Annotated in this window: 43 protein-coding genes (1 of these 43 running past the window's edge); 20 read left to right on the top strand and 23 right to left on the bottom strand. The window is 64.2% G+C overall.

Annotation, left to right across the window (positions count from 1 at the left end; all coding sequences use genetic code 11):
* Both ACNFHO_RS21375 and ACNFHO_RS21370 read right to left on the bottom strand, forming a co-directional pair.
* Positions 1–10,061, bottom strand: partial view of a filamentous hemagglutinin N-terminal domain-containing protein gene (locus tag ACNFHO_RS21375; protein WP_416767279.1) — the 5' portion only. Its footprint begins 4,171 nt before the window's first position; only the first 10,061 of its 14,232 coding nucleotides appear in the window; the start codon lies at positions 10,059–10,061; its stop codon lies beyond the left edge, outside the window.
* A 27-nt stretch (positions 10,062–10,088) separates the two neighbouring features.
* Positions 10,089–11,789 (bottom strand): ShlB/FhaC/HecB family hemolysin secretion/activation protein, encoded by a 1,701-nt coding sequence (locus ACNFHO_RS21370; RefSeq protein ID WP_416767277.1) that lies wholly within the window; start codon positions 11,787–11,789, stop codon positions 10,089–10,091.
* Positions 11,790–11,943: 154 nt separating this feature from the next.
* On the opposite strand from ACNFHO_RS21370, the gene ACNFHO_RS21365 reads away from it, so the two are divergent.
* The gene (locus ACNFHO_RS21365) at positions 11,944–12,216 is read left to right on the top strand and encodes a hypothetical protein (RefSeq protein WP_416767275.1); all 273 of its coding nucleotides are present in this window, start codon (positions 11,944–11,946) and stop codon (positions 12,214–12,216) included.
* Positions 12,217–12,395: 179 nt separating this feature from the next.
* Here ACNFHO_RS21365 and ACNFHO_RS21360 read toward each other — a convergent pair whose 3' ends face one another.
* Positions 12,396–13,718, bottom strand: a complete 1,323-nt coding sequence (locus tag ACNFHO_RS21360) for a DEAD/DEAH box helicase (protein ID WP_065861475.1) — start codon at positions 13,716–13,718, stop codon at positions 12,396–12,398.
* 140 nt (positions 13,719–13,858) lie between these two features.
* On the opposite strand from ACNFHO_RS21360, the gene ACNFHO_RS21355 reads away from it, so the two are divergent.
* The 4 genes from ACNFHO_RS21355 to ACNFHO_RS21340 all read left to right on the top strand — a co-directional run bounded on the left by ACNFHO_RS21355 (position 13,859) and on the right by ACNFHO_RS21340 (position 19,059).
* Complete coding sequence (locus ACNFHO_RS21355; protein WP_054893287.1) at positions 13,859–15,133, top strand: mechanosensitive ion channel family protein; 1,275 nt, start codon at positions 13,859–13,861, stop codon at positions 15,131–15,133.
* Between the two features lie 423 nt (positions 15,134–15,556).
* Entirely contained in the window at positions 15,557–16,801 is a 1,245-nt protein-coding gene (locus tag ACNFHO_RS21350) for an MFS transporter (protein ID WP_416767273.1), read from the top strand.
* Positions 16,802–16,808: 7 nt separating this feature from the next.
* The gene (locus ACNFHO_RS21345) at positions 16,809–18,056 is read left to right on the top strand and encodes an arsenic transporter (protein ID WP_416767271.1); all 1,248 of its coding nucleotides are present in this window, start codon (positions 16,809–16,811) and stop codon (positions 18,054–18,056) included.
* A 208-nt stretch (positions 18,057–18,264) separates the two neighbouring features.
* A complete protein-coding gene (locus tag ACNFHO_RS21340; RefSeq protein ID WP_063543736.1) occupies positions 18,265–19,059 on the top strand; it encodes a substrate-binding domain-containing protein in 795 nt (264 codons plus the stop codon).
* A gap of 210 nt (positions 19,060–19,269) precedes the next feature.
* Here ACNFHO_RS21340 and ACNFHO_RS21335 read toward each other — a convergent pair whose 3' ends face one another.
* The 3 genes from ACNFHO_RS21335 to ACNFHO_RS21325 form a co-directional block, all read right to left on the bottom strand.
* Positions 19,270–20,196: an AEC family transporter gene (locus ACNFHO_RS21335; RefSeq protein ID WP_416767268.1), complete on the bottom strand. Its 927-nt coding sequence runs from the start codon at positions 20,194–20,196 to the stop codon at positions 19,270–19,272.
* Positions 20,197–20,203: 7 nt separating this feature from the next.
* Positions 20,204–21,079, bottom strand: coding sequence for a carboxylate/amino acid/amine transporter (locus ACNFHO_RS21330; RefSeq protein ID WP_063543732.1), 876 nt, complete (start codon positions 21,077–21,079; stop codon positions 20,204–20,206).
* Positions 21,080–21,383: 304 nt separating this feature from the next.
* A complete protein-coding gene (locus tag ACNFHO_RS21325; protein WP_416767266.1) occupies positions 21,384–22,433 on the bottom strand; it encodes an NAD(P)H-dependent flavin oxidoreductase in 1,050 nt (349 codons plus the stop codon).
* 263 nt (positions 22,434–22,696) lie between these two features.
* Between ACNFHO_RS21325 and ACNFHO_RS21320 the strand changes: the two genes are divergently transcribed.
* The gene (locus ACNFHO_RS21320; RefSeq protein WP_416767265.1) at positions 22,697–23,584 is read left to right on the top strand and encodes a LysR substrate-binding domain-containing protein; all 888 of its coding nucleotides are present in this window, start codon (positions 22,697–22,699) and stop codon (positions 23,582–23,584) included.
* Positions 23,585–23,685: 101 nt separating this feature from the next.
* Here the strand turns inward: ACNFHO_RS21320 and ACNFHO_RS21315 are convergent, their stop codons facing one another.
* Together ACNFHO_RS21315 and ACNFHO_RS21310 are read right to left on the bottom strand one after the other, a co-directional pair.
* On the bottom strand, positions 23,686–24,285 hold the full coding sequence (locus tag ACNFHO_RS21315; RefSeq protein WP_063543726.1) for an FMN-dependent NADH-azoreductase: 600 nt from the start codon (positions 24,283–24,285) through the stop codon (positions 23,686–23,688).
* A gap of 110 nt (positions 24,286–24,395) precedes the next feature.
* A complete protein-coding gene (locus ACNFHO_RS21310) occupies positions 24,396–24,710 on the bottom strand; it encodes a hypothetical protein (RefSeq protein WP_054893296.1) in 315 nt (104 codons plus the stop codon).
* A 49-nt stretch (positions 24,711–24,759) separates the two neighbouring features.
* Between ACNFHO_RS21310 and ACNFHO_RS21305 the strand changes: the two genes are divergently transcribed.
* The 4 genes from ACNFHO_RS21305 to ACNFHO_RS21290 are packed head-to-tail and all read left to right on the top strand — an operon-like array spanning position 24,760 to position 28,948.
* Positions 24,760–25,683, top strand: coding sequence for a LysR family transcriptional regulator (locus ACNFHO_RS21305; protein WP_054893297.1), 924 nt, complete (start codon positions 24,760–24,762; stop codon positions 25,681–25,683).
* A 13-nt stretch (positions 25,684–25,696) separates the two neighbouring features.
* A complete protein-coding gene (locus ACNFHO_RS21300) occupies positions 25,697–26,509 on the top strand; it encodes an alpha/beta fold hydrolase (protein ID WP_416767263.1) in 813 nt (270 codons plus the stop codon).
* Positions 26,503–27,060 carry a peptidylprolyl isomerase gene (locus ACNFHO_RS21295; RefSeq protein WP_063543722.1) on the top strand — a complete coding sequence of 186 codons (558 nt, stop codon included), beginning with the start codon at positions 26,503–26,505 and terminating at the stop codon, positions 27,058–27,060. Before ACNFHO_RS21300 ends, ACNFHO_RS21295 begins: the two co-directional genes overlap by 7 nt.
* A gap of 55 nt (positions 27,061–27,115) precedes the next feature.
* Positions 27,116–28,948: an ABC transporter ATP-binding protein gene (locus tag ACNFHO_RS21290; RefSeq protein ID WP_372821247.1), complete on the top strand. Its 1,833-nt coding sequence runs from the start codon at positions 27,116–27,118 to the stop codon at positions 28,946–28,948.
* 111 nt (positions 28,949–29,059) lie between these two features.
* Here the strand turns inward: ACNFHO_RS21290 and ACNFHO_RS21285 are convergent, their stop codons facing one another.
* Positions 29,060–30,187, bottom strand: a complete 1,128-nt coding sequence (locus tag ACNFHO_RS21285) for a GNAT family N-acetyltransferase (RefSeq protein WP_112897712.1) — start codon at positions 30,185–30,187, stop codon at positions 29,060–29,062.
* A 264-nt stretch (positions 30,188–30,451) separates the two neighbouring features.
* Between ACNFHO_RS21285 and ACNFHO_RS21280 the strand changes: the two genes are divergently transcribed.
* On the top strand, positions 30,452–31,696 hold the full coding sequence (locus tag ACNFHO_RS21280; protein ID WP_112897711.1) for a putative porin: 1,245 nt from the start codon (positions 30,452–30,454) through the stop codon (positions 31,694–31,696).
* A gap of 126 nt (positions 31,697–31,822) precedes the next feature.
* On the opposite strand, the gene ACNFHO_RS21275 is transcribed toward ACNFHO_RS21280, so the two are convergent.
* The 3 genes from ACNFHO_RS21275 to ACNFHO_RS21265 form a co-directional block, all read right to left on the bottom strand.
* Entirely contained in the window at positions 31,823–32,944 is a 1,122-nt protein-coding gene (locus tag ACNFHO_RS21275) for a beta-ketoacyl-ACP synthase III (RefSeq protein ID WP_125930473.1), read from the bottom strand.
* A 187-nt stretch (positions 32,945–33,131) separates the two neighbouring features.
* Positions 33,132–37,037 carry an ATP-dependent RNA helicase HrpA gene (hrpA, locus tag ACNFHO_RS21270; protein WP_416767261.1) on the bottom strand — a complete coding sequence of 1,302 codons (3,906 nt, stop codon included), beginning with the start codon at positions 37,035–37,037 and terminating at the stop codon, positions 33,132–33,134.
* A gap of 203 nt (positions 37,038–37,240) precedes the next feature.
* Complete coding sequence (locus ACNFHO_RS21265) at positions 37,241–37,489, bottom strand: hypothetical protein (protein ID WP_416767259.1); 249 nt, start codon at positions 37,487–37,489, stop codon at positions 37,241–37,243.
* A gap of 456 nt (positions 37,490–37,945) precedes the next feature.
* On the opposite strand from ACNFHO_RS21265, the gene ACNFHO_RS21260 reads away from it, so the two are divergent.
* Together ACNFHO_RS21260 and ACNFHO_RS21255 are read left to right on the top strand one after the other, a co-directional pair.
* Positions 37,946–39,310 (top strand): glutamine synthetase family protein, encoded by a 1,365-nt coding sequence (locus tag ACNFHO_RS21260; protein ID WP_416767258.1) that lies wholly within the window; start codon positions 37,946–37,948, stop codon positions 39,308–39,310.
* A 31-nt stretch (positions 39,311–39,341) separates the two neighbouring features.
* Positions 39,342–40,649 (top strand): NAD(P)/FAD-dependent oxidoreductase, encoded by a 1,308-nt coding sequence (locus tag ACNFHO_RS21255; protein ID WP_112897707.1) that lies wholly within the window; start codon positions 39,342–39,344, stop codon positions 40,647–40,649.
* 42 nt (positions 40,650–40,691) lie between these two features.
* On the opposite strand, the gene fadD1 is transcribed toward ACNFHO_RS21255, so the two are convergent.
* Both fadD1 and fadD2 read right to left on the bottom strand, forming a co-directional pair.
* Positions 40,692–42,389 (bottom strand): long-chain-fatty-acid--CoA ligase FadD1, encoded by a 1,698-nt coding sequence (fadD1, locus tag ACNFHO_RS21250; protein ID WP_065861455.1) that lies wholly within the window; start codon positions 42,387–42,389, stop codon positions 40,692–40,694.
* A gap of 445 nt (positions 42,390–42,834) precedes the next feature.
* The gene (gene fadD2, locus ACNFHO_RS21245) at positions 42,835–44,523 is read right to left on the bottom strand and encodes a long-chain-fatty-acid--CoA ligase FadD2 (protein WP_063543708.1); all 1,689 of its coding nucleotides are present in this window, start codon (positions 44,521–44,523) and stop codon (positions 42,835–42,837) included.
* A 201-nt stretch (positions 44,524–44,724) separates the two neighbouring features.
* On the opposite strand from fadD2, the gene ACNFHO_RS21240 reads away from it, so the two are divergent.
* Positions 44,725–45,669, top strand: a complete 945-nt coding sequence (locus ACNFHO_RS21240; protein WP_054893310.1) for an alpha/beta hydrolase — start codon at positions 44,725–44,727, stop codon at positions 45,667–45,669.
* Between the two features lie 33 nt (positions 45,670–45,702).
* The gene (locus ACNFHO_RS21235) at positions 45,703–46,173 is read left to right on the top strand and encodes a MaoC family dehydratase (RefSeq protein ID WP_054893311.1); all 471 of its coding nucleotides are present in this window, start codon (positions 45,703–45,705) and stop codon (positions 46,171–46,173) included.
* A 23-nt stretch (positions 46,174–46,196) separates the two neighbouring features.
* Here ACNFHO_RS21235 and ACNFHO_RS21230 read toward each other — a convergent pair whose 3' ends face one another.
* The 4 genes from ACNFHO_RS21230 to ACNFHO_RS21215 all read right to left on the bottom strand — a co-directional run bounded on the left by ACNFHO_RS21230 (position 46,197) and on the right by ACNFHO_RS21215 (position 49,385).
* Positions 46,197–47,444 (bottom strand): RNA polymerase sigma factor, encoded by a 1,248-nt coding sequence (locus ACNFHO_RS21230; RefSeq protein ID WP_416767255.1) that lies wholly within the window; start codon positions 47,442–47,444, stop codon positions 46,197–46,199.
* Between the two features lie 42 nt (positions 47,445–47,486).
* Positions 47,487–47,831 carry a YciI family protein gene (locus ACNFHO_RS21225; protein WP_063543704.1) on the bottom strand — a complete coding sequence of 115 codons (345 nt, stop codon included), beginning with the start codon at positions 47,829–47,831 and terminating at the stop codon, positions 47,487–47,489.
* A gap of 24 nt (positions 47,832–47,855) precedes the next feature.
* Positions 47,856–48,281: a YybH family protein gene (locus ACNFHO_RS21220; RefSeq protein WP_416767253.1), complete on the bottom strand. Its 426-nt coding sequence runs from the start codon at positions 48,279–48,281 to the stop codon at positions 47,856–47,858.
* 150 nt (positions 48,282–48,431) lie between these two features.
* The gene (locus ACNFHO_RS21215; protein WP_063543700.1) at positions 48,432–49,385 is read right to left on the bottom strand and encodes a threonine dehydratase; all 954 of its coding nucleotides are present in this window, start codon (positions 49,383–49,385) and stop codon (positions 48,432–48,434) included.
* 75 nt (positions 49,386–49,460) lie between these two features.
* Between ACNFHO_RS21215 and ACNFHO_RS21210 the strand changes: the two genes are divergently transcribed.
* A complete protein-coding gene (locus ACNFHO_RS21210) occupies positions 49,461–50,831 on the top strand; it encodes a PLP-dependent aminotransferase family protein (protein ID WP_416767251.1) in 1,371 nt (456 codons plus the stop codon).
* A 3-nt stretch (positions 50,832–50,834) separates the two neighbouring features.
* Here ACNFHO_RS21210 and ACNFHO_RS21205 read toward each other — a convergent pair whose 3' ends face one another.
* Positions 50,835–51,089, bottom strand: coding sequence for a DUF2790 domain-containing protein (locus tag ACNFHO_RS21205; protein ID WP_054893315.1), 255 nt, complete (start codon positions 51,087–51,089; stop codon positions 50,835–50,837).
* A 221-nt stretch (positions 51,090–51,310) separates the two neighbouring features.
* Here ACNFHO_RS21205 and ACNFHO_RS21200 point away from each other — a divergent pair, with 221 nt between their 5' ends.
* Positions 51,311–51,760, top strand: coding sequence for a GNAT family N-acetyltransferase (locus ACNFHO_RS21200; protein WP_197889935.1), 450 nt, complete (start codon positions 51,311–51,313; stop codon positions 51,758–51,760).
* Here the strand turns inward: ACNFHO_RS21200 and def are convergent.
* The 3 genes from def to ACNFHO_RS21185 all read right to left on the bottom strand — a co-directional run bounded on the left by def (position 51,715) and on the right by ACNFHO_RS21185 (position 53,573).
* The gene (gene def, locus ACNFHO_RS21195) at positions 51,715–52,251 is read right to left on the bottom strand and encodes a peptide deformylase (RefSeq protein ID WP_416767250.1); all 537 of its coding nucleotides are present in this window, start codon (positions 52,249–52,251) and stop codon (positions 51,715–51,717) included. The two genes, ACNFHO_RS21200 and def, sit on opposite strands and share 46 nt — an antisense overlap.
* Complete coding sequence (locus ACNFHO_RS21190; protein ID WP_054893318.1) at positions 52,251–53,207, bottom strand: YihY/virulence factor BrkB family protein; 957 nt, start codon at positions 53,205–53,207, stop codon at positions 52,251–52,253. Before ACNFHO_RS21190 ends, def begins: the two co-directional genes overlap by 1 nt.
* A gap of 186 nt (positions 53,208–53,393) precedes the next feature.
* Positions 53,394–53,573 carry a CsbD family protein gene (locus ACNFHO_RS21185; RefSeq protein ID WP_063543694.1) on the bottom strand — a complete coding sequence of 60 codons (180 nt, stop codon included), beginning with the start codon at positions 53,571–53,573 and terminating at the stop codon, positions 53,394–53,396.
* 216 nt (positions 53,574–53,789) lie between these two features.
* On the opposite strand from ACNFHO_RS21185, the gene ACNFHO_RS21180 reads away from it, so the two are divergent.
* Positions 53,790–55,262, top strand: coding sequence for a right-handed parallel beta-helix repeat-containing protein (locus ACNFHO_RS21180; protein ID WP_416767249.1), 1,473 nt, complete (start codon positions 53,790–53,792; stop codon positions 55,260–55,262).
* A gap of 126 nt (positions 55,263–55,388) precedes the next feature.
* A complete protein-coding gene (locus ACNFHO_RS21175; RefSeq protein ID WP_054893320.1) occupies positions 55,389–55,769 on the top strand; it encodes a hypothetical protein in 381 nt (126 codons plus the stop codon).
* Here ACNFHO_RS21175 and ACNFHO_RS21170 read toward each other — a convergent pair whose 3' ends face one another.
* Positions 55,770–56,606 carry a S1 RNA-binding domain-containing protein gene (locus ACNFHO_RS21170; RefSeq protein ID WP_063543690.1) on the bottom strand — a complete coding sequence of 279 codons (837 nt, stop codon included), beginning with the start codon at positions 56,604–56,606 and terminating at the stop codon, positions 55,770–55,772.
* Positions 56,607–56,730: 124 nt separating this feature from the next.
* Here ACNFHO_RS21170 and ACNFHO_RS21165 point away from each other — a divergent pair, with 124 nt between their 5' ends.
* Positions 56,731–57,591: a DUF6279 family lipoprotein gene (locus ACNFHO_RS21165; protein WP_416767248.1), complete on the top strand. Its 861-nt coding sequence runs from the start codon at positions 56,731–56,733 to the stop codon at positions 57,589–57,591.
* Positions 57,592–57,671: the final 80 nt, after the last annotated feature.

The raw sequence follows: 57,671 nt of genomic DNA, 5'->3' as shown, positions 1-57,671 counted from the left end.
ATCTGATGGCGGTCAGTCCCCGAAGCCGAACCGCCGGCCACATTGGAGATATCGGCACTGTCGATGGCCAGGTCGTTGACGGCGGAGATCAGGCTGAATTCGTTGTTCAGTGCAGTGCTGGCAATCGTCAGGTTACGGCCAGCCATCAGCATTGCCATGGGCGAATCTTCATGCACAACGGTGGAAACCGTCTGCGAGATGAACGCCGGCCCGCGCACCCACTTGCCGCCAGGGCGACCGCAGTGCTGGACGCAGTAGATGCTGATCGAACCGCTGGTCACCTGCGTGTCCGAACGGAATTTTTCACGCTTGTTGATCACGCTCGCGGCCTGCAGATCGATATCACCCGCCGCTTCGATACTGGCAGAACTGTTGAGCACGCTGTTTGCCCGCGTTCCGCCCGTCACACCGCTGACCAGCAGATTGCCGAGGCTGTAGACATCGGCGTATTCGTTGCTGAAGGCGCCCACCTGGAGCCTCATGTTCTGGCCACTGAACATGAAACCACGGCTGCCATCGGCAGCCTGGACGTTGCGCAGGTCCTGGCTGACGACCGTCAAGCCCTGCGAGGCGGCCAGGGTACCGACGTTGGTCATGCTCCCGGCCAGCATTTCGAAGTTGCGTGCCGAGGTCAGGCGGCCCTGGTTGGACACTTGACCGGCTACTGCGATACGCGTGTTGTCGCCCCCGGCGATACTGCCGGTGACGCCAAGCTCTAGCTGCCCGGCATTGATGCCCAGTTGGCCAAGGCTGGCGATGCGACCATTGCCGGCATAGCGTCCGCCAAGGTGCAGGTCGAGGCTGCCATCACTGATGATCCGGCCGTCGTTGAGCCAATTGCCGCCACTTCCCGACAGCCGCTGGGTCGCCAGCAACTGCCCGGAGGCTGTCTGGGTCAGCTCGCCGACGTTGAGCGTCAGCCGCGCGGCCTGCAGCACACTGCTGTTGGTCCAGCTGGCCGCCTCCAGGGTCAGGCCGCCAAGGGTGGCAATGTCACCGCCGGCATTGCTGAGGTTGGCCATGCCGATCTGCAGGTCGCCACTGCCACCGTGCAGCAGGCGGCCCTGCTGGTTGAGGAAGGTGCCGGCCTGCAGGTTGAAGTCCTGGCTGCCGATTTCAAGGGCGCCAGTGCGGTTGTCGAGCAGCCCGGTAACCTGCAGGCGGCTCTGGGCGCCGCCAAGGCTGCGCAATTGGCCGCCCTGGTTGTCGAGGGTGGCAGCGACCAGGCCCAGGCGGCTGTCACTTTCGATGATTCCTGCGCGGTTGTACAAAGCACCGCCAAGGATCAAGTCCAGCGCTTGACCGGCGAGCTTGCCACCGGCGCTGTTGTCCAGCGCAGTCGCCTCGAGGGTGACCTGGCCCTGGCCGTAGAGGCCGCCATTACGGTTGTCCAACTGTTGCGTACGGATAACCAGAGGCCCTGCCTGCGCCGCCAGACGACCGCCCTGGTTGTTCAGACCGCCGAGGGCAACGAGGTTGAGCTGGCTGGCCTGCAGCGTGCCGCCTTGGTCGTTGCGCAACAGGCCGGCGACCTGCGCCTGCAGCAGCCCGTGAAGGCTGGCCAGCACACCGCCGCGGTTGTCCGTGCTGCTGGCCGACAGCGCCAGCGGGCCCTGCTGGGCGATCAGTTTGCCGCGCTGGTTGTCCAGCACTTGCTGCAGGCGCACATCGAGCGCCTGGCCGGCCTGTACCGCACCGCCTTGGTTGGTCAGGCTGGCGGCTTGCAGGCTGACGCTGGCGTCACGGCTGGAGATCAGGCCGTCCTGGTCGTTTGCCAGGGTGTCGGCGAGCGTCACGGCTACCGCGCCGTTGGCGGCCAGGGTGCCCTGGGCAGAGTTGTCCAGACGGCTGCCTGCCAACTGCAGGGTGCCCTGGCTGGCCAGTTGACCACCCTGGTTGAGCAGCGTCGCGTTGCCCAGCACCTGCAAGGCGCTGGTCGCGAGCAACTGGCCCTGGGCGTTGTTCAGCAGACTGGCCAGGTCCAGGCTGAGCAAGCCCTGGCTGATGACGTTGGCGCTGCGGTTGTCGAGGCTGGCGGCCTGGATGAACAGGTCGCCACCGGCATCGATGCGGCCCTGACGGTTGTCCAGGGCGCCGAGCAGGTGCAGGCGCTGGAGTCCGCCGCTGGCCAGGTAGCCGCTACGGTTGTCCAGCGCAGCCGCGTTCAGGCGCAGCGCGCCCTGGCTGACCAGGGCGCCGCCGCTGCTGTTGTCGAGGTTGGAAGTGACGCTCAGGTCCAGATCGCCGGCGCGACTGGAGAGCGTGCCCTGGTTGCGGTTGTCCAGGCTGTCGGCACTGACCGACAGGCCCTGCCAGCCGGAAACCAGGCCGCCCTGGTTGCTCAACACGCCGCTGCCGACACCCAGGCGCTGGGCCGAAATCAGCCGGCCGCCGTCGTTGTTCAGGGTCCGTGCTGCCAGGTCGAAGCCCAGGTCGCTGGCGATCTCGCCACGCTGATTATCCAGGTCGCGCAGGTTGGCCAGGGTCAGGGCACCCTTGGCGCGAATCAGTCCATCGCGGTTGTTCAGGCCGCCGCCATCCAGGCCCAGCAGCAGGGCCAAGGTGCTGTCGCCGAGCAGGCGTCCGCCCTGCTGGCTGAACTGGCGTGCCTTGATCTGCAGCGCCGCGCCAGCGGAAAGTTCGCCCCCGTCGTTGTTGACGTCGGTGGCTATCAGGTCCAGACCTGCCTGGCTGTTGATCAATCCTTTGTTGCCGTTGTCGAGTTGGCCAGTCACGAGGGTCAGTCGTTCGCTGGCAAGCAACTGACCGCCTTGGTTGGCCAGGCTCGCGCTGTTCAGCACGAGTGCGCGACCGGCATTGAGCAGCCCGCCACCCTGGTTGGCCAACTGACCGGCAACGTCCAGTTGCAGATCGCCGCGGCTGGTCAGCAGGCCCGCGCCGTTGTCCAGGCTGGCGGCGCTGACCGAGAGGCTGGCGGCAGCGATCTGGCCCTTGAGGTTGGCCAGGCTGCGCGCGACGATCAGGTTCAGGCCTTGGTTGCCGAGCAGGCGACCGTTGCCGTTGTCCAGTTCGGCGGCCGCCAGGGTGAAGGCGTTGGCACTGGAAATTTCACCGCCACGATTGTCGACCCGGCCAAGGCGCGTAAGCAGCAAGTGACCTGGGGTGTTGATCAGCCCGGCCTGGTTGTCGAGGGTACCGCCGGCCAGATCGATTGCCACGCCGCTGGCGCTATACAGCGTGCCGCCATGCTGGCGCAGGCTGCCGAGGTTGGCCTGCAAGGCCTGCTGACTGGTGATGCGTCCGCCACTGTTATCGAGCTGGGTAGCCTCGATGCGCAGGCGATCGGCACTGCTCAGGCGGGCGCCGGAAAGGTTGTCGACGCTGGCGGCGCTGATACTCAGCAGGCCCTTGGCGCTGACCGTACCAGCGTCGCGGTTGTCCAGGTGCGCCGCACTCAGTTCCAGGCCCGCGTCGCCCAGGATCTGTCCCCCGGCGTTGCCCAGCGTGCCCTGGCTGCGCAACAGCAGGTCGCCGGCACTGGACAGCACGCCGTGATCGTTGTCGATGCTTGCGGCGCTGACGCTCAGCGTGCCGTCGCTGTCCAGACGCCCATTCTGGTTGAGCAGGCCGTCGTCCAGCTCGACACTCAGGTCAGCGCCGCTGCGCAGTGTGCCGCCGGCGTTTTCCAGGCGCGTGCCGGTGAGAGTCAGCGGCCCCACACTGGACACCAGCCCCATGGCGTTGAGCAGAGTGTGCTGCTCGATGACCAGCGCGCCCTTGGCCAGGATCAAGCCAGCGCCGTTATCCAAGCGCTGACCGCTCAGGCGCACTTCGCCCTGCCCGGAGACTTCGCCAGCGCGGTTGTCGAAGGCCGCGCTGTGCACGGTCAACAGGCTCTTGGCGGCGAGCAGGCCTTTGTCACGGTTATCGAGGGTGTCGGCCTGCAAGTTCAGCGTAGTGTCGCTGGCAATCTGGCCAGCCTGATTGTCCAGGCTGCCCAGGCGCGCTTGCAGACCCGATCTGGCAGACAACTGGCCTTTGCCGTTGAACACGCTGCCGGCCACCAGTAACAGCTTGCCGTCAGCCTGTAATGTGCCCGCTGCGTTGCCGAGCAGGCCGTCGACCTGCACCTGGAGGTCGCTGCGGCTGCTGATCAGACCGGCGCCGTTGTCCAGGCCGGCAGCCTGCAACTGCAGGCTGCGCGCACTGACCAGGCCGCGCAGGTTGTCCATTTGCCGGGCGATGCGCAAGGTCAGGCTGGCGCCGGAGAGCAGCTTGCCACCGGTGTTGTCCAGACCGTCCGCGGCCAGCTCGAAGCCGACCAGACTGGAGATCTCGCCATCGCGGTTGTCGACCTGACCAAGGTTGTGCAGCAACAGGCTGCCCGGGCCGCGGATAAGCCCGGCACTGTTGTCCAGCACACCGCCGTTGAGGTCCAGGTTCAGGCCATCGAGGCTGAACAGTTCACCGCCGTGCTGATCGAGACCGCTGACGCTGGCCTGGACCTGACGTCCGGCCAAGGTGCCGGCCTGGTTGCCGACCTGACCGGCGCGCACTTGCAGCAGTTGCCCACTGCTGATCAGACCGCCCTGGCCGTTGCTCAAAGCACCGCTGCTCAGGTGATTGTCACCCTCGGCGGTGATGCGGCCGTGGTCACGGTTGTCGAGGCTGGCGCTGGCCAGTGTCAGCGCCGCGTCGGTCTCGATGGTGCCGCCGCGGTTGTCCAGCGCCTGGATGCCCGTGAGAGACAATTCACCGTGGCTGGAAAGCTGGCCTGCCTGGTTGAGCAGTTGCCCGCCTTCCAGGATCAGGCGGCCAGCGCTGTCCAGGCGTCCGCCGCGGTTGTCCAGCAGCGCTTCGGTCAGTGGCACGCCGCTGTTGTCGAGCACCAGGTGCAGAGCCTGTCCGGCAGCGATCGAGCCGCCCTGGTTGTCCACCCGCGCAGCACGCAATTCGACCTGCTGGGCGAATACCAGCGCCGTATTGCGGTTGAGCAGGCGTTCGACGGTCAGGGCCAGACGCGTGCCGGCGATCAGCTTGCCACCGTCGCTGTTGTCCAGCTGTGTGCCGCCCAGAGTAGCCTGCGCCAGGCTGCTGAGCTGGCCACCACGGTTGTCGAGCATACCGACCTGCAGGTCGAGACCCGTGTTGCCGGCGATCAGGCCACCGCTTCGGTTATCGGCATTATCGCCGTGCAGGGTGAGCCGACCTTCGGCGATCAACTCGCCACCCTGCTGCTGCAAGGTGGCAACACTGGCGTCGAGATTACCGCGAGTGGCAATACGACCCTTGCTGTTGTCGACCTGGGCCAGGCGCAGATCAAGTGGCCCGCTGGCGCTGAGCAGGCCTTCGCGGTTGTCCAGCGCGGAACCTTGGTAATCCAGGCGGTCCTTGCTGCGCGTCACCCCCTGGCGGTTATCGAAGCGGTCGACCAGCAGTTGCAACAGGCTGTCGGCATGCAGCAGGCCAGCCTGATTATCGACGCTGTTCGCCTGCAGGCTGAGCAGTTGCTTGCCGGAGACGACGCCGCCACGGTTGTCCAGACGGCCCAGGGCCAGGTCGATCAGGCCACGGGCACGCAGTTCGCCAGCTTGGTTGTCGAACAGGCCGGTGCTGCGTACGCGCAGACTGCCCTGGGCGCTGTTGTCCAGGCCCGCGCTCTCGACCTGCAAGGCGTTGCCGGCAGCCAGGGTACCGCCGCGGTTGTCCAGTGCGTCGTTCAGGGTCAGGGTCGTGCTGTCGTCGCCCAGTACGGCGCCGTCCTGGTTGTCCAGGCTGGCAGCGCGAACATGGGTCTGGCCGCTGCTGGACAGCTCGCCGCCGCGATTGTCTACCTTGGCAGCCACCTGCAGGTCCAGGCGTTGCCCGGCGCCGAGAGTGCCGTGCTGGTTATCCAGCGTGCCGGCCACCACCTGAAGCTGGTCGGCCTGTACCAGGCCCTGGGTATTGCGCAACTGTTGCGCCACACGGATGAGCAGTGCGTCATCACTGATCAGTTGGCCGCCACCGTTGTCCAGACGCTGGGCGACCAGCTCGAAACTGCGCGCGCTGGAGATCTCGCCTGCGCGGTTGTCGACCTCGCCGAGCTGTCGCAACAGCAGTTGGCCGGCGGTGTGGATGAGGCCCTGACGGTTGTCGAGCCGCGCGCCGCGCATGTCGATGGTCAGGGCGGTGTCGCTGAGCAACTGTCCGCCGCCTCGCTGGTCGAGCCCGATGAGTTCGGCCAGCAGTGCACCCTGACTTGTGACACGACCGCCGTTGCGGTTATCCAGGTTGACGCCGATGAGGCTGAGGGTCGCGCCACTGGTAACGCGACCGGCCTGGGCGTTGCTCAGTTCAGCCAGTTCCAGGCGCAACGGGCCCTTGCCTTCGAACAGGCCACTGGCACTGTTGTCCAGGCGCTGGCCAAGCAGCTCGATGCCGGCCTCGGCGCTCACCATGCCGCCCCGGTTGTCCACCTGACCGAGCACCAGGGTCAGGGCATTGCCACTGAGCAGACGGCCAGCGCGGTTGTCCAGGTACTCGCCGCTCAGGCTCAGCCCGGCCTTGCCCAGCAATCGTCCCTGGGCCTGGTTGTCGAGGCTGCTGGCGCTCAATTGCAACTGAGCGCCAGCGGCGAGCAGGCCGCCACGGTTGAGCAAGCCGGCAGCGATACGGGCGCGCAGGCCCGCATCACTGGTCAGTTGCCCGGCGCTGTTGTCGAGGCTGCCGGCGTCGAGCGTCAGCGGCCCGCCGGCCTGCAACGTGCCGTTCTGGTTGTCCAGGTGCGTCGTCAATTGCAACTCGGCATCCTGCTCGACCTGCAACAGGCCCTGGCGGTTGTCCAGTTGGCCAAGTCGCGCATTCAGGTGCGCAGCACGCACTTCGCCCTGTCGGTTGTCGAGGCTTTCAGCCTGCAGGTCCAGGCGCTGAGTGGCGGCGAGCACTCCGGCGTTGTTGATCAGTGCCGTGCTGTGCAGATCGATGAGCGGTGCAGCCAGGCGCCCGCCGACGCTGTTGTCCAGGGCGCGAGCGATGCGCAAGGTGAGTGCTTGCTCGGAGAGCAGTTTGCCGCCCCGGTTGTCGAGGTTGTCAGCCAGCAGTTCGAAGGCCCGCGCAGAGGAGATCTCGCCGCCGCGGTTGTCGACCTGAGCCAGTTGTCGAAGCAGCAACTGGCCAGCATTGATCAGGCCGCCCTGGTTGTCGAGCAGACCGCCGCGCAGGTTCAGCAGCAGATCGGCGCCACTGAACACTTGCCCGGCGTTGTGCATTTGCGTGGCGCTGACCTGCAACCTCTGACCAGCATGCAGGCGCGCGGCGGTGCCGTTGTCCAGGCGTGCGGCATTCAAGCTCAGATGATCGGCGGCGTACAGTTGCCCACCGGTGTTGTCGAGGTCACCGCTGTCGATTTTTGCCGACTGACCGGCGATCACGGCGCCACTGCGGTTGTCCAGCACAGCGGCGCTGGTCAGGGTCAGTCCCGCATCGGTCTGCACGCGACCGGCGCGGTTGTCGAGGCGGCCGAGGTGGGCATCGAGGGTCTGCCCGCCGAGGTTGCCGCGCTGGTTGTCGAGCGCCCCCTGAACGCTCAGGGTGAGCCCTTGACGGGCCTGCACACGGCCATCGAGGTTGAGCACGTCACCGGCGCTCAGGTCCAGCTGCTCGGCGCTGATCAAGGCGCGACTGTTATCGAGTACGGCGGCGATACGCAGGATCAGCGCACCATTGGACGACAGGCTGCCATCCTGGTTGTCGAGGCTGTCGGCGGCGAAGGTGAAACCGCTGCTGGCATGCATCTCGCCGTGACGGTTGTCCACGCTCGCCAGATTGCGCAACACCAACGCACCTGCACTGTGCAGGCGCCCGCCAGCGTTGTTCCAATGACCATGCAGCAGATCGAGGGTGAGTGCCTGATCGGCGTCCAGGCGCCCGCCTTCACTGTTGTCCAGGCTGGCGCTGCTCAGGCTCAGGCTCTGCTGGCTGGTCATGCGTGCGCCACGGTTGTCCAGCGCGAGCGCCTGAACGTCGGCGGCCAGGACCGCGCTGGTCAGCCCGCCACGGTTGTCGAACCGGCCCTTGACCTGTGCAGCCAGAGTGCCACGCGCCTGCAAGGTACCCTGGCCATTGAGCAGTTCGGCGGCACTGAGCGCCAGCCCTTGTGCCGCGATCAGGCCTGCGCCGTTGTTCAACTGCTCGACAATCGCCAGTTGCAGGTCGGCGCCGCTCAGCACCTTGCCACCGCGGTTATCCAGCTGGCGCGTGGCAAGCTGGTAACCCTGCGCCGAGGAGATCTCGCCGGCGCGGTTGCCGACGCTGCCCAGGCCCAGCAGCCGCAACGTACCAGGGCTGCTGATCAAGCCGCCGTCACTGTTCTCCAGGTGCCCGCCGCGCAGGTCCAGGCTCAACGCCTGGCCGGCGTGCAATTGGCCGCCGCCGCGCTGGTCGAGGCTGCCGGCCTGGACATCGAGCTGGCCGGTGCTGGCGATGCGTCCACCGTCACGGTTGCCGAGGCTGCCCGCCTGCAGGCGCAGCTCACGGTCGGCGGCCAGGGTACCTGCGCGGTTATCCAGTGTGCTGCTGGCGGTCACGGCCAGTTCGCGGCCGGCACTGATACGCCCGCTGTCATTGTCCACCTGCTGCGCGGCAATGGCCTGGCGCTCGCCAGCGGCGAGCTGCCCGGCGCGGTTGCTGACCCGGGTGGCGGTGATCTGCTGGGCACGCGTGGCAACGACCTGCCCGCCCTGATCGTTGATCAGGCTGGCAGCCTGCACAGTCTGGTCGCGGCCTGCCAGAACGCGGCCCTGGGCGCTGTTGTCCAGCACACCGACGTGGCTGCGCAGGTCTTGGGCAGCGCTCAGCGTGCCGCCGCGGTTGTCCAGCGAGCCACGAATGTCGGCGTTCAGGTCACGGCTGGCAACGATGCTTTTGCCGGTATTGACCAGCGCACCAGCGGCCAGGTCGATATCGCCTTGGGTATTGCGGCTACCGTCGGTGTTGACCCCGCTCTCGATCACGCCCAGGTTGCTCAGGGTGCCGGCAGCCTGGACCTGCAGCTTGCCGCCTGCGGTCAGCGCCTGACGATTGACCACTTCGGTACTGCTGAGCACTTCGACGCGCGACGCGCCATGAACCGGCCCCTGGAGATCGACACCTGCCGCCCGCACCACCACCGCGCCGCTGGCGCTGGCCTGGTTCAGGGTGAGCTGCCCGTTGACATCGAGCTGGATGTCGCCGCCGCTGGCGGCCATCTGGCCATCGAGCTTGACCCCTACACCGGCTTCGGTGCCCACCAGCTTGATGGCCCCGGCATACATGCCGCCCAGGGCAGAGCTGTCGATGGCCAATGTCGGCTTGGCGCTACCCTCTCCGGCTCGAGCCGTCGCCGCAAGCGTTCGGGCATCGACATCGTTGCGTCCGGCGACGATATCCAGGCGCTTGGCCTGCAGCCCGGCATTGATCTGCGCACTGCGGGTGATGATCTCGAAGCGGTCGACGTTGCTGGCATTGAGCCCGGCACCTTCGATCGCCACGCTGCCCTGCTCCACCTGGTAGTGGGTCAATTGACCGTTGTCGATCACCGGCGTACCCGTAGTCAAGGTCACCTGGGGCGTGTTGATAAAGCCGCAGCCATTACAGGTGATGCCATGCGGGTTGGCGACGATGACATGGGCCGACTGCCCCGCCACCTCCGTATAGCCGCGTAGCTGGCTGGAGTTGGCGCCGTTGACTTCGTTGAGGATGATGCTCGCCGCCGTGCCCTGCAGGTTGGGGTTGCCGACGATGATGCCGCCCAGTTGCGTCTGCTGCGTGCGGCTGGTGGCGTTGTTGAGGATCAGCCCCCGCTCGCCAACGTTGTAATCGCTGAACTGGTTATGCGAGAGGCCACTGCCGTTGGGCGCGGCAATATTGACGATCGGCACGCCGTTGCCCGCCTGACCGACACTGGTATTGCCGCCGCTGACCATCACCCCTTCGGCAGCCTGCGCCCACAGTGGCTGCCAGAACATGACGTTGGCCAACAGGAAGGCCAGCGCGCGCTTGGACACACCGCAGAATTGCAGGCGGGGTTGCAGGCGCGCCGAAGGCTGGCGAACCAGGAAGGTGAAAAGGCGAACGTCCATGTGTTCTCTCGGGGCTCAAAGCACGAATCAGATGAAGAAATCGAGGCGCAGGTATACCGGATGCTCCTTGTCGGGCAGGGCATCCGGGCGTTCGAGGCTGCGGGCAAAAGTCACACTGGCCGCCAGGTGACGGCCCCGGGCGAACAGCTCCAGCGAATGGCTGCTGGCACGGCCATGGCGGTCGCCGTTGTAGCGGTCGTTGCGGATCACACCCAGGTCGTAGCCCAGGCCCATCCCGTATTCGGCAATCACCGGCTGTGCGACGGACCAGGTCACCGGGCGCGTCCAGCGCAGATCGCTGCGCCAATAGGCGCCGCTGTCGCCGGACAGCGACTGGTCCTTGAAACCACGCACAGACGACAACCCGCCCAGGCTTATGCGCTGCGGGCTGAACAACACGTCCTCGCTGCGCTGGGCGGTAGCCAGGCTGGTAACGCTCAACTGCTCGCCGAATACCTCAAAGCCCTGCACGTAACTGACCGTCGCGGTGTACTTGCGATAGCGCGCGACCGGCTCGCCAGGTCGCGGATTGCCGTTGCCCTGGGCATCGAAGGCACCGATGCCCTCCTGCGTGCCCAAGTCAAGGTTGAAGAAGGCCGTGCCCTGGCGCCGACCGTGGTTGATGCCGAACTGCGCTTCGCTCAGACGATTGCTGCTGGCTCGCAGCAGGCTGTCTTCGATGTAGTTGCGGGTGCGCAGATGGGCAACGCCCAGGTTGATCGAGGTCTTGCTCGTGGCGTCGCGATGCAGTACACGATCGACGCGCAATTGATGATTCTGGCTGTCGCCGGTCTGTTTGAAGTCGAAGCCGTTGGCCTGGCCTACGGAGCGGTAGTCGGACGCGCTGTAGCTGTACGAGAAGTTCCACCAGCCCCAGGGCAGGCTGTAGGCCAGCACCCCGTTCTTCGCCCCCTTGGTGTGATCGCTGACCACATCGTGGGCACCGCGTAGCACCAACTGGTCGGCCAGGCCCAGCGGGCTATCCCACTCGAAGCCTAGGTTGACCTGCTGCTCGCCAGTGCTGCGTTGGCCTTCGTTGTTGCGCGACAGGGAAGCCCGCCAGGGCTTCTGCGCCTGATTGCGTACGAGCACCTGGCTGCCACCCACCGCCTCGCCAGGGACCAGCTCCATCTGCGCCTTGTTCGAAGGCAGACGGTTGAGCTGATCGACCATCTGCTCGATCTCACGCAGGTTCAGACGCTCGCCGGGCGCGCCGGGAAAAGCCATGGCCAGCTCCCGCTCGCTCAGCCTGCTGTCGGGAGCTGCACGCAAACTCTCCAGGCGCCCCTCTACCACCAACACTTGCAGGTGCCCTGCGGACAGGTCCTGCTGCGGCAAGTAGGCGCGGCTGGTCACTTGGCCACGATCCAGATAATGGTTGGTGATGACCTTGAGGAGTTCGTTGAGCTGGCTGACACCCAGGCACTGACCAATGAACGGCTTGAGCAGGCGCTCGCGCTCGGTCTCGGTGAGGCTGTCGGCACCCTTGAGGGTGATGGTGCGAATGGTGAAGCAGCGGCTGTCATCAGGCGCCGGTACGGCACTCGGCGGCGCCGTGCTGCCGGGCAGGTTGCGCAGCTCTTCGATGCGCCGCTGCTGCTCTTGCAGCAGGCGATCCTGGCGGTCACGTATAAGTTCCTGCTCCAGCGGCGAGGCCGCCAGGGCAGGCATGCTGGCAGTCAGCATGAGGATCGCGCTGCAAAGGCGTGTGCGAAACCCTGTCGCCATGTTCCAGTCCCTGGGCGGTGAAAAAGTGGGGACGGAGGATACAGAGATGGCCTTTTGACGTCAATTTGCCATCACATCAGTGGCAAACGCCTACATGCTGAACCTTTGCTGGCCGACCAGACTCCACCGATAGACTGCACAAGGAGCAAGCGCCATGAACGTTATATGCCGCATCACCCTGCTCGCCACCCTGTCCTGCACCCTGCCCGCCTGGGCCTGCACACCGGAAGAAGCCACGCAAAAGCGCGAGGAACTGGCCAAGCTGGTGACTCAACTGACCGAGCAGAACCCGCAGAAGGCCAAGGAGATCAACGACGAACTCCAGGGCATGGAGCTGGGGACGGCAAGCAAGGACTTGCCGGACAAATGCCAGCTGATCGACAAGCGGGTGAAGGAGTTGAAAGAGGCGGAGCAAAAGGCGGGTTGAATCAAGCAGCCTGACAGCCTTTGTGGAAGCGGCGGTTCGGCGCCCCGACTTGTCCCGCGGTCGGACGCGACACGGCCGCAAACCAGGCCGCCGGGATGTTTCTGGAACACCACGGTGACTGGGTTGCGGCCGCTTCGCGTCCGATCGCGGCACAAGGCCGCTCCCACAGGGGTGGGCGGTTATTCTGCCTTCGGCGTACGCTTCTTCAGCGGTGCCAGGCCATCGGAGCTGGCCAGCGGGGCGTTCGGGCGCGGCTTGGCGGTTGGTTTGCGCTTGGCGGCGGTCTTCTTCTCGCCGGTCTTCTTGTCGACCTTTTTCTTCTTCGCGCCCACTGCCTTGCCCGAAGCCTTGACCTTCTTCGGCCCGCTGTAGGTGCCCTTGACCTCTTTGATGACGCGGCGCTCGAACTGCTGCTTGAGGTAGCGCTCGATGCTCGACATCAGGTTCCAGTCGTTGTGGGTGATCAGCGAGATCGCCAGGCCTTCACCACCGGCACGGCCGGTACGGCCCACGCGGTGCACGTACTCGTCACCACTGCGCGGCATGTCGAAGTTGATCACCAAGTCCAGGCCGTCGATGTCCAGGCCACGGGCCGCCACGTCGGTGGCCACCAGCACCTTGGAGCTGCCCTGCTTGAAGCGCTCGATGGCCAGCTTGCGGTCCTTCTGGTCCTTCTCGCCGTGCAGGACAAAAGCCTTCACATCCTTGGCCACCAGGTGACCATAAATGCGGTCGGCCAGGGCGCGGGTGTTGGTGAAGATGATCGCCTTGTCGAAGGTCTCGTTGGCCAGCAGCCACTGCACGATCGCTTCCTTGTGCTGGTCGTGGTCGGCGGTGATGATCTGCTGGCGAGTGCCTTCGGCGAGTTGCGAGACGCTGTTGAGCATCAGGTGCTCAGGATCCTTCAATACCTTGCCGATGATGTCGCGCAGCGCCGCACCGCCAGTGGTGGCGGAGAACAGCAGGGTCTGCTCGCGGTTCTCGCACTCCTTGCACAGGCGCTCCATGTCTTCGGCAAAGCCCATGTCGAGCATGCGGTCGGCTTCGTCGAGAATCATCACCTGCACGTGGGAGAGGTCGAGGTTGCCGGCATTGAGCTGCTCGAGCAGGCGACCTGGAGTGCCGATCAGCACGTCCGGCACCTTGCGCAGCATCGCGGCCTGTTCCTTGAAGTCTTCACCGCCGGTGACCAGGCCGGACTTGATGTAGGTGAACTGCGAGAACAGTTGCACCTGCTTGAGGGTCTGCTGCGCCAGCTCGCGGGTCGGCAGCAGGATCAGCGCACGGATCTCGACCCGTGGCCCGCTCAGGTCGACCAGGCGGTTGAGCAGCGGCAGCACGAAGGCGGCGGTCTTGCCGCTGCCGGTCTGCGCCGTGACCCGCAGGTCACGCCCTTGCAGGGCCAGGGGAATGGCCGCCGCCTGCACCGGGGTCGGCTCGACAAATTTCAGCTCGGCCACGGCTTTGAGCAGGCGTTCGTGCAGGGCGAATTGGGAAAACACGGGTGTACCTCAGACAGATGCGGACAATTCGGTTGCATAGGGTAACGTTTTCCGCGGCTGTAGCCGAATATCTTTTGGCAACATTCGCGGTTTCCGCGCTCTAATGGCGCTCCGTTCGACCCACTGAATGCATTGATTACATGGATATCCAACGAATCTGGCACGACACCCTGGACCTCTGGGGCACCCTCGACCAACACCCAATGCTGCACGCCTCCCTCGGCGTGCTGGTCCTGCTGCTGGTCTCGCTGCTGGTCGGCCGCCTGGCGCGCTTCCTGCTGCTGCACAGCACCCGCCTGCTGGCCCGCCAGCCGCCGCTGCGCTGGCTTGACGACCTGCGCCATAACAAGGTCTTCCACCGCCTGGCGCAGACCACGCCGTCACTGATCCTGCAGTTCGGCCTGAAACTGGTGCCGGAGCTCTCGGCCACCGCCCAGCATTTTCTCGGCAACCTGGCCCTGGCCGTCACCCTGCTGTTCCTCACCCGCGCCCTGTCGTGCCTGCTCGACGGCCTGCTGGACATCTACGCCCGCACCGAACACGCCCGTACCCGCTCGATCAAGGGCTATGTGCAACTGGCGAAGATGGTGCTGTGGGTGTTCAGCGCCATCGTCATCGTCGCCACCCTGATCGACCGCTCGCCGCTGTTGCTGCTGTCGGGCCTGGGTGCGATGTCGGCGGTGCTGTTGTTGGTGTACAAGGACACCCTGCTGTCGTTCGTTGCCAGCGTGCAGTTGACCAGCAACGACATGCTCCACGTCGGCGACTGGATCGAAATGCCCCAGGTCGGCGCCGACGGTGATGTGATCGACATCACCCTGCACACGGTCAAGGTGCAGAACTTCGACAAGACCATCGTCTCCATCCCCACCTGGCGCTTGATGAGCGAGTCGTTCCGCAACTACCGCGGCATGCAGCAGTCCGGCGGCCGCCGCATCAAGCGCAGCCTGTTCATCGACGCCACCGGCGTGCGCTTTCTCACCCTCGAAGAAGAACAACGCCTGGGCGGCGTGCGCCTGCTCGGCGACTACCTGGCCACCAAGCGCAAGGAGCTGCACGACTGGAACGAAGCCCAGGGCCTGGTCGCCGAACTCTCGGCCAACCGCCGCAAGCTGACCAACATCGGCACCTTCCGCGCATTCGCCCTGGCCTACCTGAAAAACCACCCCGACGTCCACCCGAACATGACCTGCATGGTCCGCCAGATGCAGACCAGCGCCGAAGGTGTGCCGCTGGAGATCTACTGCTTCACCCGCACCACGGTGTGGGCCGAGTACGAACGGATCCAGGGGGATATCTTCGATTATTTGCTGGCGGTGTTGCCGGAGTTTGGCTTGAGTCTGTATCAGCAGCCTAGCGGTAGTGATATGCGCTCGGGGCTGGCGGCGCGGGTCGAGCGCATGAGCGAGGCCTAAAAAGCGCTCCCCCAATGGATGCGGCGGTTCGCGCCCCGACTTGCCCCGCGAAAGGGCCGCAAAGCGGCCCTCTGCAATGAAAGCCGCATCCGATAACCAATGGAAGCTCAAACTCTTGGGTTTCTACCTAAAAGCCGCATAGCAACTCGCGCCTCCCTGCCAGTACCTCGCTTGCGCAACGCGTAGCCGCACTTATCGGCTGCCCCATTTAAACCGCAAATGATCTGCATGCTGACCGCTCGTGTGCCGAACCATTTGAGCAAGTCCTATGTCAACGACAGAGCCGCGTACAGATAGGGGCGCGCTGGCCTAAAGTGCAGGAAGTGCGTTGGACTGATGGGCATCAGACGGCAGCTTTATCAGCCCTGCGCGCGTCCAGTAACTACCCATCGCGCTTCCCCCTTGTTTTTAGAGACTGCGTCCATGGAACACTCAAGCTGCGCCGCTTCGCACGACCGTGCCCTTGACTGGCTGAACTTCTTCCTGGCTGACGTGCGTGACGGACTCGGGCCCTACCTCGCCATCTACCTGCTTGCCGTGCACCAGTGGCAGCCGGCGAGCATTGGCCTGGTGATGAGCCTGGCAGGCATCGCTGCACTGGTGGCGCAAACTCCGGCTGGAGCCTTGATTGACCGCACGACAGCCAAACACGCGGTGGTCGTGACCGCCGCCGTGCTGGTGACCGGCAGCTGCCTGCTGCTGCCGTGGATTTCGTCGTTCGCCGGGGTGGCCTTGACCCAGACGATCGGTGCCATAGCAGGCTCGCTGTTCGCTCCGGCGATTGCTGCCATCTCGCTGGGCATCACAGGCCCCAAGGCCTTTACGCGAAGGGTGGGTCGCAACGAGACGTTCAACCATGCGGGCAATGCCTGCTCAGCATTGCTGGCCGGTGGCTTGGCGTATCTGTTCGGCCCGGTGGTGGTGTTCTATCTCATGGCGGTCATGACCGTAGCCAGCATCGGGGCGATGTGGCGTGTGCCAGCAGCCGCCATCGACCACCAGGTGGCTCGCGGCCTTGTCCATGGTCCGGGTTGTGCTGAAAACCTTGCCAGGTTCAGGGTCCTCCTGCACAACCGCACGCTCCTGGTATTCGCTGTGTGCTGCGCGTTGTTCCACTTGGCCAACGCGGCGATGCTGCCGCTGGTGAGCCAGAAGCTATCGCAAGTCGACCTGCGCTTGGCCACGCCACTCACATCCGCCTGCATCGTCGCAGCGCAGTTGGTGATGGTGCCGATGGCGCTGCTGGTGGGGGCAAAGGCCGAGACCTGGGGGCGCAGGCCGTTCCTTCTGGCCGGCTTTTTCATCCTACCGCTGCGCGGCGCACTGTACGTGGCGTACGACAACCCATTCTGGCTGGTTGGCGTGCAATTGCTCGATGGAATCGGCGCAGGCATCTTCGGTGCATTGTTCCCGATCGTGATCAAGGACTTGACCGAAGGCACCGGGCGCTTCAATTTCAGCCTTGGCGCGCTGACGGCGGTGTTCGGACTGGGCGCTGCGCTCAGCCCTGGGATTGCCGGGCTGGTTGTTCAAGCAGCCGGCTACGATGCGGCATTCCTGACCTTGGCCGGCATTGCCGCGGTCGCCTTCGCAATAGTGCTGATGGCGCTGCCGGAGACTCATCCGGGCGTCGCGCCATCGCCCCTGCCTACCCCTGCCGGAAACTAGACGCCTCATGTCTTACAGCGAAAACGCCTCGATCATCTGGACGGTAGCCGCTCTGGCAACCTGCGGTGTCATCCTGCGCCCATGGCGGATCCCGGAATACGTCTGGGCCATGGGCGGTGCGCTGCTACTGACAGGCCTGGGCCTGATCACACCGCGCAGCGCTCTGGCGGCAGTGGCCGAAGGCGGCGACGTGTACCTATTCCTGATCGGCATGATGGTACTGGCCGAGCTTGCACGCCAGGAGGGGCTGTTCGACTGGCTGGCCCGCTACGCGGTCCGCCACGCCCGAGGTTCGGGGCAAAGGCTGTTCGACCTGGTATTTCTGGTGGGTACGCTGGTCACCGTGTTCCTGTCCAACGATGCAACGGCGGTGGTGTTGACTCCTGCGGTGTATGCGGCGTGCAAGGCTGCCAAGGCCGAGCCTTTGCCCTACCTGTTGATCTGCGCCTTCATCGCCAACGCCGCCAGTTTCGTGCTGCCGATTTCCAATCCGGCCAACCTGGTAGTCTTCGGCAGCCAGATGCCCCCGCTACTGGAGTGGCTGAGACAGTTCAGCTTGCCATCGCTTGCGGCAATCGCTGTGACCTATCTGGTGCTGCGCCTGACCCAACGCCGGCAGATCCGCCAACCGCTGACCCTGAATGTGGATAACCAGCCGCTGTCTCCGGGCGCCCGTCTATGCGCAGTGGGCATCCTGCTCACCGCAATCCTGCTGCTGGGAGCCTCAGCGCTGGACCGGGCACTAGGCCTGCCGACCTTCTGTGCCGGCGTGGCCACCACAGCACTGATCCACTTACGCCAGCGGCGCAGCCCGATGCTGGTGCTACGCCATGTAGCGTGGGGTGTGCTGCCGTTGGTGGCGGGCTTGTTCATACTGGTCGAAGCTGTCGCCCAGACCGGCCTGATAGTGCAGCTTGCCCAGGGGCTGGCTGCTCTGGCCGCAGACTCGACGATCGGGGCGAGTTGGGTGGGAGGCGTGGGCGTGGCCATCGCCAGCAACCTGATGAACAACTTGCCGACTGGACTGATGGCTGGGTCCATGGGTTCGCTGGTGGCCCTGCCGCAGCCGGTGACCGCTGCGCTGCTGATCGGCGTCGACCTGGGGCCGAACCTGTCGATTACCGGATCACTGGCCACGCTTTTGTGGTTGGTGGCGATCCGTCGCGAAGGGGCGCATGTCAGCGCCTGGAACTTTTTGCGCCTAGGGGTGCTGGTGATGCCGCCTGCACTTGCAGCAGCACTGCTGGCGCTATAACGTCGGGCCCCGTGCAAGGGCAACTTGATGGCGGCGAGCGGTCCCAGACGATTTTTTGGGGGGAATACAGCACATCCACGAAGGTCAACTTTCTACCTGTAGATGCTACTGGTGGGGAGAAAGTAAAACATTCTTAATCGCTGATTAATCACAACTTTGAGCTTCGCCCAGGTAGGATTTTGCGCGTATACCTGTGGAGAAAGCTCCGATGTTCCGAATGCTGTTCTGTGCCACCCTCTTAACCACTTCATTCGCCTGCTCGGCTGCAGACGTTGTACACGGCGGTAAGGAAACACTGACCGTTCTGAGTTCCGGCGGGATCATGGGCGCCATCCGGGAAGTAGCGCCAGCGTATGAGAAGAAATATGGCGTGAAGCTGGAAATTCTAGCCGCCCCATCGATGGGGGATACCCCACAGGCCATCCCAAACAGACTCGCTCGTGGTGAGCAGGCGGATGTTGTGCTGATGGTTGGTTCGGCCCTCGACAACTTGGTCGCCAGTGGACAAGCCGACAAAACGAGTCGAATAGATCTCGGGAAATCTTTCATTGCCATGGCCGTTCGCAAAGGTGAACCGAAGCCGGACATAAGCACCATGCAGACCCTACGCAAAGTGCTGCAAGATAGCAGCTCTGTCGCTTACTCCGACAGCGCCAGCGGGGTATATCTTTCCAAGACGCTGTTCCCTCGCATGCAGCTTGGTGAACAGTTCGAATCCAAGGCTCACATGATACCTGCCGAGCCCGTAGGCGCAGTGATCGCTCGCGGCCAAGCACAGATCGGCTTTCAACAGCTCAGTGAGCTTAAGCCAGTAAAAGGTATCGACATCGTTGGTCTGATCCCGGCAGAAGCACAGAAAATGACCCTGTATTCGGGCGCTGTCGTCAACAAGAGCCAGCATCACGCCGCAGCCCAGGCGCTGCTCGATTACCTGGCCTCACCAGAAGCCGACGCAGCGATCAAAGATAGTGGCTTGACGCCGCTACCCCATGCAGCAAGCTGACATTGACAACGCGGCTACGCAAGATACGACGGTCTTGCCTCGGCCTTCGCTGCGCGAGTGTCGGCTTTGGGTCGAGAGCATTCCGTCACGACCCGCAAGCCGCCGCTCGCCTTCAACCCTGTTTCAGTTGGCCGCATAGACTCGCTGAATGGCTCATATCCTCGGCCGTTCCTACAGACGCGGGCTTGTCCCGCGATCATTTCGTAGCAGTCAGCCCGCCACACCCAGCAGGTACATGAGCCCGGTCAGGGTCAGCAGCGAAGCCACCGTCGACAGCAGGATGGTGCGCGAAATGAGCCCCGCCTCGCGGTTGTAGTACTCCGCCAGCATGAACGGCCCGGTCCCGGTCGGCAGCGCCGCCAGCAGCACCGCCGAGGTCGCCCACATCGTCGGCAGGCTGAACACCTTGAAGGCCAGCAGTGCCGGTTGCCCGACCAGCTTGAGCCCCACCAGCGGCCAGGGGCTGGCCTGCGCGCCGCTGCGTTTCTGCGCCAGGAATGCCCCCAGCGACACCAGCGCGCAAGGCGTGGTGGCCAGGGAAAGCATGTCGAGAAAGTGCATCACCGGCTCGGCCAGGCCCAGGCCGGACATGGCCCAGGCGGCGCCTGCCAGTGGCGAAATCACCAGCGGGTTCTTCGCCAGCGCCTTGGCCACCAGCAATACGGCGCGGCCGATCTGGCGTTCTTCCTGCAGACCGATCTCGATCAGGGTCAGGGAAATCGCGAACACCAGGCAGACCACGATCAGCGACGAGATCAATGCCGGTTGCAACCCTGGTTGGCCAAACAGCAACAGGCACAGCGGGATGCCGATGTAGCCGGTGTTGGCATAGCCTGCACTCAAGCCATCGATGCTCGAGGCTACCAGGCTGTGGCCGCTGAACAAGCGCCAAGCAAGGGTGATGAAGAACATTGCCAGCGCGCCGGCACCAAAGGCGACGATGAAGCCGGGGTGCCAGATTTCGCTCCAGGTCGCGGTGGCGGTCACCTTGAACAGCAGCGCTGGCAGGCACAGCCAGACCACCATGCGGTTGATTTCGGCGGCGGCCTGTTCGCCGAGCTTGCCGGTCTTGCGGCACAGGTAGCCGACCAGGATCAGGGCGAAGATCGGCGCGACGATGACCAGGATGGTATGCATGGGCGCCTCAGGCTTTGCCGGCCAGCGCCGGGCTGGGGCGGTCGCCCAGGCGGCTCAGCCACACCGAGGCGAGGATCACCGCACCGCCGATGAACAACCGCCCCAGCGGCTCGTGCTGGTTCCAGATCAGCAGGTTGAGCAGCAAGCCCACCGGCACGTGCAGGTTGTTCATCACCGCCAGGGTGCCGCCGGAAACCAGGCAGGCGCCCTTGTTCCACCAGTACAACCCCAGTGCGGTCGGGCACAGGCCGAGGAACAACAGCACCAGCCATTGCACGTCGGTGCTCGGCAGGTGCTGGGCGTTGCCGAACAGCAGGAAGGCCGGCAGCACGACGATCAGCGCGCCCAGGTAGAAGTAGCCAAAGCGCTTGTAGTGCGGCAGGTCGCTGGGGTGGCGGGCGATCAGGTGACGGTACAGGACCTGCCCGGCGGCGTAGGTGAAGTTGGCCAGTTGCAGGAGCAGGAAGCCCATGAAGAACTCGCCGCTGATGCTGTCGAAGCGGATCACCGCTGCGCCGGCCACCGCGACCAGGGCCGCGAGCAGCGCCCAGGGATTGAAGCGGCGGTTCAGTGCATCTTCGATGAGGGTGACGTGCAGCGGGGTGAGGATGGTGAACAGCAGCACTTCAGGCACGGTGAGCACGCGAAAGCTCAGGTACAGGCAGACATAGGTGATGCCGTACTGCAGTGCGCCGATCAGCAGCATCGAGCGCATGAAGCGCGGTTCGACCTGGTGCCAGCGGGTGAGCGGCAGGAACACCAGCCCTGCCAGCAGTACCCGCGCCAGCACGGCGAAGTAGCTGTCGACATGGCCGGCCAGGTATTCGCCGATCAGGCTGAAGGAAAACGCCTGGATCAGCGCGACGATAATCAGGTAGCCCATGGTTGCCTCTCGTGGATCAAGGCGGCGACCTTAGCGGGTACGGGGTGTTCTGGGCAACCGGGAGGAAGATGAAGATGCGGCGGTGGATGGCACCGGTTGTGCTGGTGTTCGCGGGACCAGCCCGCTCCCGCAACTCACATCCGTGAGTGCCACAGCGCCTTTGTAGGAGCGGGCTTGCCCGCGAACACCGGCGGAGCCGGTGCCATCCACCGCGGCGACCTTTTCGCGGGCAAGCCCGCTCCTACAGGGATTGGGCTGGTCTTTGGATTTTGAAAAGACAGTTGCTCCAGCCAGAGCTTGCCTGTCAGCGCTGCGCGTCGAAATCGGCCATCAGCACTTCGACCAACTGCGCTGCCGGCATCGCGCGCGCCCGGTGGGCGCCGGTACCGGCCCATTGTGCGGCAAAGTCACTGCAGCCCTGGGCAGTCGCCACGCTATTGAGCGCCTTGTTGGCATCGTAGGCGCGGGGATAATCCGGCACGCCCGCAGCGCTCGCCACCTCGAACGCGCGGTTGACCATGCCCCGCGCAGGCCGCCCGGAAATTGCGCTGGTGATCTGCGTCTGCCGCGCCCGAGGCCCGGTCAGCGCCTCACGATAGGCCGCGTTAGCCGCCGACTCCGGGCATAGCAAGAACGCTGTACCCAACTGCGCCGCACAGGCGCCCTGCGCGAACGCCTTGGCGATGTCTGCGCCGTCCATGATCCCGCCGGCCGCGATGATCGGCAGTTGAACGTGATCAGCCAGCAGGCGTACGAGTGCCAGGGTGCTCAATCGATCATCATGATCCTGGTCGAAGATCCCGCGGTGGCCGCCCGCTTCGTAACCCTGGGCGATCAGTGCATCGACCCCGGCTCGCTGTACCTGCAGCGCCTCCTCCACATTGGTCACGCAGGCCAGCAGCACGATACCGGCCGCCTTGAGCGCCTCGATGAACGACTGCGGCGGCAGGCCGAAATGAAAGCTCACCACTGCCGGCTTTTCTTCCAGCAGCATCTGCAGCATCTCGGGGTCTTCGACGAACGAGCGATAGATTTCCCGCAGGCCCGTCGGCGGCTTGGCCTGAAACTCGGCAAAGCGCGCTTCGAGCGCTTGCAGCCAGGCATCCTCGCGCACGTCATCTCGCAGTGCAGGGCGGTGGCAGAACAGATTCACGTTGAACGATTCTTGGGTCAGCGCGAAGGTTTCGCGTATGGACTGGCGAGCCTGGTCGACCGAGCACGCGCCGATCGCGATCGACCCCAAACCACCCGCATTCGATACCGCCGCCGCCAGCGCTGGCGTAGAAACGCCCGCCATGGGCGCCTGGATGATGGGGAAACGGATGTTCAGCAAAGCGTGGATGTCAGTGGTCATGGAGGTTGCTCATCATGGATCGCTCATCGCAACACAGACGACGGCGGGTGGCTCATGGCGGGCGCGCGTGTCCGTTGGCGTGGAGCGAGCCCAGAGTCGACCTTAAACACACCCATGAATTTTCACAAATGATCATAAATGATGAGTTCCATCACTGATCGTGAACCAGCAGACGGGACCGGTAGCCTCCAAGCCACTGGAAAGCCGTGCATGAAATGATGCATAAACAGGCCATCAATCATCATCAGTGATAGGTAGACCTCATGGAAATGCGCCAGTTGAAGATCTTCTGCGCCGTGGCCGACCTGGGCAGTTTTACCGCGGCCGCAGCCAGGATCAACACCGTGCAATCCAACGTGACCATGCGCATCAAGGAGCTCGAGGCGGAGCTCAATCGCGAGCTGTTCATCCGCAGAAAATCCGGCGTCGTGCTCACGGCTGCGGGCGAGACGTTTCTCGGGTATGCCCGACGCATCCTGCAACTGACCGAAGAAAGCCGCAGCGCCCTGCTCGATACCGGTATCCCCAACGGCCCGCTGCGCCTGGGCTCGATGGAGACCACCGCCGCCATTCGCCTGCCGAAGATCCTGACCCGCTACCGCCAGCAGCATCCCGATGTGCAACTATCGTTGCTCACCGGCACCACTGCCGAACTGATCAAGGCCATCGAGTCCCACCGGATCGATGGCGCTTTCGTCGGAGGATTTCACCAGAATCCGATGCTTGCCCAGCAAGAGGTGTTCTGCGAGGAATTGGTGCTGGTCAGCAGCGACCAGTTCGATTCGCTCGACAGCTTGATGGGGCGAATGCCCTCGCAGACAGTGCTGGTGTTTCGCAGCGGCTGCTTCTACCGCTCTACCTTGGAGAACTGGTTCTACCGGGTTGGCCTGATGCCCAACCAGATCATGGAAATGGGCACCCTGGATGGCATCCTTACCTGCGTGTCGGCTGGAATGGGCGTGACCCTGTTGCCCAGGTCGGTTACGCAGAACTGCAGCGTGCGCCATGCGCTTCGCTGCCATGAACTGCCCGCGGAATTCTCCCGCGTGTCCACGGTGTTCATCCGTCGCCAGGATTCACTGCCAACCTCGGCGATGAGCGCCTTCATGGAGATGGCGCAGCAGCGCAGGGAAGTGGCGGATCTGCACTGAGCCTTGCGCGAAAAAAAAGCCCGGTCATTTGCCATGACCGGGCACATACACCCAAAGGAGCAACAGGTGTCAGGGTTGGGAATTCGTGGATGCCTTGCGCTTCAAGCCACGGCGGCCAGCTTGGCCTTGGCCTGGTTCAGGCCTTTCTCGTGGAAATCGCCACTCATGTTCAGGCCCTCGGCGTGAATGAAGTTCACCTCGTGGATCCCGATGAAGGCCATCACCTGGCGCAGGTAGGGTTCCTGGTGATCGCTGGTGGCGCCGGCATGGATGCCGCCACGGGCAGTCAGGACGATCGCACGCTTGCCGTTGAGCAGCCCCTGCGGCCCGGTCGGGGTGTACTTGAAGGTGATGCCGGCACGCAGCACGTGGTCGAGCCAGGCCTTGAGGGTGCTGGGGATGGCGAAGTTGTACATGGGCGCGGCCATCACCAGTACGTCGGCGGCCAGCAACTCATCGGTCAGCTCGTTGGAACGGGCCAGCGCTTCGATTTCAGCCGCGCTGCGCTGTTCCTCGGGTTTCATCCAGCCACCGAGCAGGTTGGCGTCCAGGTGCGGCACCGGGTTGACCGCCAGGTCGCGGACCTTGATCTCGTCGGCAGGATGCGCCGCTTGCCACTGCTGGATGAAGTCGCGGGTCAGTTGACGGGAAACGGAATCCTGCTGGCGGGCGCTGCTTTCGATGATCAGTACGCGGGACATGGGGTGCCTCCATCGGCAAAAAGGGTTGCGATTCGATGGAGGTGAGATTAAGGCTTGACCTATCGATAAAAAAGCGTAAAAAGTGGGTTCAATCTATCGATTAATCTGTTTTATTCGGGTTTGCAGCTCAGGTCGATGCGCAGCTTGATGATCTGCCGGTTGAACTTGGCAGTGACGTCGACGCTCTTGCCGGCCGGCACATTGACCCGACGCACCCTGGGTGCTTCCGGGCCATTGCGCATCGTGACCTTGCAGGCAGCCGGCACCTGCCCATAGTTGTTCAGGCTGATGCTGCCGATGTCGTAGGCGGTGTCGTACGCGGTGTAGTCGAGCTTGACCCCTTCGATCTCCTTTTGCACATCGATCGGATAGGCCATGGCGCTCAGGGGCAGGGACGTCAGCAGTACCGCAAACCATTTCTTCATTTCGCGCTCTCCTTGTAGTGAGCGCAGCTTAGGACAACAGGAGCCGAAGATGAAAGCGCCGCGCGTGACCCTGGATCAGTGGCGAACCCTGCAGGCGGTCGTCGATCACGGCGGCTTCGCCCAGGCCGCCGAAGCCCTGCACCGCTCGCAATCCTCGGTGAGCTACACCGTGGCACGCATGCAGGAGCAACTGGGTGTGCCGCTGCTGCGCATCGACGGGCGCAAGGCGGTACTGACCGAGGCCGGCAGCGTGCTGCTGCGTCGCTCGCGGCAACTGGTCAAGCAAGCCAGCCAGCTCGAAGACCTGGCTCACCACATGGAACAGGGCTGGGAGGCCGAAGTGCGCCTGGTGGTCGATGCCGCCTACCCCAGCGCCCGCTTGGTGCGTGCGCTCAGCGCCTTCATGCCGCAAAGCCGCGGCTGCCGGGTGCGCCTGCGTGAAGAAGTGCTGTCCGGGGTCGAGGAAGTACTGCACGAAGGCATCGCCGACCTTGCCATCAGCAGCTTCAACATTCCCGGCTATCTGGGCGCCGAGCTGAGCGCGGTGGAGTTCGTCGCCGTCGCCCACCCCGAGCACAGCCTGCATCGCCTGGGCCGAGAGATCACGTTCCAGGACCTGGAAAGCCAGTTGCAGGTGGTGATCCGTGACTCTGGCCGCAGCCAACCACGCGATGTCGGCTGGCTGGGCGCCGAACAGCGCTGGACCGTCGGCAGCCTGGGCACCGCGGCGACCTTCGTCGGCAGTGGCCTGGGCTTTGCCTGGCTGCCCCGGCACATGATCGAACGCGAGCTGCGCGAGGGCCTGCTAAAGCCTCTGCCGCTCGATCAGGGTGGCAGTCGCCACCCGCTGTTCTACCTTTACTCGAGCAAGGAAAAGACCTTGGGTCCGGCCACGCAGATCCTCATCGAGCTGCTGCGCAATTTCGACACCGCGCCACTGGACGTGCCCTTCGCAGCCCCCCCGCAAGCCTGAGAGGACCGCGCCCATGGCCTGTTTCGAACGTGACGGATGCCTGCTGCACTATGAGGAACATGGCCAGGGCGAGCCCCTGGTACTGCTGCACGGGCTCGGTTCAAGCAGCCAGGACTGGGAACTGCAGGTCCCCGAGCTGAGTCGTCACTATCGGGTGATCCTGATGGACATCCGCGGCCACGGCCAGTCGGCCAAGCCTCGCCACGGCTACCAGATCAAGACCTTCAGCGAAGACTTGCTGGCCTTGCTCGACCATCTGGACACCGGCCCTGTGCACTTCGTGGGCTTGTCCATGGGCGGCATGGTCGGCTTTCAGTTTGCCGTCGACCATCCGCAGTGGCTGCGCAGCCTGTGCATCGTCAACAGCGCCCCCGAGGTCAAGCGCCACAACCTCGAACACTGGATCTGGTGGGCCAAGCGCTGGAGTCTGGCACGCCTGCTCAGCGTCGAGACGGTCGGCCAGGGCCTGGCCGCACGCCTGTTTCCCAAGCCCGAGCAAGGCGAACTGCGGCGCAAGATGGCCGAGCGCTGGGCGCGCAACGACAAGCGCGCCTATCTCAAGAGCTTCGACGCCATCGTCGACTGGGGCGTGCAGGAACGCATCGGGAAGATCCAGTGTCCGACCCTGGTGATTGCCGCCGACCACGACTACACCCCGATACAACAGAAAGAACGCTACGTTGCCCTGATGCCCCACGCGACACTGGCGGTCATCGAGGATTCGCGGCACGCTACGCCCCTCGACCAACCCGAGGTCTTCAACCAGACCCTGCTGCGCTTTCTCGCAGCCGCATCCACCTCTCAAGGATCATTGAGCCCATGCTGAAGAAACTCCTGCTCACCGCCTGCTCGTTCGCCTTCGCCGCCAGTGTCATGGCCTCCGACAAGACCCCTCACGTGCTGCTGGACACCAGCTTCGGCCAGGTGGAGATCGAACTGAACGCCGAAAAAGCGCCGATCAGCACGAAGAACTTCCTGGCGTACGTCGACAGCGGCTTCTACAACAACACCATCTTCCACCGCGTGATCCCGGGCTTCATGGTCCAGGGCGGCGGCTTCACCGATCAGATGGTGCAGAAGAGCACCAAGGATCCGATCCGCAACGAAGCCAGCAACGGCCTGCAGAATACCCGTGGCACGCTGTCGATGGCGCGCACCTCGAATCCTAACTCGGCGACCAGCCAATTCTTCATCAACGTGGCCGACAACGACTTCCTCAACCCCGGCCGTGACGCCGGCTACGCCGTATTCGGCAAGGTGACCAAGGGCATGGAGGTGGTCGACCAGATCGTCAACTCCCCCACCACGGTCAAGAAAGGCATGCGCGATGTACCGGCCGATCCGGTCTACATCAAGTCGGCCAAACGTATCGACTGATCGCGGGTCTCACAGGATGTGAAGCCGCCCGCGAGCGGGATCAACAGGAGTTTCCATGCTGTACCGTCGCTTCGAGCAACTGATCGACATTTTCCGTGAGGCGCCCAGCGAGGCGCCGCCGAGCACGGTCTGGCCGTTCTACCTGTACTACCTGCGTCAGGTCTGGCCGAGCTTTCTCGCCTTGCTGGTGGTCGGCCTGGTCGCCTCGCTGATCGAGGTGGCCTTGTTCAGCTACCTGAGCCGGATCATCGACCTGGCCCAGGGCACGCCCAACGTCAACTTCTTCAGCGAGCACAGCACCGAGCTGATCTGGATGCTGGTGGTCGTGCTGGTGCTGCGGCCGGTGTTCTTCGGCCTGCACGACCTGCTGGTGCACCAGACCATCAACCCGGGGATGACCAGCCTGATCCGCTGGCAGAACCACACCTATGTGCTCAAGCAGAGCCTGAACTTCTTCCAGAGCGACTTCGCCGGGCGCATCGCCCAGCGCATCATGCAGACCGGCAACTCGCTGCGCGACTCGGCGGTGCAGGCGGTGGATGCGCTGTGGCACGTGCTGATCTACGCGATCAGCTCGTTGGTGCTGTTCGCCGAGGCCGACTGGCGCCTGATGATTCCGCTGCTGGTATGGATCGTCGGCTATATCGCCGCGCTCTACTACTTCGTGCCACGGGTCAAGGAACGCTCGGTGGTGTCGTCTGACGCACGCTCCAAGCTCATGGGGCGGATCGTCGATGGCTACACCAACATCGCCACCCTCAAGCTGTTCGCCCACACCGACTACGAACAGCAGTACGCCCGCGAAGCGATCAGCGAGCAGACCGAGAAGACGCAACTGGCTTCACGGGTCATCACCAGCATGGATGTGGTCATCACCACCCTCAACGGCCTGCTGGTGGTCGCCACCACTGGCCTGGCACTGTGGTTGTGGAGCCAGTCGCTGATCAGCGTCGGCGCCATTGCCCTGGCCACCGGCCTGGTGATCCGTATCGTCAACATGTCCGGTTGGATCATGTGGGTGGTCAACGGCATCTTCGAGAACATCGGCATGGTCCAAGATGGCCTGCAGACCATTGCCCAGCCGGTTTCCGTCACCGACACGCCCAATGCCCCGGCATTGAAAGTCAGCCGGGGCGGTGTGCGCTTCGACGATGTGGATTTCCACTACGGCAAGGGTGGCAAGGTCATCGATGGGCTGAACCTGGATATTCGCCCGGGCGAGAAGATCGGCCTGATCGGCCCGTCCGGCGCGGGCAAGTCCACGCTCGTCAACCTGCTGCTGCGCCTGTACGACGTGCAGGGCGGACGCATCCTCATTGATGGCCAGGATATCGCCCAGGTCAACCAGGCCAGCCTGCGTGCGCAGATCGGCATGATCACCCAGGACACCTCCCTGCTGCACCGCTCGATCCGCGACAACCTGCTGTATGGCAGGCCGGACGCGAGCGACGAGGAGGTCTGGGAGGCGGTGCGCCGCGCGAGGGCTGACGAGTTCATCCCGCAGTTGTCCGACGCCCAGGGCCGCACCGGCTTCGACGCCCATGTGGGCGAGCGTGGGGTCAAGCTCTCCGGCGGCCAGCGCCAGCGCATCGCCATTGCCCGCGTGCTGCTGAAGAACGCGCCGATCCTGATCATGGACGAGGCGACCTCGGCGCTGGACTCGGAAGTCGAGGCGGCGATCCAGGAGAGCCTTGAAACCCTGATGCAGGGCAAGACCGTGATCGCCATCGCGCACCGCCTGTCGACCATCGCCCGGATGGATCGGCTGGTGGTGCTGGAGAAGGGGCGTATCGTCGAGAGCGGCAGCCACAATGAACTGCTGGCCCAGCGCGGGTTGTATGCGCGGTTGTGGCATCACCAGACCGGCGGGTTCGTCGGGGTAGATTGAGGGGTTCTAACCGGCCCTATCGCGGGGCAAGCCCGCTCCCACAGGTACCGCGCTGTCCGTCAGTGCAACGCGGTACCTGTGGGAGCGGGCTTGCCCCGCGATAGGGCCCGCTCAACCCCGCCGATACGGCAGCATCTCCCGCGCCTGCAGCGCATACTCCCTTACCCCGTCCCGCTCCTGCGCCAGGAACTCGTCCACTGCCCGCCGCAACCCTGGGTGCAGCAGGTAATGCCACGAGCGCGTCAGCACCGGCTCGAATCCGCGAATCAGCTTGTGCTCCCCCTGGGCCCCGGCGTCGAACCGCTGCAACCCTTCGGCAATCGCATAATCCATGCCCTGGTAGAAGCAGGTCTCGAAATGCAGGCGGTCGAATTCGTCCAGGCAGCCCCAGTAGCGACCGTAGAAACTGTCGCCTCCGACCAGGCTCAAGGCCATGGCCACGTCGCGGCCGTTCTGCCGTGCAACCACCACCCGCAGCGCCTCGGGCATGCGCTCGGCCAACAGGCTGAAGAACTCGCGGGTCAGGTAGGGCGCACGTCGCCGCACCGCATAGGTGTTGGCATAGCAGCGGTAGACGAAATCCCAGCGCGCCTGGTCAAGCTCATCGCCACGCAGCCACTGGAAGTCGATGCCCTGCCCGGCCACCTGTTCGCGCTCCTTGCGCATCTGCTTGCGCTTGCGCGAACTGAGGGTGTCGAGAAAGTCCTGAAAGTCCCGGTAACCACGGTTGCGCCAGTGGAACTGGCAGCCCAGGCGCTCCATCCAGCCCGGCTGGGCGAGCATCTGCTCGTCCAGGCTGCTGTCGGTGAAGTTGATGTGCGCACCGGACAGCTCACCCTTGACCAGGTACTCCGGCAACGCCTGCAACAGCAGCAGGGCGTCAGCGGGGTCCGTGCTCAGCAGGCGCGGACCGCTGACCGGGCTGAACGGCACTGCCCCGAGCAGCTTGGGGTAATAGGCGATACCCGCACGCTCACAGGCATCGGCCCAGCCATGGTCGAACACGTACTCACCGAACGAATGCCATTTACGGTAGGCCGGCAGTAACGCCCGCACCTCGCCGTCACGCTCCAGCACCAGGTGCTCGGCGGCCCAGCCGGTCTGGCGGCTGACGCTACCGCTGTCTTCCAGCGCACTGAGAAAAGCATGGCTGAGGAACGGCTGGCCGGCAGGCACCAGCGCGTCCCAGGACAGTGCCGGCAGATCACGCAGGTGGGCAAGGCTGTAGAGGCTGGTCACGACGTCGGCTCCCTGAACACAGGTCGCCAGTATCGCCAAAGGCGCCGGATCGCTCAAATGACGATGACTGTTCTTATAACCATGTGAGTAATTACTTAACAGCAGTGCCACTAAATAGACATTATTCTGTAATCCCCCCTCGCAATACTTGCGCCTGTTTTTCGGATGCCGAGAACCTGTCTAGTCAGGCCTTTTCCGGAGACATGCCAACTTGGGGGTGGGCGCACAAAAGCCTCCCCACACTTTTCCAATAGGGAGAACCTTATGCGTCTTGTTTCTACACTTACCGGAGTTAGCCTCACCGGCATGATGCTGGCCCTGAGCGCCCCGGCCAGTGCTGCAGTCGACGCCAAGCTGCTCGAAATGCTCCGCGCCAACGGCTCGATCAACCAGGCGCAGTACAGCGAACTGCAGGCCGATCTGGCAAAAGAAACCAAGGAAAAGGCCGACCAGAAGGCACAGTCCGAGCGCCTGAGCTCCTTCGAACAGAAAGTGGCATGGGCCGCCAAGACCCAGATCAAGGGTGACGTGCGCCTGCGTTACGAAGACGTCAACGTCGACAACCCACGCAGCGGCAGCGGCAACCAGGACCGCGAACGCGTGCGTGCCCGCGTTGGCTTCTACAGCGAAATCAACCCGCAGGTCGACGCTGGCGTGCGTATCGCCACCGGCAGCAGCGCCGATGGCCGCTCGACCAATCAGAGCCTGGACAACTACTTCGAGAAGAAATCGCTGTGGGTCGACCTGGCCTACCTCGACTGGCACCCGACCGCCATCCCGAACCTGCACCTGATCGGCGGCAAGATGCAGCAGCCTTGGGTGAGCATGGGTGACATCATCTGGGATAGCGACCTGAACCCGGAAGGTGTGGCTGTCACCTACAAGACCAACCTGGGCAGCACCGAGCTGTTCGGTAGCGCCGGTCAGTACACCCTCAAGGACAACGTCGATGGCGACGGCGTGCAGTTCAAGCACGACGCCCAGCTGTACCACGGCCAGTTGGGTGCTCGCTTCGCACCGGCTGATACCCTCAAGGTCACCGTTGGCGGCAGCATCTACGGCTACGACAACGACAAGGAATCTGCCGCACTGCGTCAGTTCGGCAACACCACCACCGAGTTCAACCTGGTGGAAGGCTTCGGTCAGATCGACTTCACCGGCTTCGCCATCCCGCTGGCCGCCTACGGTCAGTACGTGAAGAACACCGACAGCACCGACGGCGAAGACAAGGCCTGGCTGGCAGGTGTGAAGACCAAGCTCGGCGCCTGGAGCCTGGACTACAACTACCGCGACGTGCAGCGCAACGCTGTGGTCAGCGCCTTCACCGACTCCGACTTCGGCAACGGCTTCACCGGTAACCGTGGTCACAAGTTCAAGGTCGGTTACGAAATCGACAAGAACTTCGCTGTCGGCGCGGCTTACCTGATGGCCAAGACCGACCGTTCGCAGTTGCCGAACACCGACGCGGACGTCGACACCCTGCAGGTCGACCTGGAAGCCAAGTTCTAAACGAACGCTCCCCTGCGTAGCTCAGCGGGAAGTGCCGACCCCATCCGGCGCTTCCCGCTTTTTTTCGGCTGCTGAAAATACAGCGGCCTTTTCACGGGCAAGCCCGCGAAAAGGCCGCCGCCGTTATCAGCGCTTGCGCAGAATCACACTACCAATCGAATACCCCGCCCCGAACGAGCTCAGCACCGCCACCGATCCTTGCTCCAGGTCATCCTGGTACAGGTGGAAGGCAATCACCGAGCCGGCCGAACTGGTGTTGGCATAACGGTCGAGAATCACCGGTGCCTCCTGCTCGCTCACCTCACGCCCCAGCAGCTTCTTGACGATCAGGTGGTTCATGCTCAGGTTGGCCTGGTGCAGCCAGAAGCGCTTGACGTCGGAAGGCTGCAGGTCGTTCTCGGCCAGGTGCTTGCCGATCAGCTCGGCGACCATCGGGCAGACTTCCTTGAACACCTTGCGCCCTTCCTGCACGAACAGCTTGTCGCGGGTGCCTTCACCCTCCTCCGCCGCACGGTTGAGGAAGCCGAAGTTGTTGCGGATGTTGTTGGAGAACGAGGTCAGCAGCTTGGTGCTGACGATGTCGAACTGATGCTTCGATGTGGCCTGGTCGGCGCGCTCGAGCAACACGGCAGTGGCGGCATCACCAAAGATGAAGTGGCTGTCGCGGTCACGGAAGTTCAGGTGGCCGGTGCAGATCTCCGGGTTGACCATCAGGATCGCCCGGGCCTGGCCGAGCTGGATGCTGTTGGCGGCGTTCTGGATGCCGAAGGTGGCCGAGGAGCAGGCCACGTTCATGTCGAAGCCGAAGCCCTGGATGCCCAAGGCCTGCTGTACCTCGATGGCGATCGCAGGATAGGCGCGCTGCAGGTTGGAGCAGGCGACGATCACCCCATCGACGTCGGCAGCGGTACGACCGGCGCGCTCCAGCGCCTGGCGGGCGGCAGCCACGGCCATTTCGCAAAGAATGGAGTACTCGTCATTGGAGCGCTCCGGCAGGCGTGGCTTCATGCGCTGCGGGTCGAGGATGCCGGCCTTGTCCATGACGAAGCGGCTCTTGATGCCTGATGCCTTCTCGATGAACGCCGCGTCGGACAGCGGCGCCGGCTCGACCTCGCCACGCTCGATGGCGGCGGCGTTGTCTGTGTTGAACTGTTGCGACCAGGTGTTGAAGGATTCCACCAGTTCTTCGTTGGAGATGCTCTGGGCCGGGGTATACAGGCCGGTGCCGCTGATCACGACGTTGTGCACGGTCGTTCCTCTGGTCTGTGGCCTGCGCCTGGCGGGCGTTGGCCGGGATTCTGTGGTTAATGGCACTTTAGTGCCAATTTGAAATGATGAAGCGGGATTCGCCTCGATCGCCTGTAGGAGCGGGCTTGTCCCGCGATGGGCCGCAACGCGGCCCAAATTGCACCAATATTGCCACAACTCAGGGAATTTAGGCTTCCACCAAACTCCACTGCTTGCTCAATCGCTTATCGGAAACCGCCACTTTCGTCCCCAGCTGCTGCGCGAACAGCGACACCCGGTATTCCTCCAGCAACCAGCGATACAGGGTCAGTTCGGCGTCACGCTTGCCCTCCTGGGCATGCTTGTCGGCGCGGGTCTTGTACTGCGTCCACAGGTTGCCCAGCTCGCCGCTCCAGACCCGGTCCTTCTGCACCTGCGAGCCCAGCTTCTCCAGGCGCAACTCGATGGCCTTCAGATAGCGCGGCAGTTCCTTGAACCACTGCGCCGGCGTCTCGCGCACGAAGCCTGGGTACACCAGGTTGCCCAGTTGCTGCTTGATATCGTTCAGTGCCACCGCCTGGCTCAGGTCGATCTTGCCCTTGAAGCGCTTCTGCAGGCCATGCCACAGCTTGAGCACTTCCAGGGTCTGGCGCGCCAGCCGCTCGGCATGCTCGGCCCAATCGCCACGCTTGCGTTCGGCGAGCGACGCCAGCGCGGCGCCGTCGCGCGGCAGTGGCGTCTCGCCTTCGAGCACACAGCTGTCGAGGCTGGTCAGCAGGATATCCTCGACCAGCGACTCGACCCGGCCCAGCTCGCGGTACAGCAGCCCCAGCTCGGTCAGCCCCGGCAGCTTGCCGCGCAGGAACTTGGCAGGCTCGGCCAGCTGTTGCAGCAACAGCCGCTGCAGCGCGCGCCGGTGCTGGAATTCGGCTTCGGCCTGGGTCGAGAAACGCCCCTCGCGCACCGCGCCGTTGTCTTCCACCAGTGCCGGATACACCGTCAGCGAAAGGCCGGCGATCTTCTGCTGGGCAGTCTGCGCCACCTGGGCGAAGGCCTTGGCCTGCACCGGCTGTTCGGTTTTCTCGCTACGTGGCAACGCCAGCGCGGCCTGGCTGGCAGCGGCGAAGCGCGCGGTCAGCTCGGCCAGGTCGCGGCCTTCGCCGAGGAACTTGCCCTGGCCATCGACCACTTCGATGTTCATGCGCAGGTGTCCTTCGACCTGCCCCGCCGATTCGGCCCACGCCTCGTCCGAGACGCGCGCCCCGGTCATGCGCAGCAGTTCCTGGCCCAGGGCCTGCGGCAAGGCGCCCTGGCCGAAGCTCATGCGCGACAACGCCGCCTTGACGAAGTCCGGCACCGGCACGAAGTTCTTGCGCAAGGCCTTGGGCAGATTGCGCACCAGGGCCACGCACTTGGCTTCCAGCAGCCCCGGCACCAGCCACTCCAGGCGTTCGCCCGGCAGGTTCGGCAACAAGGGCGCCGGCACCCGGACGGTGACACCGTCGCGTGGATGATTGGGTTCGAAGTGATAGCTCAGCGGCAGGCGCAGGTCGCCCACCTGCAGGTGGTCCGGGTACTGCGCGGCGGTGACTTCGCTGGCCTCACGGGCGAGCACGTCCTCTTCGCGCATGATCAGCAGGTTGGCGTCCTTCTGGCTGTTCATCCGATACCAGCTGTCGAAGGTCGCGGTCTGGTGGATCTCTTCCGGCAGGCGCGCCTCGTAGAAGGCGTACAGCGTCTCTTCGTCTGCCAGGATGTCACGACGGCGGGCCTTGGCTTCCAGCTCATCGAGCTGCTCGAGCAGGCGCTTGTTGGCCGACAGGCACTTGGCCCTGGACTGGATCTCGCCACCGACCAGCCCCTCGCGGATGAACAGCTCGCGCGAGGTCACCGGATCGATCGGGCCGAAGTGCACCGGGCGTCGACCGACCAGGATCAACCCATACAGCGTGATCTGTTCATAGGCGACCACCTGCCCGCGCTTCTTCTCCCAGTGCGGCTCGAAATGGTTCTTCTTGATCAGGTGCCCGGCCAGCGGCTCGATCCAGTCCGGCTCGATCTTGGCGACCATGCGCGCATACAGCTTGGTGGTTTCCACCAGCTCGGCCGCCATCACCCACTGCGGGCGCTTGCGGCCGATGCCGGACGAAGGGTGCACCCAGAAGCGCCGCTGGCGCGCGCCCTGGTAATCACCCTCTTCGGTCTTGTGGCCGATCTGGCTGAGCAGGCCGCTGAGGATTGCCTTGTGCATGCGCTGGTAATCGGAGGCATCCTTGTTCACCGCCAACTGCAGGTCACGGCAGATCAGCGACAGCTGGCGATGCGCATCACGCCACTCGCGCAGGCGCAGGTAGCTGAGGAAGTTCTTGCGGCACCAGTTGCGCAGCGGATTGGCGGTCAGCGCCTGGCGCTGCTCCTCGAAGCCGCGCCACAGGTTGACCAGCGCGGCGAAGTCCGAATCGACATCTTTCCACTGCGCGTGCGCCTGGTCAGCGGCCTGCTGGCGCTCCGGCGGACGCTCGCGCGGGTCTTGTACCGACAGCGCACTGGCGACGATCAGCACTTCTTGCAGGCTGCCCTGGCGGGCGCCTTCGAGCAGCATGCGGCCCAACCGCGGGTCGATCGGCAGGCGCGCCAACTGGCGGCCCAGCGGCGTGAGCTGGTTCTCGCGGTTGACCGCCGAGAGCTCCTGCAACAGGTTGAAGCCGTCACTGATGGCCTTGCCATCCGGCGGCTCGATGAACGGAAACGCGTCGATCTCGCCCAGGCGCAGGTGCAGCATCTGCAGGATCACCGCCGCCAGGTTGGTGCGCAGGATCTCGGGGTCGGTGAACGCTGGGCGGCCGTTGAAATCGTCCTCGCTGTAGAGGCGGATGCAGATACCCGGCTCGACCCGCCCGCAACGGCCTTTACGCTGGTTGGCGCTGGCCTGCGACACCGCCTCGATGGGCAGGCGCTGGACCTTGGCGCGGTAGCTGTAGCGGCTGATGCGCGCGGTACCGCTGTCGATCACGTAGCGGATGCCCGGCACGGTCAGCGAGGTTTCGGCAACGTTGGTCGCCAGCACCACGCGTCGGCCACTGTGGGACTGGAAGATTTTCTGCTGCTCGGCCGGAGTCAGGCGCGCGTACAGCGGCAGGATCTCGGTGTGACGCAGCTGCGCCTTGCGCAGGATTTCGGCGGCATCGCGAATCTCGCGTTCGCCGGGCAGGAACACCAGCACATCGCCCGGGCCCTTGCCCTGGCTGCGCTCGTGGTGGGCGATTTCATCCAGCGTGGCGAGGATTGCCTGGTCGACCGTGAGGTCGTCCTCGACCTGGTTGCCCTCCTCGTCCTGCTCGCTGGTCAGCGGGCGGTACCAGGTGTCCACCGGGTAGGTACGGCCGGACACCTCGATGATCGGCGCGCCATCGAAGTGCTTGGAGAAGCGCTCCAGGTCGATGGTCGCCGAGGTGATGATCAGCTTGAGGTCGGGGCGCCGGTGCAGCAGGGTCTTGAGGTAGCCGAGCAGGAAATCGATGTTCAGGCTGCGCTCGTGGGCTTCGTCGACGATGATCGTGTCGTAGCGTTCGAGGAAGCGGTCGTGCTGGGTTTCGGCCAGCAGGATACCGTCGGTCATCAGCTTGACCAGGGTGTTGGAGTCGCTCTGGTCCTCGAAGCGCACCTGGTAACCGACCAGCGCCCCAAGGGGTGTGCCGAGCTCTTCGGCAACCCGCGCCGCCACGCTGCGCGCGGCGATCCGGCGTGGCTGGGTATGGGCGATCAGGCCATGACTGCCGCGGCCCAGTTCCAGGCAGATCTTCGGCAACTGGGTGGTCTTGCCCGAACCGGTTTCGCCGGCGATCACCAGCACCTGGTGCTCGGCCAGGGCTTTCTTGATCTCGTCGCGCTTGGCGGCGATGGGCAGGCTGTCGTCGTAGCGGATGCTCGGCACGCTCTGCTGGCGCGCGGTGACCTGGGCGCAGGACGCCTGGACCTTCTCCACCCACTGCGCCAGCTTGCCCTCGTCGGGGCGCTTGCGCAGCTCGTGCAGTTGCCGCCGCAGGCGATGGCGGTCGGCGATCATGGCGTGGTCGAGGTTTTGCAGCAGTTTGTCGATGGCGTGGTCAGTCATGGGGCTTTCTGATGATGCAGGTGAGCCTGCTTTTGCATGATCGGCATTCTTGAGGATGCGCGATTGTCGCAGATTTGCCGGTTCTCTGCTGCCTGTACCGGCCTCTTCGCGGGCGAGCCCGCTCCTACAAGGACTGAGCTGGCTGTCAGATTTTGAACAAGACAGTTACCCCCTACGCGAGCGTGCACCCCGGCAATTTCCAATCAGCCCCGATCCCGTTCGAAATACCGCGAACGCTTGAACAGCAGTCGTGTGCCAGCCATCGTGAAAAAGACGGTCCAGACCAAACCGTCGAACAACAGGTTTTCGTGCTCACCCAGTTTCGTGCAACTCGTAATCGCTGCTGCCATGAAAACCAGATACATGAACACTCGGAGCCTGCTAGACCGGAACAGCCAGTCGACGCCTACCGCGAGAATGCAGATGAAGCCAATTGCAAAGACGTCAGCCATCACTACCCCGGATTAAATGATCAGCATCAAGCTGCTGGACTGTGGCCCCCTATCCATTACGGTCTGAACATCTCGTAGGACTACTCCGAAATCCACTCACCAAGCGTCGCAAATGTTTAGCCAGCTGCGGAGTGAACGTCGCCATTCACTGCTTTAATCAACCTTATCCACCATGTGAGTATCCAGGGCATGATTCCCGACCCGATCACCGCGCCCCCGCTGTCACGCCCTTCGCTGCCGAAGGTCAGGGCCCGCGCCGGTGAAAATCCGCTGGTCCACGTCATCCTCGCCTTCTGGGCCCTGTGGCACTGCCGCCATGCTCGCCCGCCGGATACCTCGCTCGCTGTCCATTGACGCCTACCGCAGCCCTGCGGCTGCCTGAATCCGTCCGACGCACCGCGCCAACCCGCGGTGGTCTTGTGCGTCCCTGAACGACAGGGGCGCGAGCGAGCCCCCATGCACTTTGCCAACCCCGAGCAAGCCCGCCGTTTCCTGGCCGAAAACCCCGACATCGACCTGATCGAACTGTTCATCCTCGACGCCAACGGCGTGCCGCGCGGCAAGCTGCTGCACCGTGACGAGCTGATGGCGGTATATGAAAGCGGCCGGCCGCTGCCCAGCACCATCCTTGGCCTGACCCTCAATGGCGACGATGTGGAAAATTCGGGCCTGGTCTGGGATGTCGGTGACATCGACTGCCGCGCCTACCCCCTGGACGCCAGCTTGGTACGCCTGCCCTGGCGCCGGGTGCCGACCGCCGCAGTGCAGGTCAGCATGCACCCCAGCGAAGGCCTGCCCGCCAGCATTGCCGACCCGCGCCATGTCCTGCTGCGCACCATCGAAGCCCTGAAGGCCGACGGTTATCACCCGGTGATGGCCTGCGAGCTGGAGTTCTACCTGCTCGACCAGCAGCGCGATGCCCAGGGCCGCCCGCAACCGGCGCTCGACAGCGACGGCGGCCGACCACGCAGCACACAGGTTTATGGCCTGCGTGAGCTGGAACAGATCGAGCCCTTCCTCGCCGACCTGTATGCCGCCTGCAAGGCCCAGGGCATTCCGGCACGCACGGCGATTTCCGAGTATGCCCCCGGCCAGGTGGAAATCACCCTGGAGCACGGCGATGCGCTGGCAGCGATGGACCAGGCCGTGCGCTACAAGCGCCTGGTCAAGGGCGTGGCCCATGCCCACGGCATGCAGGCCTGCTTCATGGCCAAGCCCTTCGCCCAGATCGCCGGCACCGGCATGCACATGCACCTGAGCCTGGCTGACAGCGAAGGCCGCAACCTGTTCGCCAGCGAAGACCCGGCCGGTACGCCGCTGCTGCGCCAGGCCGTGGCGGGCATGCTGCGCCACCTGCGCGATTCGCTGCTGCTGTTCTGCCCCAACGCCAACTCGTTCCGCCGCTTCCAGGCCAACAGTTATGCGCCGCTGGCGCCGACCTGGGGTGTCGACAACCGCACCGTGAGCCTGCGCGTACCCGGCGGCCCGGCCCCCAGCCGACACATCGAGCACCGTATCTGCGGCGCCGATGCCAACCCTTATCTGGCTGCCGCGGCCATTCTCGCCGCCACGCACCAAGGCATTCGCGAACAACTGGACCCCGGCGCTCCGGTCGAGGGCAACGGCTATGCCCAGGCCACCGAGCACCTGCCCACCGACTGGCTCACCGCCCTCGATGCACTGGAGCACTCGGTTTGGGCTCGCGAAGCGCTGGGCGATGCGTTCCTCGGGGTATACCTGAAGGTCAAACGCGCCGAATACCGCCAGTTCATGGCCGAAGTCAGCGAACAGGACTGGCGCTGGTACCTGCACCAGGCCTGAGCCCTACCCTATTCAGAACAAGGAACACCCCATGAACGCAGCACTGAACAACGGCCCGGCCCAGCGCGCACCGTCCTACTACAGCGCCACCCTCAACGATCGGACCGAGTACCCGACGCTCAACGGCACCGAGCAGGTCGACGTGGCGATCATCGGTGGCGGCTTCACCGGCGTCGCCACCGCCGTGGAGCTGGCCGAGCGCGGGCTGAAGGTCGCCATCGTCGAGACCAACCGCATCGGCTGGGGCGCCAGCGGGCGCAATGGTGGCCAGGTGACTGGCAGCCTGTCCGGCGACGAGGCCATGCGCACGCAGATGCGTGACCGGCTCGGCAGCGAGGTAGACGATTTCATCTGGCACCTGCGCTGGCGCGGGCACCAGATCATCGAACAGCGCGTGGCGCGCTACGGCATCCAGTGCGACCTCAAGCGCGGCCACCTGCATGCCGCAATGAAGCCGTCGCACCTGGAGGAACTGCGCGCCTTCGAAGCCGAGGCCCAGCGCCGTGGCATGGGCGACCAGGTGCAACTGCTCGACCGCCAGGGCATCTCGCGCCACCTGCAGAGCCCGCTGTACCTCGGGGCACTGAAGAATACGCGCAACCTGCACCTGCATCCGCTCAACCTGTGCCTGGGCGAGGCGCGGGCTGCGCACAGCCTCGGCGCGCTGATCTTCGAAAATTCGCAAGTGCTGGATATCGTCCACGGTCCGAGTCCGGCAGTGGTTACCGCCAATGGTCGAATCGAGGCGCGCCAGATCCTGCTGGCGGGCGATGTGTACCACAAGCTCGAGCAGCGCCAGCTCAAGGGCAAGATCTTCCCGGCCATGGGCGGGATCGTCACCACCGCGCCGCTGGGCGAGCTGGCCGAGCAGATCAACCCCGAGGACCTGGCGGTGTACGACTGTCGCTTCGTGCTCGACTACTACCGCCTGACCGCCGACAAACGCCTGCTGTTCGGAGGTGGCGCCAACTATTCAGGGCGTGATTCGCGGGACATCGAAGCCGAGCTGCGCCCTTGCATCGAGCGCACCTTCCCGGCGCTCAAGGGCGTGCCGATCGAATTCAAGTGGAGCTGCGCCATGGGCATCGTGGTCAACCGCATCCCACAACTGGGCAAGCTGTCGGACAACGTCTGGTACTGCCAGGGTTACTCCGGGCATGGCATCGCAACCAGCCACATCATGGGCGAGATCATGGCCGAGGCGTTGACCGGGACGCTGGAGAAGTTCGACACCTTTGCCGCGTGCAAGCACATCAAGGTGCCGATGGGGGATGTGCTGGGCAATCCGCTGCTGTCGGTGGGGATGTGGTACTACCAGATGCTGGAAAAGTTGCGCTGAAACCAAAACCGGCCCGCTCTTGCAGGAGCGGGCCGGTGTGAATCAGGCGATCTTCTTCAGCCCAAGTTTCTTCATCTCTTCGTCGCGCAGCTCACGACGCAGGATCTTGCCAACGTTGGTGGTCGGCAGGGCATCGCGGAATTCGATGAAACGCGGCACCTTGTAGCCGGTGACGTTGGCACGCATGTGCTCCATCACCTGTTCCTTGGTCAGCGTGACACCTGGCTTGGCGACGATGAACATCTTGATCACCTCGCCCGACTTCTCGTCAGGCACGCCGATCGCGGCACATTGCAGCACGCCCGGCAGGGCGACCAGCACGTCTTCCAGCTCGTTGGGATACACGTTGAAGCCCGAGACCAGGATCATGTCCTTCTTGCGGTCGACGATGCGCATGTAGCCGTCGGGCTGAATCACCGCGATGTCGCCAGTCTTCAGCCAGCCTTCGCTGTCGAGGATCTCGGCGGTGGCGTCTTCGCGCTGCCAGTAGCCCTTCATCACCTGCGGGCCCTTGATGCACAGCTCGCCGACTTCGCCCAGCGGCAGTTCCTGGCCGCTGTCGTCGATGACCTTGCACAGGGTGGACGGCACCGGGATACCGATGGTGCCGATCTGGTTGGCTTCGGACGGGTTGACCGCCGCCACCGGGCTGGTCTCGGTCATGCCGTAGCCTTCGCAGATGGCGCAGCCGGTGACCGCCTTCCAGCGCTCGGCCACGCTCAGTTGCAGGGCCATGCCGCCGGAAAGGGTCACCTTCAGCGCCGAGAAGTCCAGGCTGCGGAAGGTTTCGTTGTTGCACAGGGCGACGAACAGGGTGTTCAGCCCGACGAAACCGCTGAACTTCCACTTGCCCAGTTCCTTGACCATCGCCGGCAGGTCGCGCGGGTTGCTGATCAGCACGTTGTGGTTGCCGATCAGCATCATGGCCATGCAATGGAAGGTGAACGCGTAGATGTGGTACAGCGGCAGCGGCGTGATGATGATCTCGGAGCCTTCCTGCAGGTTCGAGCCCATCAAGGCGCGGCACTGCAGCATGTTGGAGACCAGGTTGCGGTGGGTCAGCATCGCGCCCTTGGCCACACCCGTAGTGCCGCCGGTGTATTGCAGCACAGCCACGTCATTGGCTTGCGGGCTGGCCTCGATGACCGGCTGGCCGCGGCCCTTGGCCAGTGCGTCGTTGAAGCGCACCGCCTGGGGCAGGCTGTAGGCCGGCACCATCTTCTTAACATACTTGATGACGCTGTTGATCAGCACACGCTTGAGCGGCGGCAGCAGGTCGGCCACCTCGGTGACGATGACATGCTTGACCTGGGTCTTGGGCAGGACCTTCTCGACCAGATGCGCCATGTTGGCCAGGCACACCACGGCCTTGGCACCAGAATCGGTGAACTGATGCTCGAGTTCACGCGCGGTGTACAGCGGGTTGGTGTTGACCACGACCAGGCCGGCGCGCATGGCACCAAACACAGCGACGGGATATTGCAGTACATTGGGCAGTTGAACGGCGATGCGATCGCCGGGCTTGAGGTCGGTGTGCTGTTGCAGCCAGGCCGCGAAAGCGCCGGACAGGGTATACAGCTCGCCGTAGGTGAGGGTCTTGCCGAGGTTGCTGAACGCCGGTTTGTCGGCGAAGCGCTGGCAGGATTGCTTCAGTACGGCCTGGATGTTGGGGAATTCGTCAGGATTGATTTCCGCCGTAATTCCGGCTGGGTATTTATCCTTCCAAAAATGTTCGATCATGGAAGCCCACTCCTTTAGCAACAGCGAATTCTTCACGCGTCGATGCGTTTATTATTGATATGAGATGAAGGGATTCATTGCAAACCGCATCATCTGAAAGCGCGCCGAGAGTAACAGCTTTGCCTGGGGTCGCCTAGAGGGCTTCGCTAGCCTCAATAGTCACCAAAGTGACTCAATGAACGCTATAAGTCATTTCTAGAGTATTTAATCAAAATGTCGCATTGCGGTGCGTGCGGCAGTCGACTCGGTCCCTGTAGGAGCGGGCTTGTCCCGCGATCGGGCGCGAAGCGGCCGCAAGCCAGGCAATCGAGATCGTCTTGATAAATCTCGCTGCCAGGTTCTACGGCCGCTTCGCGCCCGATCGCGGGACAAGCCCGCTCCCACAGGGATTGGGCTGGACTTTAAATTCTGAGCTAGACAATTGCTCCCACTGGTACGGTGGATTTCAGGCGATGTCGCGCAACTCCCGACGCAGGATCTTGCCTACCGGCGTCATGGGCAGTGAATCGCGCAGCACGATGTGCTTGGGCACCTTGTAGCCGGTGAAGTTGGCCTTGCAGAAGGTCTTGAGCTCCTCGACGCTGACACCGCCCGCCCGAGGAACCACGAACAGTTTTACCGCTTCGCCGGAGCGTTCGTCGGGCACGCCGATCACCGCGCAACTGGCCACCTGCGGGTGGCCCATGACCACGTCCTCGATCTCGTTGGGATACACGTTGAAGCCCGAGACGATGATCATGTCCTTCTTGCGGTCGACGATGCGGGTGAAGCCGTCCGGGTCGATCACCGCGATGTCACCGGTCTTGAACCAGCCGTCGGCATCCAGCGCCTGGGCTGTCGCCTCCGGCTGTTGCCAATAGCCCTTCATGACCTGCGGCCCCTTGATGCACAGCTCGCCGCGTTCGCCCAGCGGCATCTCGTTGCCGTCGTCGTCGATGACCTTGAACGCGGTGCCGACCACCGGGATGCCCACCGTACCCAGCCGCGCCAGTTGCCCGTAGGGATTGGTGCTCGCCACCGGTGAGGTTTCGGTCAGGCCGTAACCCTCGACGATGCGACAGCCGGTCAGGCTCTCCCAGCGCTCGGCGGTGGCCTTGACCAACGCTGTGCCGCCGGAGTTGGTGACCTTCAGCGCCGAGAAATCCAGCGACTTGAAGCCCGGGTTGTCCATCAGCGCGACGAACAGGGTGTTCAAGCCCAGCAATGCCGAAAAGCGCCACTTGCCCAGCTCCTTGATGAAGCCCGGAATGTCGCGCGGATTGGTGATCAGTACGTTGTGATTGCCCGTGACCATCATGCACATGCAGTTCGCAGTGAAGGCATAGATGTGATACAGCGGCAGTGGCGCGATCATCACCTCCTGCCCTTCCTTGATCAGCGGCTGGCCGTCGGGCCCGTGCTGGGCGAAGCAGGCCAGCACCTGCAGCATATTGGCGACCAGGTTGCCGTGGGTGAGCATCGCGCCCTTGGCCAGCCCCGTGGTGCCGCCGGTGTATTGCAATACGGCGACATCCTCGAGCGTCTGCACCACCGGCTTGTACGTGAGTTCACGGCCCTCGCGCAGTACCTGCTTGAACGACACGGCCTGGGGCAGGCGGTACGCCGGCACCATCTTCTTCAGCTTGTCGACCACCGTGTTGACCAGCCAGCCCTTGGCGGCCGGCAGCAGGTCGCCCATCTTCGCCTCGATCAGGTATTCGATGCCGGTGTCGGGCAGCACCGTCTGCACGCGCTGGCCGAACATGTTCAGGTACACCAGCGCACGGGCGCCGGAATCCTTGAACTGGTGGCGCATCTCGCGCTCGGTGTACAGCGGGTTGGTGTTGACCACGATCAGCCCGGCGCGCATCGCGCCGAAGACGGCGATGGGGTATTGCAGGACATTGGGCATCTGCACGGCGATGCGATCACCGGGCTTGAGATCGGTGTGCTGTTGCAACCAGGCCGCAAAGGCCGCCGAATGGCGCTCCAGTTCGGCGTAACTGAGGGTGACGCCGAGGTTGCTGAACGCCGGGCGGTCGGCGAAGCGCTTGCAGGAACGCTCGAACACTTCGACGACGGATTTGTAAGCAGTGATGTCTATGGTGGAAGGCACGCCCGCCGGGCGCTTGTCATTCCAGAAGTCGGCTTGCATTTATTGTTGTTCCTCAGCCTGAACCGTCCATGACCTGATTGCCCAACGGCAAAAAGGCGTTGAGCCGACGTTAGCAGGTAAGCCGGAGGTGGCAAATACGCCAAGGGCTGCCATTAACATTGTGAATCTTATTTGTGCCCCTGCTGCAATCCTGGTCATTGTGCATACACTGAGCTCAATCCCGTGCACAAAGGATTTTCCATGGCCCACGACGCCTTCTGGCTGCCCGCCAGCGAGCACTGCAGTCTGTACGTCCACCAGTGGCTGCCGCAGACCCCGGTCAAGGCCGTGGTGCTGCTGGCCCATGGCATGGCCGAGCACGCCGGGCGCTACCGGCGCCTGGGCCATGCGCTGAACGATGCCGGCTTTGCCCTGTTCGCCCCTGATCTGCGTGGCCACGGCCGCACCGCAGAGCTAGGTAGCCTCGGCCTGTTCGCCCACCACCACGGCTGGAACACGGTGGTCAACGACCTGGGCCTGCTCAGCCAGCACATCGGCCAGCAGTTCCCCGGCACGCCGCTGTTCCTGTTCGGCCACAGCATGGGCAGCTACATCGCCCAGGCGTACCTGCTGCACCACAGTGGCAGCCTGCACGGGGCGGTGCTCAGCGGCTCGAACTTCCAGCCGGCTGCGCTCTATCGCGCAGCACGCCTGATCGCCCGCCTGGAGGCCTGGCGCCAGGGGGTGGAGGGCAAGAGCGCGCTGATCGACTGGCTGTCGTTCGGCTCGTTCAACAAGGCCTTCAAACCCAACCGCACGGCGTTCGACTGGCTCAGCCGCGACCCGGCCGAGGTCGACGCCTACGTCGACGACCCGCTGTGCGGCTTTCGTTGTAGCAACCAGCTGTGGCTCGACCTGTTGCAAGGCCTGGCACAGATCAGCCAACCGCGCCATCTGGCGCAGATCGATCCGAACCTGCCGATGCTGGTGATCGGCGGCGAATGTGATCCGGTCAGCGCTGGCAAGCGTCTCACCCACCTGGCCAACGCCCTGCGCGCGACCGGCAATCGCCATGTACAATTGCGCGTCTACCCGCAGGCACGCCACGAAGTGCTCAACGAAACCAATCGCGACGAGGTCACCCACGACATCATTGCCTGGCTGGAGCAGGCACTGGCCCTTGGCCGCCCTGCCCGCAGCGAATGATGTGCACCACCTCGTCCCTCCAAGGAAGCCCTGATGACCCAGGTCACCAACACGCCCTACGAAGCCCTCGAAGTCGGCCAGAAAGCCAGCTATGAAAAATCGGTGGAAGAACGCGACATCCAGCTGTTCGCCGCCATGTCCGGTGACCACAACCCCGTGCACCTGGACGCCGAGTTCGCGGCCAAGAGCATGTTCCGCGAGCGCATCGCCCACGGCATGTTCAGCGGCGCACTGATCAGCGCTGCGGTTGCCTGCACCCTGCCAGGCCCCGGCACCATCTACCTGGGGCAGAAGATGAGCTTCCAGAAGCCGGTGAAGATTGGCGACACCCTGACCGTACGCCTGGAAATCCTCGAGAAGCTGCCCAAGTTCAAGGTGCGCATCGCCACCAATGTGTACAACCAGAACGACGAACTGGTAGTCGAGGGCGAGGCCGAGATCCTGGCACCCCGCAAGCAGCAGACGGTGGAGCTGGTATCGCCGCCGAACTTTGTCGCCGGCTGACCGAGCAGTATCCTGTCGCGGATCTACCTGCGACAGGGCTCCAACGCCCTCAGGCAGCGCTCGATATGCCGTCGCTCAGGTTCCTGGCGGGCCAGCGCCAGCGCCCTGACCCACGCCTCCCGGGCCTGCTGCACATGCCCCAATTGCCCGTGCAACTGAGCCTGTGCCGCGTGGGCCAGATGGTAGTCGAGCAACTCGCCCCGCCCCATAATCGCCTCCACCTCTGCCAGGCCCGCCGCCGCGCCGTCACGGCTGGCCAGCGCCACTGCGCGGTTGAGTTCGATCACAGGTGACGGCCAGTGCCGCAGCAACACGTCATACAGGCCGACGATCTCTGCCCAGTCGGTCTCCTGGGCGCTGGCGGCCTCGGCATGCACCGCAGCGATCGCCGCCTGCACGCTGTAGGGCCCGATATCACGGCTGCCCAGCGCATGACGCACCAGGGCGCACCCCTCCTCGATCTGTGCCTTGTCCCACAGGCTGCGGTCCTGCTGGTCGAGCAGCACCAGCTCGCCTTCGCCATCGGTGCGCGCCCGCAGCCGCGAGGCCTGCAACAGCATCAACGCCAGCAGGCCGAACACCTCCGGGTCTGGCAGCAGTTGCGCCAGCAGCCGCCCCAGGCGAATCGCCTCGTCGCACAGGTCGCGCTGCACCAGGTCTTCCCCTGCCGATGCCGAATAGCCTTCGTTGAACACCAGGTAAATCACCCGCAACACACTTTCCAGGCGCTCTGCCAGTTCGCCCATGGCGGGCACCTGGTAGGGAATTCGTGCATCGCGGATCTTGGCCTTGGCCCGCACGATGCGCTGGGCGATGGTCGAGGGCGACTGCAGGAACGCGCGGGCGATCTGCTCGGTGGTCAGGTCACACACCTCACGCAGGGTCAAAGGCACCTGGGCATCGGCGGACAACGCCGGGTGGCAACAGGTGAAGATCAAGCGCAAACGGTCGTCAGCGAGCAGCTCCTCCTCGCTCGGATCCTGCGCCGGGTCTTCGAGTTGCATGATCAGCTGTGCCTGCGAGCGGTCGAAACGGGCGCGGCGGCGCAAGGCATCGATGGCCTTGAAACGCCCGGCCGAGACCAGCCAGGCCCGCGGGTTGGCCGGCATGCCGTCGCGCTGCCAGCGTTCGACGGCAATGAAGAAGGCATCATGCAGGGCCTCCTCGGCGAGGTCGAAATCACCCAACAGACGGATCAGGGTCGCCAGGATGCGCCGCGAGTCGCGGCGGTAGATAACCTCGACCTGGGCATGCAGCTCATCACCCGTCATCGTGTTGCGGTCCGCGGCGTCATCTTGGCTGACCTCCCGTCATCAGGGTTGCAGTTCGCGCACCGGCCTCACTTCGACACTGCCGACCCGCGCCGCCGGAATACCTTTGGCGATGTTCAGTGCCTCGTTGAGGTCGCGGGCATCGACCAGGTAGAAGCCGGCCAGTTGCTCCTTGGTTTCCGCAAAGGGCCCGTCGGTCAGGCTCATCTTGCCAGCGCGCATGCGCACGGTGGTGGCCGTCTGCACCGGCTTGAGCGCCTCGGCCGCAAGCATCCGCCCTGAGCCGTGCAGGGACTCGGCGTAAGCCATGCACTCGGCGTCTTCGGGGCTGTCGGGCAGGCTGTGCAGCAGCCCCTCGTCACAATAGACCAGGCACAGGTATTTCATGATCGTCTCCAGCTGACGTACGGTTCAGGGCTTGAGGTCGAAGCGAGCCTTCTGGGTTTCCATGTCGAACGGTGCCGACCAGTGTTCATGGATCACCTGCCAGCGCCCTGCACTACGACGATAGCCCACCGTGACGCGCATGAAGCCGCACTGCCTTTCATCGTCAGCCGGGCCGCAGCGGTTGAGCCAATGCGCCAGGGCCAGGTCGCCATCGGCCTGAACGTCCAGCTCGGCCACCTCGAAGACCATCGGACCGGTGCAAAAGCCCATGCACATTTCCCAATGCGCCTGGTAGGCAGCCTTACCCTTGAATTGCAGGGCCTGGATGGCGTCGAAGGCAACGATGTCATCGGCATAGGGCGCGACGATGGCCGGCAGGTCGCGCTCGCGCACAGCCTGGATCCAGCCGTCGATGAGTTGACGGATTTCGGTTTCGGCGGGGGTATTCATGGGCAAGCCTCCAGCAGGTCATCAGTGGGTGGCGCCGAGTGTTTGCGGCGCCTTCACTGATGGTCGACTGGGGATGGGAGGAATCGACAACGCTGGAAAACTTTTTGCGGTTTTCCGTTATCGGCCTGTGTCGACGGGCCTTCGCTGTCTTTACCCAGCCAGCACCTGCGCATAACGCGCCCGGTCCACGTTGGCCCCGCTCAACACCACCGCAACCCTCCTGCCCTGCTGGCGTTCGCGCTCCTGCAACAGTGCGGCCAGCGCCGCTGCACCCGCGCCTTCGGCGGTGTTGTGGGTGGTTTCGTGGTAGAGGCGCATGGCCTGGGCGATTTCGTCATCGCTCACCCGGACGATGCGCGTGGCATGCTCACGCACCAGGGCGAAGGCGTCCGGGTGCGGCACGCGGCAGGCCATGCCGTCGGCAAAGGTGTCGGCGGTGGCCGTGGTGACGATACGCCCCAGCTCGAAGCTCTGTGCATAGGCATCCGCAGCGCTGGACACCACGCCAACGATCTCGGTCCGCAGCCCCAGCAGGTTGCGCGCCTGGATCAGCCCGCAGATGCCCGAACCCATGCCGATCGGCACATACACGGTGTCGAGGTCCGACACGGCCTCGAACAGCTCCAGCGCATAGGTCGCTACGCCGCGCACCAGCTCCGGGTGGAACGAGGGCACCATCCGGTAGCCGCGCTGTTCGGCCAGCTGGGCGGCGTACTCACGGGCCACGTCGAAATCGACACCGTGCTCGATCAGTTCCGCACCCAGCGCACGCATGGCGGCATTCTTCTCCCGCGAGTTGCCTTCAGGCACCACGATCACCAGGGGCAAGCCTGCCTGGCGCGCCGCCAGGGCCATGCTCTGGCCGTGATTGCCGCGGGTGGCGGTGACCAGCCCCTGAGGCACATCACCGCTGGCCAGCAGCGAGCGCACATAGACCAGCCCGCCGCGTACCTTGAATGCGCCAGTCGGCGCATGGTTCTCATGCTTGACCCACAGTTGGCAGCCGGCCCGCTCGGCGAGCAACGGCCAGACGCGCTGTGGCGTCGCAGGCACATGCTGGTGAACGAAATCGGCGGCTTCGCGCAGGGCTGTGAGGTCGAACATGGCGATCATCCTTCATCGAGGGCAGTTGCGACGATCCTGAGCGCCGGGCATTGTATGGGTCAAACCTTATATTGCATGGGTAGCAATTTCGTGTGGACCCCGGAACTGATCGACGACGCCCAACCCCGCTACCTGGCACTGGTCGATGCCATCGCCGCCGCCATCGAACGCGGTGAGCTCAAGGTAGGGGAACGCCTGCCGCCACAACGGCGCCTGGCCTGGAAGCTGGGGCTCAACCCGAGCACCACCCAGCAGGCTTATCGCGAAGCTGCCGCGCGACATCTGGTGGCCGGCGAAGTCGGGCGAGGTACCTACGTATTGGCGGGTAGCAAGGAAGCAACGCTGTTTCGCCTCAAGCAGCACGACCGGCATTCGTCGCTGATCGACCTGTCGACCAACGTACCCGTGGCCGATCCGCACTCGCACGACCTGCAGCACAGCCTCCAGGCATTGCTGCAGGCGGACGACCTCAACCTGCTCGATCACTACCTCGATCACGACCAGTTGCTGCTCGCTCGCCTGCATGGCGCACGCTGGCTGGCCCAGCGCGGGCTGACGCTGGGCGCTGACGACCTGCTATTGTGCGGCGGCGCCCAGCAAGGGCTGGCCTGTGTGCTGCAGTCGCTGTGCCAGCCTGGCGAGGCGGTCATGGTCGAAGCCCTGACCGCACCAGGGATCAAGGCAGCGTGTCGCCAGTTGCGCCTGCCAGTGCATGGCGTGGCCCTGGATCACCAAGGGCTGCGCCCGGATGAGCTCGACCGGGTGACGCGGGCCAGCGGCGCCAGGGTGCTGGTGACCACACCCACCCTGCACAACCCCACCGGGGCGTGCATGGGCGACAGCCGTCGCCAGGCCGTCGCCGAGGTGGTGAAGCGCCACGGCCTGCGGGTGATCGAGGACGATGTCTATGGCGCGCTGAGCGAGCGGGCGCCCTTGTACCCCTTGCTCGACGGCCAGGGGATACTCGTCAGCAGCTTGTCCAAGACGGTCGCAGCGGGGCTGCGCCTGGGCTGGATCGCCGCACCGGCATCGGTGCTGGAACACATCGACCCGCATGCCCGGGCCACGCACTGGCCGGTGTCACCGCTGAACCTGCGCATCGCCTGCCAATGGATCGCCAATGGCACAGCCGCGCGGCGACTGGCTTGGCAACGGGAGGAAATCGGGGAACGCTGGCGCCTGGCGCGGCGGGTATTCGGTGAAGCGATGCGTGCTCAGGATGAACCCTCGCCGCATGTCTGGGTGAACACCCCAGGGCCTGCTGAAGCCCTGGTAGGGGCGTGCCGGGCACGCGGGGTCGAAGTGGTGCCGGCCAGTGTCTTCGCGGTGGGGGGCGATGAAGTGAGGGCAGTGCGGATCAGCCTGTCGGCCGCCACCAGCCGCGCGCAGCTCAAGCAAGGGCTGGACGTCGTGCGCGCGGTACTTGGCGAGCTGGCAGGCAGATAGCACTCACCCCTGCTGGCAACCCTCGCCCATGGCTCGGTACTGAATGGTGTGCACCTGACCCTGATGATCTTCATAGGTCATGGTTGCCGGCACCACCTCGCAGACATCGGGGATGGTCGACAGATTGATCACCCGCTTGATATCCAGGTTCATCGAGTAGTCGTACTGCACCGGGGGCTGGGTCTGGGTGGTCTTGGCCTCGTCCGCCAGGGCGAGCGAAGACATCCCGACCAATGCAAGAATGAGTAATGTTTTCATGAGTCTGTGGCCTTGAAAGCAATCACGTTGATCGATTGACTTCTTATGCCGTCACTGGCGCGGAGAAGTTGTCATCGTCGGCGATGACACGAAGCACCGATCCCGCATCGTCGTACTGCAGAAGGGATGAGTGAAATTCTACGCCCGCCACCGAATACTTGAACCCTGCAGTCGGATATTCACCCTTGCCAGATTTGCAACAATCTGCGACAAAGCCCCCCATGACCCTGCCCGAATTCCTCCCGCTCTGCCGCTCGCAGCGCCGCCTGCTCGACCACTTCTACCGCCAGCACGGCTCGCGCATGCGCGCCAGTGCAGAAGGCCAACTGTGGGTTGCGCGCGCGCAGGCGATGGTGGGTGCATTGAACCTGACGCCCGTCGCCGACGGCCACTGGCTGACCGGCCTGTTCGTGGCGCCGCAATGGCGTGGCCAGGGTGTTGCCGCAGGGTTGGTCAGCGCAGCGCTGGCCAACAGCACAGGCCCGACCTGGCTGTTCTGCCACCCCGAACTGCAAAGCTTCTATGCGCGGCAGGCTTTCACAACGGCGAGCGCCCTGCCCGTCGAACTGGCCTCGCGGCTGGCCCGCTACCAGCGCAGCAAAACGCTGGTAGCGATGGTGTGCGCTCAGTCGTCGGCAACGTCGAGCCCGGGGAACAGCACATCGGTGTAGCCGAAGCGGGCAAAATCCTGGATCCGCGATGGGTAAAGCCGCCCGATGAGGTGGTCGCATTCGTGCTGCACCACCCGCGCATGGAAGCCATCGGCGAAGCGGTTGATCGGGGCCCCCTGGGGGTCGAGGCCCTCATAGCGGATGTGCTTGTAGCGGGGCACGACACCGCGCAAGCCCGGCACCGACAGGCACCCTTCCCAACCCTCCTCGAGCTCGGTGGACATCGGCGTGATCAGCGGGTTGAGCAGGATGGTCTGCGGCACGGGCTCGGCGTCCGGATAGCGCTCGCTGCGCTCGAATCCGAAGATCACCAGCTGCAGGTCGATGCCGATCTGCGGCGCGGCCAGGCCGACACCACCGACGTGGCGCATGGTCTCGAACATGTCGTCGATCAGTTGCTGCAGCTCAGGGCTGCCGATCATGTGCTCGGGCACGGGCGGTGCGATGCGCAGCAGGCGCTCATCGCCCATCTTGAGGATGTTACGGATCATCAGGGATTCGGCTCACGGGTCTGGGGTTCGGCATGCGCGGGATGCTCATGGCCGAGCACAGTGATGGTCTCCTTCGGCTGCTCGCCGTCGAATTCCTTCTCGCCGGGGTTCTTGCCTTCAGCCGACATGTGCTCGATCACCGCATTCATCTCGGCGCCCAGCAATAGCACGGCGGCGGAGATATAGAAATACAGCAACAGCACGATGATCGCCCCGATGCTGCCGTACATGGCGTTGTAGTCGGCGAAGGTCTTGACGTAGTAGGCAAAGCCCAGCGAAGCGACGATCCACACCACCACCGCCAGTACGGAGCCTGGGGTGATGAAGCGGAATTTCTGCTTAACGTCGGGCATCACGTAGTAGATCAGCGCCACCGCCACCATCATCAGGATGATGATCGCCGGCCAGCGCAGCACGGTCCAGATGGTGACGATCACCTCCTGCAGGCCGACCTGGGCCGCGATCCACTCCATCACCTGCGGCCCCAGCACCATGAGTGCGGCGGCGGCCAGCAGCATGCCGGCAATGCCGATGGTGTAGAAGATCGACAGCGGAATGCGCTTCCACACCGGGCGGCCCTCGGGCACATCGTAGGCGGCGTTCATGGCGCTCATCATCAGGCGCACGCCGGCCGAGGCGGTCCACAGGGCGATGACGATACCCACCGAGAGCAATCCGCCCTTCGATTGCTGCAACTGGTCGATCACCGGATTGACTTGTTCGAGTGCCTGGGGCGGCAGCACCAGTTCCGATTGCAGGCGCAACCAGGAGAAGAAGTCGGGCAGGTGCAGGAAACCGATCAGCGCGATCAGGAACAGAATGAAAGGGAACAGCGAGAACAGCATCTGGTAGGCCAGTGCCGAGGCATAGGTGGACATCTCGTCATCGAGGAATTCCTTGACGGTGCGCACCAGCACGCGGTGCAGAGGCAGGCCCTGCAGGGCGGGAAAAATCATAGCGTCTCCTTTCGCCGCTTGATCGTCGTGGTTGCAACTGTGCAGACAAGTCTAATAGACCACGCGCACCGCGTACTGCTCACTGGCGAAATCAGGAAAACGGCTACGGCGGACGTTGGGGCAAAACGGTAAGGCCCCATGGGCGCAAAACGGCGCGCCCACAAGACCCTGTGCATCAACCGCGGTTCAAGGCTTCTTCACCGCATCCTTGACCTTGCCCACCGCCTGCTGCCCTTCGCCCTTGAGTTCCTGGGCCTTGCCCTCGGCACGCAGCTTGTCGTTGCCGGTCACTTTACCGACGCCTTGCTTGATGTTGCCAACCGCTTCGTTGGCCAGGCCCTTGGCTTTGTCTTTGGTGCCGCTCATGGCGAATCTCCTGCAAAAAGAGACACGTGAACCGTGTCGACAAAAGGTGGACCGGTTCGCTTGTGCAAGAGTTTCAACATTTTTTCGGGCACCAAGCCGAACGGCAAACAGCGGGCGAATACCGCACCGAATTGTCCCAGCGCCGCTGCGCACTCGGAAGGCGCAGCTCTAGAATCCGGCCATTCATAAAAACAACAGTCCGTGGAAACCTTGCACATGCGATTGATGCCCCTACTCGCGGCCATGCTGCCGTTACTTCCCCTGCCCGCCCTCGCCGCCGCCCCGACCGCCGTGCAAACCTTGCGGGTCGAGCGCTACACCGACGACGACCAACCCGGCACCCTGCGCTGGGCCCTGGAAACCAGCAACCGCAACCCCGGCCATTACCGCATCGACATCGCTGCAATCGGCGAGCCGCCCTACGTGATCCGCCCGAGCCGGCCACTGCCGGAAATCAAGGGCCCGCTACGCATCACCGGCCTGGCCTGGGCACGTGACGGCCAGTACATCGCCATCGACGGCGCCGGCTATATCAAGGACCAGGGGGTACGCACCTGTCCAGGCGCCCTGCCCGGTCAGTTCGGCACCAATGTGCGCACCACCACCAACCCCGGCCTGGTGCTGCGCGACACCCAGGGCGTGCACCTGAGCGGCCTGGAGGTGCGCAACTTCTGCATCGGCATCCTGGTCAACCGCGCCAGCGGCAACGTCATCGAAGACAACCGTATCGTCGCCAACAAGGGCGGGGCCGGGATCATGCTCACGGGCGATGACGGCGCGGGCAACCCGACGGCCACCACCACGGTCAACAACAAGGTGCTGCGCAACCAGTTGATCGACAACGGCGACGGCCTGGAGCTGACCCGCGGCGCCGCCTTCAACCTGGTGGCCGACAACCTGTTCCGCTCCACCGACGCCAACCCCGAGCCCTCCCAGGGCATCGAGATCCTGCTGGGCAACGACAACAGCGTGGTGCGCAACCGCTTCGAGAACTACTCCGACGGCCTGCAGATCAACTGGGGCAAGCGCAACTACCTGGGCGCCAATACCTTCACCGGCAACTCCATCGGCATCAGCGTGACCGGCGAGGGCAACATCCTCGACGGCAACCTGATCCACGGCAACCGCATCGGCGTGGCCCTGCGTCCGGAGCCGGAAGTCACCGCCACACGCGTCACTGCCAATCGCATCTGGGGCAATGGCCTGGACATCCGGCGCTGCGAGGCGGGTGGCTCGTGCGTAGCGGACCAGCGCACCGGCGCGATCATCTTCGGTGTGCCAGCCCAGGCCCACGCGCTGTACGTCGGCTCGCGCGGTGTCGGCGCGGAACTGGCGAAGAAGGACCAGGCGATCATCTGCGATGGCAGCGGCCAACCCCAGCCGTGCCAGCCGCTGCCCAATCACAATCAACAGGCGCCGCGTCTGACCGGGCTTGCCGGGCATGTGCTGCAAGGTGAAGTGCAAGGGCCGGTATCCAGCCTGCTGCGCATCGAGGTGTTCGGCAATGCGGCAGCGGATGGGCGGGAAGCGGAGCAGTATCTGGGCGAGGTGTTGGTGGGCAGCGATGCCCAGGGCAAGGCACGGTTCGAGAAGACGCTGGATGCCATTGCGGGGCTGAACAGCTTTACCGCGACGGTGACCACCGCCGATGGCGCGACCTCGGAGTTGAGCCAGCCGTTGCGGCGCTGAAGCTCAAGGCCTCTTTGCGGGCAAACCCGTGAGGAGGCCGGCGCAACCCACCCCGCAACCCTTGCCGCGCCCCGCGCCACCCCGCACAATGTCAGGCCTTTCTGGCGTCAACCCGCAGGAACCTGCATGAAACTCGACAAACCCACCGCCATCGCCCGGCGCAACCAAGCGCTGAACCGGCCGGTGCTCGACCGCGACAACACCCTGTTCGCCATCCTCGACAAGAAACGCAACCTGTGGTGGTTCGAGGTACCGGTGGCATTGCTGCGCAAAGGCCAGCCCGACTGGGTCAACTTGCTGCTGCACACCCCGGAAACCGACGAACTGCAGCACTTGAAAGTGCCGGTCAACTTCCTGCGCGCGCATCAGGAACAGATGGAAGTCCGCCACCCCGGCAAGCGTCGCTCGACCATCAGCCTGGCGCTGAGCGCCGACCGCGACTCGCTGCTGCGCGACACCCGCCCAGGCGGTGAACAACTGGACTTCAGCACCTTCGTGCAGGCCTGATCAGGCCCGCTCGATACGATCGTCATGGATGACGATCAGCCCTTGCTTGAACAGCCCGCCGATGGCCTTCTTGAAATTGCCCTTGCTGACGTTGAACAGCTTGGCGATCACTTCCGGGGCGCTCTTGTCGCACACCGGCAGCACGCCTCCGGCTTCGTCCAGGCGCTTGAGGATCTGCTCCTGCAGGCTGTCGGCCAAGGCCGCGCCCACCGGCTGCAGGCTCAGGGCGATCTTGCCGTCGTGGCGCACTTCCTTGATGAAGCCCTTCTCGTGCATGCCCGAGCGCAGGAACTTGAACACCTCGTTCTTGTGGATCAGGCCCCAGTGGCGGTTGTTGATGATCGCCTTGAAGCCCATCGGCGTCTCGCCCGCCACCAGCAGCTCGACCGGCTGGCCCGCCTTGTAGTCGACCGGCGTACGGTCGAGGTAGCGGTCCAGGCGCGCGGTGGCGGTGATGCGCCGGGTGCGCTTGTCGAGGTAGGCGTGCACCACGCAGTAATCGCCGATCTTCAACTGCTGCGCCTCTTCCGAATAGGGCATCAGCAAGTCCTTGGACAGGCCCCAGTCGAGGAAGATGCCGGCACCGTTGATGTCCTTGACCTTGAGACTGGCGAACTCACCGACCTGCACCTTGGGTTTCTCGGTGGTGGCGATCAGCTGGTCTTCGCTGTCGAGGTAGATGAACACGTTCAACCAGTCGTCGAGCTCAAGCTCGGCGTCCTTGGGGAAGTAGCGCCTGGGCAGGAGGATCTCGCCGTCGGCGCCGCCGTCCAGGTAAAGACCGAACTCCACGTGTTTCACGATTTGCAAACTGTTGTAACGCCCAAGCAGAGCCATTTCCGATGTTCCTCAAGACAAGGCGGCTATTCTACACCTGAAGCTGCCCGGCTGCCCGATCCGTGGGAACCGCCGAGCGCGGCGCGCATCTATTGCCTGGCAAGCAACCTGCAAGGATTCGCTCATGCCTGTCCGTCTGCCCAGAGCCCTGCTGCTCATTCTCGCGTTTGCCCTCACGCTCGCGGCCTGCAGCCGTATCGACCTCGCCTATCGCAACCTCGACCGGCTGGTGCCCTGGTCGCTGGGCGACTACCTGGACATGAATCGCCAGCAGAAGGCCCTGCTCGACGAACGGCTCAAGGGCCACCTGGCCTGGCACTGCAAGACACAACTGCCCGGCTACCTCGAATGGCTCGACAACGTGCGCCTGATGGTCGCCAACCAGGGCGTGACCGACCAGGCCCTGCAACAGCGCACTGCCGAGGCGCGCCAGGCCATCGGCCGGGTCGCTGAAGAGATCACCCCCTCCGCCGCCGAACTGCTGCGCGGCATGGGCGACGCGCAGGTCGGTGAAATGCGCAAGGCATTCAGCGACGACATTGCCGAGCGGCAGAAGGAATACGTCGACACCCCGCTACCCAAACAGATCCAGGCCCGTGCCACGCGCATGGAGAAACGCCTGACGCCGTGGCTGGGCGAGCTCAATGCCCGCCAGCGCCTGCGGGTGATGACCTGGTCCCAGGCCCTCGGCGATCAGAACAGCGAATGGATCGCCAATCGCCAGGCCTGGCAGCAACAGTTGGTGCTGGCCATGGAACAACGCCATTCGCCAGCGTTCGAGCCCCGCCTGGCGCAGTTGCTGCAGCGCAAGGAGAGCCTGTGGTCACCGGCCTACCGCATGGCCTTCGAGAACACCGAGCTGCAGGCCCGCAGCCTGCTGGTCGACCTGATGCAGCAGAGCAGCCCGGCGCAGCGGCAGTTCCTGCTGGACCGGCTGGCCAAGGTACGTCGTGACTTCAGTGAGCTGAAGTGCCTCAAGGGGTGAGGATCGGGGTGGCCTTTTCGCGGGCAAGCCCGCTCCCACAAGCCCCCACTGCCCTTGAGTTCAGTGGGGGCTTGTGGGAG

Origin of the sequence: Pseudomonas sp. NY15374 (genome assembly GCF_048068255.1) — a bacterium.
Classification (GTDB): domain Bacteria; phylum Pseudomonadota; class Gammaproteobacteria; order Pseudomonadales; family Pseudomonadaceae; genus Aquipseudomonas; species Aquipseudomonas machongensis.
This window is presented reverse-complemented; position numbering and strand designations above follow the sequence as displayed.

Excerpts from the sequence above, each read along its gene's own strand:
- ACNFHO_RS21170 (WP_063543690.1), bottom strand. The coding sequence starts at position 56,606 with ATGGCTCTGCTTGGGCGTTACAACAGTTTGCAAATCGTGAAACACGTG.
- ACNFHO_RS21200 (WP_197889935.1), top strand. The coding sequence starts at position 51,311 with ATGACCCTGCCCGAATTCCTCCCGCTCTGCCGCTCGCAGCGCCGCCTG.
- ACNFHO_RS21330 (WP_063543732.1), bottom strand. The coding sequence starts at position 21,079 with ATGGGCTACCTGATTATCGTCGCGCTGATCCAGGCGTTTTCCTTCAGC.
- ACNFHO_RS21255 (WP_112897707.1), top strand. The coding sequence starts at position 39,342 with ATGAACGCAGCACTGAACAACGGCCCGGCCCAGCGCGCACCGTCCTAC.
- ACNFHO_RS21235 (WP_054893311.1), top strand. The coding sequence starts at position 45,703 with ATGACCCAGGTCACCAACACGCCCTACGAAGCCCTCGAAGTCGGCCAG.
- ACNFHO_RS21355 (WP_054893287.1), top strand. The coding sequence starts at position 13,859 with ATGGATATCCAACGAATCTGGCACGACACCCTGGACCTCTGGGGCACC.
- ACNFHO_RS21310 (WP_054893296.1), bottom strand. The coding sequence starts at position 24,710 with ATGAAGAAATGGTTTGCGGTACTGCTGACGTCCCTGCCCCTGAGCGCC.
- ACNFHO_RS21300 (WP_416767263.1), top strand. The coding sequence starts at position 25,697 with ATGGCCTGTTTCGAACGTGACGGATGCCTGCTGCACTATGAGGAACAT.
- ACNFHO_RS21185 (WP_063543694.1), bottom strand. The coding sequence starts at position 53,573 with ATGAGCGGCACCAAAGACAAAGCCAAGGGCCTGGCCAACGAAGCGGTT.
- ACNFHO_RS21220 (WP_416767253.1), bottom strand. The coding sequence starts at position 48,281 with ATGAATACCCCCGCCGAAACCGAAATCCGTCAACTCATCGACGGCTGG.
- ACNFHO_RS21210 (WP_416767251.1), top strand. The coding sequence starts at position 49,461 with ATGGGTAGCAATTTCGTGTGGACCCCGGAACTGATCGACGACGCCCAA.
- ACNFHO_RS21290 (WP_372821247.1), top strand. The coding sequence starts at position 27,116 with ATGCTGTACCGTCGCTTCGAGCAACTGATCGACATTTTCCGTGAGGCG.
- ACNFHO_RS21370 (WP_416767277.1), bottom strand. The coding sequence starts at position 11,789 with ATGGCGACAGGGTTTCGCACACGCCTTTGCAGCGCGATCCTCATGCTG.
- ACNFHO_RS21280 (WP_112897711.1), top strand. The coding sequence starts at position 30,452 with ATGCGTCTTGTTTCTACACTTACCGGAGTTAGCCTCACCGGCATGATG.
- ACNFHO_RS21240 (WP_054893310.1), top strand. The coding sequence starts at position 44,725 with ATGGCCCACGACGCCTTCTGGCTGCCCGCCAGCGAGCACTGCAGTCTG.
- ACNFHO_RS21205 (WP_054893315.1), bottom strand. The coding sequence starts at position 51,089 with ATGAAAACATTACTCATTCTTGCATTGGTCGGGATGTCTTCGCTCGCC.
- ACNFHO_RS21190 (WP_054893318.1), bottom strand. The coding sequence starts at position 53,207 with ATGATTTTTCCCGCCCTGCAGGGCCTGCCTCTGCACCGCGTGCTGGTG.
- ACNFHO_RS21335 (WP_416767268.1), bottom strand. The coding sequence starts at position 20,196 with ATGCATACCATCCTGGTCATCGTCGCGCCGATCTTCGCCCTGATCCTG.
- ACNFHO_RS21225 (WP_063543704.1), bottom strand. The coding sequence starts at position 47,831 with ATGAAATACCTGTGCCTGGTCTATTGTGACGAGGGGCTGCTGCACAGC.
- ACNFHO_RS21365 (WP_416767275.1), top strand. The coding sequence starts at position 11,944 with ATGAACGTTATATGCCGCATCACCCTGCTCGCCACCCTGTCCTGCACC.
- ACNFHO_RS21175 (WP_054893320.1), top strand. The coding sequence starts at position 55,389 with ATGAAACTCGACAAACCCACCGCCATCGCCCGGCGCAACCAAGCGCTG.
- def (WP_416767250.1), bottom strand. The coding sequence starts at position 52,251 with ATGATCCGTAACATCCTCAAGATGGGCGATGAGCGCCTGCTGCGCATC.
- fadD2 (WP_063543708.1), bottom strand. The coding sequence starts at position 44,523 with ATGCAAGCCGACTTCTGGAATGACAAGCGCCCGGCGGGCGTGCCTTCC.
- ACNFHO_RS21305 (WP_054893297.1), top strand. The coding sequence starts at position 24,760 with ATGAAAGCGCCGCGCGTGACCCTGGATCAGTGGCGAACCCTGCAGGCG.
- ACNFHO_RS21350 (WP_416767273.1), top strand. The coding sequence starts at position 15,557 with ATGGAACACTCAAGCTGCGCCGCTTCGCACGACCGTGCCCTTGACTGG.
- ACNFHO_RS21215 (WP_063543700.1), bottom strand. The coding sequence starts at position 49,385 with ATGTTCGACCTCACAGCCCTGCGCGAAGCCGCCGATTTCGTTCACCAG.
- ACNFHO_RS21320 (WP_416767265.1), top strand. The coding sequence starts at position 22,697 with ATGGAAATGCGCCAGTTGAAGATCTTCTGCGCCGTGGCCGACCTGGGC.
- hrpA (WP_416767261.1), bottom strand. The coding sequence starts at position 37,037 with ATGACTGACCACGCCATCGACAAACTGCTGCAAAACCTCGACCACGCC.
- ACNFHO_RS21265 (WP_416767259.1), bottom strand. The coding sequence starts at position 37,489 with ATGGCTGACGTCTTTGCAATTGGCTTCATCTGCATTCTCGCGGTAGGC.
- ACNFHO_RS21260 (WP_416767258.1), top strand. The coding sequence starts at position 37,946 with ATGCACTTTGCCAACCCCGAGCAAGCCCGCCGTTTCCTGGCCGAAAAC.
- ACNFHO_RS21230 (WP_416767255.1), bottom strand. The coding sequence starts at position 47,444 with ATGACGGGTGATGAGCTGCATGCCCAGGTCGAGGTTATCTACCGCCGC.
- ACNFHO_RS21315 (WP_063543726.1), bottom strand. The coding sequence starts at position 24,285 with ATGTCCCGCGTACTGATCATCGAAAGCAGCGCCCGCCAGCAGGATTCC.
- ACNFHO_RS21345 (WP_416767271.1), top strand. The coding sequence starts at position 16,809 with ATGTCTTACAGCGAAAACGCCTCGATCATCTGGACGGTAGCCGCTCTG.
- ACNFHO_RS21325 (WP_416767266.1), bottom strand. The coding sequence starts at position 22,433 with ATGACCACTGACATCCACGCTTTGCTGAACATCCGTTTCCCCATCATC.
- ACNFHO_RS21340 (WP_063543736.1), top strand. The coding sequence starts at position 18,265 with ATGTTCCGAATGCTGTTCTGTGCCACCCTCTTAACCACTTCATTCGCC.
- fadD1 (WP_065861455.1), bottom strand. The coding sequence starts at position 42,389 with ATGATCGAACATTTTTGGAAGGATAAATACCCAGCCGGAATTACGGCG.
- ACNFHO_RS21295 (WP_063543722.1), top strand. The coding sequence starts at position 26,503 with ATGCTGAAGAAACTCCTGCTCACCGCCTGCTCGTTCGCCTTCGCCGCC.
- ACNFHO_RS21180 (WP_416767249.1), top strand. The coding sequence starts at position 53,790 with ATGCGATTGATGCCCCTACTCGCGGCCATGCTGCCGTTACTTCCCCTG.
- ACNFHO_RS21165 (WP_416767248.1), top strand. The coding sequence starts at position 56,731 with ATGCCTGTCCGTCTGCCCAGAGCCCTGCTGCTCATTCTCGCGTTTGCC.